Annotated in this window: 47 protein-coding genes and 1 pseudogene (1 of these 48 only partly in view); 26 read left to right on the top strand and 22 right to left on the bottom strand. The window is 59.9% G+C overall.

Annotation, left to right across the window (positions count from 1 at the left end; genetic code table 11):
• Window positions 1–40 precede the first annotated feature (40 nt).
• Window positions 41–634, bottom strand: a complete 594-nt coding sequence (locus BZL43_RS16375; RefSeq protein WP_095633271.1) for a YceI family protein — start codon at window positions 632–634, stop codon at window positions 41–43.
• A gap of 32 nt (window positions 635–666) precedes the next feature.
• Window positions 667–1,218 (bottom strand): cytochrome b, encoded by a 552-nt coding sequence (locus BZL43_RS16370; RefSeq protein WP_095633270.1) that lies wholly within the window; start codon window positions 1,216–1,218, stop codon window positions 667–669.
• Between the two features lie 283 nt (window positions 1,219–1,501).
• On the opposite strand from BZL43_RS16370, the gene BZL43_RS16365 reads away from it, so the two are divergent.
• Window positions 1,502–2,431, top strand: a complete 930-nt coding sequence (locus BZL43_RS16365; protein WP_095633269.1) for a YncE family protein — start codon at window positions 1,502–1,504, stop codon at window positions 2,429–2,431.
• Window positions 2,432–2,515: 84 nt separating this feature from the next.
• Here the strand turns inward: BZL43_RS16365 and BZL43_RS16360 are convergent, their stop codons facing one another.
• Window positions 2,516–4,279 (bottom strand): FAD-dependent oxidoreductase, encoded by a 1,764-nt coding sequence (locus BZL43_RS16360; protein WP_095633268.1) that lies wholly within the window; start codon window positions 4,277–4,279, stop codon window positions 2,516–2,518.
• 222 nt (window positions 4,280–4,501) lie between these two features.
• Here BZL43_RS16360 and BZL43_RS16355 point away from each other — a divergent pair, with 222 nt between their 5' ends.
• Together BZL43_RS16355 and BZL43_RS16350 are read left to right on the top strand one after the other, a co-directional pair.
• On the top strand, window positions 4,502–5,908 hold the full coding sequence (locus tag BZL43_RS16355; protein ID WP_095633267.1) for an adenosylmethionine--8-amino-7-oxononanoate transaminase: 1,407 nt from the start codon (window positions 4,502–4,504) through the stop codon (window positions 5,906–5,908).
• Between the two features lie 223 nt (window positions 5,909–6,131).
• A complete protein-coding gene (locus BZL43_RS16350) occupies window positions 6,132–6,851 on the top strand; it encodes a 16S rRNA (uracil(1498)-N(3))-methyltransferase (protein ID WP_095633266.1) in 720 nt (239 codons plus the stop codon).
• Between the two features lie 53 nt (window positions 6,852–6,904).
• On the opposite strand, the gene BZL43_RS16345 is transcribed toward BZL43_RS16350, so the two are convergent.
• Together BZL43_RS16345 and BZL43_RS16340 are read right to left on the bottom strand one after the other, a co-directional pair.
• Window positions 6,905–7,807: a transporter substrate-binding domain-containing protein gene (locus tag BZL43_RS16345; RefSeq protein WP_095633265.1), complete on the bottom strand. Its 903-nt coding sequence runs from the start codon at window positions 7,805–7,807 to the stop codon at window positions 6,905–6,907.
• Between the two features lie 27 nt (window positions 7,808–7,834).
• Window positions 7,835–9,121 carry a D-amino acid dehydrogenase gene (locus tag BZL43_RS16340; RefSeq protein WP_168185104.1) on the bottom strand — a complete coding sequence of 429 codons (1,287 nt, stop codon included), beginning with the start codon at window positions 9,119–9,121 and terminating at the stop codon, window positions 7,835–7,837.
• Between the two features lie 62 nt (window positions 9,122–9,183).
• Between BZL43_RS16340 and BZL43_RS16335 the strand changes: the two genes are divergently transcribed.
• A complete protein-coding gene (locus tag BZL43_RS16335) occupies window positions 9,184–10,092 on the top strand; it encodes a LysR family transcriptional regulator (RefSeq protein WP_095633263.1) in 909 nt (302 codons plus the stop codon).
• A 5-nt stretch (window positions 10,093–10,097) separates the two neighbouring features.
• Here the strand turns inward: BZL43_RS16335 and BZL43_RS16330 are convergent, their stop codons facing one another.
• On the bottom strand, window positions 10,098–10,715 hold the full coding sequence (locus BZL43_RS16330; RefSeq protein ID WP_095633262.1) for a hemolysin III family protein: 618 nt from the start codon (window positions 10,713–10,715) through the stop codon (window positions 10,098–10,100).
• A 257-nt stretch (window positions 10,716–10,972) separates the two neighbouring features.
• Here BZL43_RS16330 and BZL43_RS16325 point away from each other — a divergent pair.
• Both BZL43_RS16325 and BZL43_RS16315 read left to right on the top strand, forming a co-directional pair.
• A pseudogene (locus tag BZL43_RS16325) lies at window positions 10,973–11,128 on the top strand (LysR family transcriptional regulator); the annotation flags it as partial.
• 745 nt (window positions 11,129–11,873) lie between these two features.
• On the top strand, window positions 11,874–12,215 hold the full coding sequence (locus BZL43_RS16315; protein ID WP_095633261.1) for a DUF6124 family protein: 342 nt from the start codon (window positions 11,874–11,876) through the stop codon (window positions 12,213–12,215).
• A 198-nt stretch (window positions 12,216–12,413) separates the two neighbouring features.
• Here the strand turns inward: BZL43_RS16315 and BZL43_RS16305 are convergent, their stop codons facing one another.
• From BZL43_RS16305 to pilG, 6 genes are all read right to left on the bottom strand, one after another.
• Complete coding sequence (locus BZL43_RS16305; protein WP_095633260.1) at window positions 12,414–12,869, bottom strand: chemotaxis protein CheW; 456 nt, start codon at window positions 12,867–12,869, stop codon at window positions 12,414–12,416.
• Window positions 12,862–18,765 carry an Hpt domain-containing protein gene (locus tag BZL43_RS16300; protein WP_095633259.1) on the bottom strand — a complete coding sequence of 1,968 codons (5,904 nt, stop codon included), beginning with the start codon at window positions 18,763–18,765 and terminating at the stop codon, window positions 12,862–12,864. The genes BZL43_RS16305 and BZL43_RS16300 overlap by 8 nt, the downstream gene beginning before the upstream one ends.
• Before the next feature lie 37 nt (window positions 18,766–18,802).
• Window positions 18,803–20,851 (bottom strand): methyl-accepting chemotaxis protein, encoded by a 2,049-nt coding sequence (locus BZL43_RS16295; protein ID WP_095633258.1) that lies wholly within the window; start codon window positions 20,849–20,851, stop codon window positions 18,803–18,805.
• Between the two features lie 123 nt (window positions 20,852–20,974).
• Entirely contained in the window at window positions 20,975–21,538 is a 564-nt protein-coding gene (locus tag BZL43_RS16290) for a chemotaxis protein CheW (RefSeq protein ID WP_095633257.1), read from the bottom strand.
• A 10-nt stretch (window positions 21,539–21,548) separates the two neighbouring features.
• A complete protein-coding gene (gene pilH, locus BZL43_RS16285; RefSeq protein ID WP_007987790.1) occupies window positions 21,549–21,914 on the bottom strand; it encodes a twitching motility response regulator PilH in 366 nt (121 codons plus the stop codon).
• Between the two features lie 58 nt (window positions 21,915–21,972).
• Window positions 21,973–22,377, bottom strand: a complete 405-nt coding sequence (pilG, locus tag BZL43_RS16280) for a twitching motility response regulator PilG (protein ID WP_095633256.1) — start codon at window positions 22,375–22,377, stop codon at window positions 21,973–21,975.
• 233 nt (window positions 22,378–22,610) lie between these two features.
• On the opposite strand from pilG, the gene gshB reads away from it, so the two are divergent.
• The 7 genes from gshB to BZL43_RS16245 all read left to right on the top strand — a co-directional run bounded on the left by gshB (window position 22,611) and on the right by BZL43_RS16245 (window position 28,635).
• The gene (gene gshB, locus BZL43_RS16275) at window positions 22,611–23,582 is read left to right on the top strand and encodes a glutathione synthase (protein ID WP_095633255.1); all 972 of its coding nucleotides are present in this window, start codon (window positions 22,611–22,613) and stop codon (window positions 23,580–23,582) included.
• 106 nt (window positions 23,583–23,688) lie between these two features.
• Window positions 23,689–24,588 carry an energy transducer TonB gene (locus tag BZL43_RS16270; protein WP_095633254.1) on the top strand — a complete coding sequence of 300 codons (900 nt, stop codon included), beginning with the start codon at window positions 23,689–23,691 and terminating at the stop codon, window positions 24,586–24,588.
• Window positions 24,589–24,722: 134 nt separating this feature from the next.
• The gene (locus BZL43_RS16265; RefSeq protein ID WP_095633253.1) at window positions 24,723–25,295 is read left to right on the top strand and encodes a YqgE/AlgH family protein; all 573 of its coding nucleotides are present in this window, start codon (window positions 24,723–24,725) and stop codon (window positions 25,293–25,295) included.
• Window positions 25,295–25,732 (top strand): Holliday junction resolvase RuvX, encoded by a 438-nt coding sequence (gene ruvX, locus BZL43_RS16260; RefSeq protein WP_008007435.1) that lies wholly within the window; start codon window positions 25,295–25,297, stop codon window positions 25,730–25,732. Before BZL43_RS16265 ends, ruvX begins: the two co-directional genes overlap by 1 nt.
• A gap of 99 nt (window positions 25,733–25,831) precedes the next feature.
• Entirely contained in the window at window positions 25,832–26,335 is a 504-nt protein-coding gene (gene pyrR, locus BZL43_RS16255) for a bifunctional pyr operon transcriptional regulator/uracil phosphoribosyltransferase PyrR (RefSeq protein ID WP_007897945.1), read from the top strand.
• A 27-nt stretch (window positions 26,336–26,362) separates the two neighbouring features.
• Window positions 26,363–27,367, top strand: a complete 1,005-nt coding sequence (locus BZL43_RS16250) for an aspartate carbamoyltransferase catalytic subunit (RefSeq protein ID WP_007897943.1) — start codon at window positions 26,363–26,365, stop codon at window positions 27,365–27,367.
• Window positions 27,364–28,635 (top strand): dihydroorotase, encoded by a 1,272-nt coding sequence (locus BZL43_RS16245; protein WP_095633252.1) that lies wholly within the window; start codon window positions 27,364–27,366, stop codon window positions 28,633–28,635. The genes BZL43_RS16250 and BZL43_RS16245 overlap by 4 nt, the downstream gene beginning before the upstream one ends.
• A gap of 139 nt (window positions 28,636–28,774) precedes the next feature.
• Here the strand turns inward: BZL43_RS16245 and BZL43_RS16240 are convergent, their stop codons facing one another.
• Window positions 28,775–29,194 carry a TM2 domain-containing protein gene (locus BZL43_RS16240; RefSeq protein WP_095633251.1) on the bottom strand — a complete coding sequence of 140 codons (420 nt, stop codon included), beginning with the start codon at window positions 29,192–29,194 and terminating at the stop codon, window positions 28,775–28,777.
• 249 nt (window positions 29,195–29,443) lie between these two features.
• On the opposite strand from BZL43_RS16240, the gene BZL43_RS16235 reads away from it, so the two are divergent.
• Window positions 29,444–30,067 (top strand): C40 family peptidase, encoded by a 624-nt coding sequence (locus BZL43_RS16235; RefSeq protein ID WP_095633250.1) that lies wholly within the window; start codon window positions 29,444–29,446, stop codon window positions 30,065–30,067.
• A gap of 157 nt (window positions 30,068–30,224) precedes the next feature.
• On the opposite strand, the gene BZL43_RS16230 is transcribed toward BZL43_RS16235, so the two are convergent.
• Entirely contained in the window at window positions 30,225–31,259 is a 1,035-nt protein-coding gene (locus BZL43_RS16230; protein ID WP_095052526.1) for a type IV pilus twitching motility protein PilT, read from the bottom strand.
• 56 nt (window positions 31,260–31,315) lie between these two features.
• Between BZL43_RS16230 and BZL43_RS16225 the strand changes: the two genes are divergently transcribed.
• From BZL43_RS16225 to BZL43_RS16180, 10 genes are all read left to right on the top strand, one after another.
• Window positions 31,316–32,014 carry a YggS family pyridoxal phosphate-dependent enzyme gene (locus BZL43_RS16225; protein ID WP_095633249.1) on the top strand — a complete coding sequence of 233 codons (699 nt, stop codon included), beginning with the start codon at window positions 31,316–31,318 and terminating at the stop codon, window positions 32,012–32,014.
• A 33-nt stretch (window positions 32,015–32,047) separates the two neighbouring features.
• Complete coding sequence (proC, locus tag BZL43_RS16220) at window positions 32,048–32,866, top strand: pyrroline-5-carboxylate reductase (RefSeq protein WP_095633248.1); 819 nt, start codon at window positions 32,048–32,050, stop codon at window positions 32,864–32,866.
• A gap of 24 nt (window positions 32,867–32,890) precedes the next feature.
• On the top strand, window positions 32,891–33,478 hold the full coding sequence (locus BZL43_RS16215) for a YggT family protein (RefSeq protein ID WP_095633247.1): 588 nt from the start codon (window positions 32,891–32,893) through the stop codon (window positions 33,476–33,478).
• A complete protein-coding gene (locus BZL43_RS16210) occupies window positions 33,478–33,768 on the top strand; it encodes a DUF167 domain-containing protein (protein WP_095633246.1) in 291 nt (96 codons plus the stop codon). Before BZL43_RS16215 ends, BZL43_RS16210 begins: the two co-directional genes overlap by 1 nt.
• Before the next feature lie 187 nt (window positions 33,769–33,955).
• Entirely contained in the window at window positions 33,956–35,095 is a 1,140-nt protein-coding gene (locus BZL43_RS16205; protein WP_095633245.1) for a homoserine O-acetyltransferase, read from the top strand.
• Window positions 35,096–35,102: 7 nt separating this feature from the next.
• Window positions 35,103–35,723 (top strand): methionine biosynthesis protein MetW, encoded by a 621-nt coding sequence (gene metW / locus BZL43_RS16200; protein WP_095633244.1) that lies wholly within the window; start codon window positions 35,103–35,105, stop codon window positions 35,721–35,723.
• A 26-nt stretch (window positions 35,724–35,749) separates the two neighbouring features.
• Window positions 35,750–36,184, top strand: a complete 435-nt coding sequence (locus tag BZL43_RS16195; RefSeq protein ID WP_063342254.1) for a DUF4426 domain-containing protein — start codon at window positions 35,750–35,752, stop codon at window positions 36,182–36,184.
• Entirely contained in the window at window positions 36,181–36,777 is a 597-nt protein-coding gene (rdgB, locus tag BZL43_RS16190; protein ID WP_095633243.1) for an RdgB/HAM1 family non-canonical purine NTP pyrophosphatase, read from the top strand. The genes BZL43_RS16195 and rdgB overlap by 4 nt, the downstream gene beginning before the upstream one ends.
• Entirely contained in the window at window positions 36,774–37,979 is a 1,206-nt protein-coding gene (gene hemW / locus BZL43_RS16185; protein ID WP_095633242.1) for a radical SAM family heme chaperone HemW, read from the top strand. The genes rdgB and hemW overlap by 4 nt, the downstream gene beginning before the upstream one ends.
• Before the next feature lie 9 nt (window positions 37,980–37,988).
• Entirely contained in the window at window positions 37,989–38,312 is a 324-nt protein-coding gene (locus tag BZL43_RS16180) for a DUF3392 domain-containing protein (protein ID WP_007897907.1), read from the top strand.
• Window positions 38,313–38,451: 139 nt separating this feature from the next.
• Here the strand turns inward: BZL43_RS16180 and trmB are convergent, their stop codons facing one another.
• From trmB to BZL43_RS16160, 4 genes are all read right to left on the bottom strand, one after another.
• Window positions 38,452–39,177, bottom strand: a complete 726-nt coding sequence (trmB, locus tag BZL43_RS16175) for a tRNA (guanosine(46)-N7)-methyltransferase TrmB (protein ID WP_095633241.1) — start codon at window positions 39,175–39,177, stop codon at window positions 38,452–38,454.
• A 9-nt stretch (window positions 39,178–39,186) separates the two neighbouring features.
• Window positions 39,187–39,981 carry a thiazole synthase gene (locus BZL43_RS16170; protein WP_095633240.1) on the bottom strand — a complete coding sequence of 265 codons (795 nt, stop codon included), beginning with the start codon at window positions 39,979–39,981 and terminating at the stop codon, window positions 39,187–39,189.
• A 63-nt stretch (window positions 39,982–40,044) separates the two neighbouring features.
• Window positions 40,045–40,245 (bottom strand): sulfur carrier protein ThiS, encoded by a 201-nt coding sequence (gene thiS, locus BZL43_RS16165; protein ID WP_168185100.1) that lies wholly within the window; start codon window positions 40,243–40,245, stop codon window positions 40,045–40,047.
• A gap of 90 nt (window positions 40,246–40,335) precedes the next feature.
• Window positions 40,336–40,707: a DUF423 domain-containing protein gene (locus BZL43_RS16160; protein ID WP_095633239.1), complete on the bottom strand. Its 372-nt coding sequence runs from the start codon at window positions 40,705–40,707 to the stop codon at window positions 40,336–40,338.
• Window positions 40,708–40,780: 73 nt separating this feature from the next.
• Here BZL43_RS16160 and mtgA point away from each other — a divergent pair, with 73 nt between their 5' ends.
• The gene (mtgA, locus tag BZL43_RS16155; RefSeq protein ID WP_095633275.1) at window positions 40,781–41,503 is read left to right on the top strand and encodes a monofunctional biosynthetic peptidoglycan transglycosylase; all 723 of its coding nucleotides are present in this window, start codon (window positions 40,781–40,783) and stop codon (window positions 41,501–41,503) included.
• A gap of 196 nt (window positions 41,504–41,699) precedes the next feature.
• On the opposite strand, the gene rpoH is transcribed toward mtgA, so the two are convergent.
• From rpoH to ftsY, 4 genes are all read right to left on the bottom strand, one after another.
• Window positions 41,700–42,554 (bottom strand): RNA polymerase sigma factor RpoH, encoded by an 855-nt coding sequence (rpoH, locus tag BZL43_RS16150; RefSeq protein ID WP_045059814.1) that lies wholly within the window; start codon window positions 42,552–42,554, stop codon window positions 41,700–41,702.
• Between the two features lie 113 nt (window positions 42,555–42,667).
• Window positions 42,668–43,696: a permease-like cell division protein FtsX gene (ftsX, locus tag BZL43_RS16145; protein ID WP_095633238.1), complete on the bottom strand. Its 1,029-nt coding sequence runs from the start codon at window positions 43,694–43,696 to the stop codon at window positions 42,668–42,670.
• Window positions 43,693–44,364, bottom strand: coding sequence for a cell division ATP-binding protein FtsE (gene ftsE / locus BZL43_RS16140; protein ID WP_007897888.1), 672 nt, complete (start codon window positions 44,362–44,364; stop codon window positions 43,693–43,695). Before ftsE ends, ftsX begins: the two co-directional genes overlap by 4 nt.
• Complete coding sequence (gene ftsY / locus BZL43_RS16135) at window positions 44,361–45,923, bottom strand: signal recognition particle-docking protein FtsY (protein ID WP_095633237.1); 1,563 nt, start codon at window positions 45,921–45,923, stop codon at window positions 44,361–44,363. Before ftsY ends, ftsE begins: the two co-directional genes overlap by 4 nt.
• A gap of 344 nt (window positions 45,924–46,267) precedes the next feature.
• On the opposite strand from ftsY, the gene BZL43_RS16125 reads away from it, so the two are divergent.
• Window positions 46,268–47,201, top strand: the 5' portion of a protein-coding gene (locus tag BZL43_RS16125; RefSeq protein WP_095633236.1) for a pitrilysin family protein. It continues 422 nt past the right edge of the window; only the first 934 of its 1,356 coding nucleotides appear in the window; it begins with the start codon at window positions 46,268–46,270; the stop codon falls past the right edge of the window.

The following is a 47,201-nucleotide window of genomic DNA, read 5'->3' as shown; positions in this document are numbered from 1 at the left end:
TGAAAAGATCGCAGCCTGCGGCAGCTCCTACGTCTCAGCATTACTTCGCTTTCACACCTTCAAATGTAACGTACAGCTCGACCGCGTCAGACTGTGGACCCAGGTCTTTCTGCTTGCCGAAATCGGAACGTTTGATGCTGGTGGTGCCTTCGAAGCCGGCACGGTAGCCGCCCCATGGATCCTTGCCTTCACCCAGGAAGGTAGCCTTGACCACGATTGGCTTGGTCACACCCAGCAAGGTCAGGTTACCGGTTACGTCGGCAGTGTCTTTGCCAGCGGCGTTTTTGCCAGTGGATTTGACGCTGGTGGAAACAAAGGTCGCCTTGCCGAACTTGTCCACATCCAGAAAATCTTTGCTGGCGATGTGCTTGTCGCGTTCGGCATGGTTGGTGAACACGCTGGCGGTATTCACATTGAACTCGATCTTGCTGTCTTCAGGCTTGGCTGCGTCAAAGCTGAACTTGCCGTCAATGTCCTTGAAGGTGCCAGTGATGTAGCTGTAACCCAGGTGGCTGATTTTGAAATCAACGAAGGCGTGCTGGCCTTCTTTGTCGACAACATAATCGGCCGCCATGACGTTAGCGGACAGCAGAGCAGAACCGATGGCCAGAGCGGCGAGCGTCTTTTTCAACATGCTTTCTATTCCTTTGGAGTCGAGGTTGAACATCAGGCTTTGCGACCCAGCATTCGGGTCAGGGTCGCATCACGATCGATAAAGTGGTGTTTCAATGCTGCCAACGCATGGAGGCCGGAAAAAATTACCAGCGCCCAAGCCAGGTACAAATGGATCACACCGGCGGTGTCTGCCTGGTCCGGCAGTCCGGACACCAATGCAGGCACTTCAAACAGGCCAAACACCGGGATCCCGACACCGTCTGCGGTGGAAATCAGGTAACCGGCAATCATCACAGCGAACAGCGCGAGATAAAGGAAGGCATGGCCGAACACGGCACCAAGACGCGTCATGCGGCTATAACTTTGCAGGGTCGGCGGTGGTGGACTGATAAAGCGCCACAACACCCGCAGCAACATGACCGCGAACAACAGCAGGCCAATGCTTTTATGCAGGTCCGGCGCATCTTTGCGCCAGGCGCTGTAGTAGTCCAGACCCACCATCCACAACCCCAACGCGAACAGACCATAGACCGCGAGCGCCACACCCCAATGCATGAAGAGGCTGATCCAACCGTAGCGGGAAGACGAGTTACGTAATTGCATTGCTCAAATCCTGTAAGAACTGCGTCCAAGACTATCGAGTTATCTATCGATTTAAAGCGGAAAATTTCGCTCTGAAATATCGAGAAATACGATGAAGACCTTGCGGTCGAGAGGTTAAGAGAGTGTTAACCAAACGAAAAAACCTACAGACGCCGTCCCATTCCCACTTAAAAAAAACCTTTACCACTCGTCAGAACTGTCATATCTGACAGTAGCCACATCACAGGTCATTGATGAACCTGATCTCGGGCGATTGTCCGAGCGTCTGAACAGGAGTTCTACCATGAGTCACCATTCGAGTTCATTTCCCGTCATTACGCGTAACCGATCCAATTCGATACCCGTAGGGGAAGGACCGCGAGGGATAGCCATCAACGACGATGGATCCCGGGTTTTTGTTTGCAATTACATTTCAGGCAATGTGTCAGTGATCAACACCCGTAACAGAAAGGTAATCCGCACCATCGCCGTCGAGCATTATCCCCAGAACATCATCCTTGCCCATGGAGGGAAAAGAGCTTATGTGACCAACTACGGGTCAAGTTCGGTTTCGGTTATTGATACTGAAACCTATGCGGTGGGTAACGTCACGGTGGGAAAATACCCTCGGGGACTCGTCGTGAGCCGAGACGGGAAGCATGTTTACGTCACCGTTCGACAAAATGAAGAGTGGCTGGCAATTATCGACACCCGCACTTATGCGGTGAGCAGAGTAAAAGGATTACCCTCCCCTTCCATAAGTGTGGATATCAGCCAGGACGATTCGCGTCTTTATATTTCCAGCACAAACTCTCCTGATGGCCCTTATCAGGACGCATTGACGATCATCAGCAGCAAGACTTTCAAAGTCCTCGATATCATCAAAACCCAAAGGTATCCGTCAGCAGTTACCGTCAGTCCCGACGACAAAGAAGTGTATGTCGTGTGTCTGGACGCTCAAAAACTGACCGTACTGGACCCCAGGTTATCGACTACCAGGCATTTCGATTTTGTGACCTGCGAAGGGAAAATAGTGTTCGGCGAAAAAAACGCTTATGCCGTTGATCAAATCAAAAAAGAGGTCGTGGAAATTAATACCGCCACGCATGAAATTATGCGCCGGGTGCCCATCCCTGGTGCTTGCGAACCGTATGACATGGTTCTTGATCAATATAACCATGCCTACGTCAGCGACTACCAAAGCGACGAAGTGCATAGTGTGGATCTAGCTTAGCGTCAAAGAAAAATCAGCAGCGACCTATGCAAGACATAAAAAAAGCGCGGCATCACTGCCGCGCTTTTTTTTTGATTCCAGAACTTACTGCGTCTTGGTTTCAGTCGTCACTGGGGTCTTCGCAGCAGTACTGACCGCTGGCTTCTTCACCGGCTCAGGCTTTTTCGCCGTCGCCTTGACCGGGGCTTTTTTAGCCTCGGTCTTGGCAGCAGGCTTTTTCACCGGTGCTTTCTTGGCAGGCTCTGCTTTCACGGGTGTCGCAGGTTTCGGCGCCTCAACCGGTGCTGGCGCTGGAGTCGGTGCAGGTGCCGGGGCGGGTGCCGGAGCCACCGGGGTCACGGGAGCTGGTGCCTTGGCCGGTGCCGGTTTGTCGTCTGAGCCGCCGAACAGGTTGGTGAAGAAATTGCCTTTCTTCGCTGCCACGGCACCTGCCGCTGCCGCGCTCGCCGCCGGAACAACTTTCGCCGGTTCAAACGACTTGCCCGCCGCCAGGTCTTCTACCTGACTGGCTGCACGCTGACCGGTGCGCAATGCGCCTTCCAGGGTGCCTGGGTACAAGGCGTCGGTGTGTTCGCCGGCAAAGGCTACACGTTGCAGCGGACGCTCCCACAGACGCCAGTACTTGCTGATCTGGCCCGGGCCGAAGGCCAGGTATGCACCACCCATCGACGGGTCGGTGCTGTAGCGACGGATTTCATAACCAGTGAACGAACCACGTGCCTGTGGATAAAACGCATGCAGGCGGATCAGTACCTGATCGACTATCTGCTTGTCGCCGAAGGCCTGCATCACCCGTGCGTTGTCACCAGACAGGTTGATCACCACATTGGCGCCGCCTTTGAGGGCCGGCTCGACCCACAACATGCCCAGGCCGGTGTTGCTGTAGATCTCGCCGGACATGCGCGCCTTGCTTTCCCACACCGGCGTTTTGAACTTCAGCATGATCTGGTCACGCCAGCCGTAGTTGGTGCCTTTGATAGCGCCCAGGTGCTGGGCGTCCAGCGCCGGGGTCATCTGGATCTTGTTCAATGCACGCAATGGCACGGCCAGCACAACGTAATCGGCCTGATAGCCAACGCTGCCGACTTTGACGGTGACGCCGTCCTTGTCCTGGCTTATGGACGAAACCGGGGAACTGGTCTTGATGGTTTTCAATTGTTTGGCGAAGGCCTGGGCCAGCACCGGGCTGCCACCGGGCAGACGTGAGGCCCGCAGGTCACGGTCGGCAACGCCACGGTAGACGCGGCTCTGCTGTGCGAAGTACAGCAGCGACAGACGCGAAGGTTCGTCATAACGGGTGCGGATCTGCTGATTCACCAACTGACGTGCAGTGGCTGGCAAGCTCAAGCGATCGAGCCAGTTGGACACGGTGATCTGGTCCAGGGCGAACAATGTGCTGTTGGCGGCCGGGTTCTGCGGATCTTCGATCGAACGCGCCAGCTCATCCAGCGTTTTTTCGTAGCGTTTCAGTGCCTCGGCGGTGGCCGGCTGTTTGGTCGCCAGATCGGCGGCGGTGAAATATTCACCGTCGATCAAGTAGCTCGGGGTCCGCACGAATTCAGGGGCAGGCGTGGTGGTCAGCTTGAACGTCGAGACGTATTTGTTCAGCACCGGCTGGGTCTTGTCGTTGCCGATCCACTCACTGGTGGCCATGCCGGAGCGACCGCCCAACGTCGGCTTGGCTTCCAGCAAGGTGACTTGCCAGCCTTTGTTCTGAAGTTCGTACGCCGCGGTGAGGCCCGAAAGCCCGCCGCCGACCACGATCACCGTTTTATCCTTGGCCAGCGCCGAAACGCTGAACAGCCCCAACATCACCAGCGCACAGGCGCGCAGCCAACCAGCAGACATTCAGCGAACTCCGGAAATACATGAGGAAATAGCGGTTTTACGAGTCAGACGACTCAAAGGACCGCGAAGAATACGTCAGCCATCAAAACGCCGCCAGCCACGTCTACGGCCTTATACAAAGTAGCTCAATTGACACAATGGGTTGTCCCGATGACGCGCATTGCATAGGCTTGCGCGATTGTTTGCCCGCGCACCAAGCGAGCTGCCTCGAGGAGACTGAACATGGGCCTGAATAATCAGTGGATGCAACGCGATCTTTCGGTGTTGTGGCATCCCTGCACCCAGATGAAAGACCACGAACAGCTGCCGCTGATCCCGATCAAGCGCGGCGAAGGCGTCTGGCTGGAAGACTTCGAAGGCAAGCGCTACCTCGACGCAGTCAGCTCCTGGTGGGTCAATGTGTTCGGCCACGCCAACCCGCGGATCAACCAGCGCATCAAGGATCAGGTCGATCAGCTGGAACATGTGATCCTCGCCGGTTTCAGCCATCAGCCGGTGATCGAACTGTCGGAGCGTCTGGTGAAGATGACGCCTGAAGGCCTGACCCGGTGCTTCTACGCCGATAACGGTTCGTCGTGCATCGAAGTCGCGCTGAAAATGAGCTTTCACTACTGGCTCAACCGCGGCCAGCCGAACAAGAAGCGCTTCGTCACCCTCACCAACGGATATCACGGTGAAACCATGGCGGCGATGGCGGTGGGCGATGTGCCGTTGTTCACCGAAACCTACAAAGCCCTGCTGATGGACACCATCAAGGTGCCGAGCCCCGATTGCTATCTGCGCCCCGAGGGCATGAGCTGGGAAGAACACTCGCGCAACATGTTCGCCGCCATGGAGCAGACCCTGGCCGACAACCACGACAGCGTGGCTGCCGTGATTCTGGAGCCGCTGATTCAAGGCGCCGGTGGGATGCGCATGTATCATCCGGTGTACCTGAAGTTGCTGCGCGACGCCTGCGATCGTTATGGCGTGCACTTGATTCATGATGAAATCGCCGTCGGTTTCGGCCGCACCGGAACGATGTTCGCCTGCGAACAGGCCGGCATCCGTCCTGACTTCCTCTGCCTGTCCAAGGCCCTGACCGGCGGTTACCTGCCGTTGGCGGCGGTGCTGACCACCGATGAGGTCTACAGCGCCTTCTACGATGACTACCCGACCTTGCGCGCCTTCCTGCATTCCCACAGCTACACCGGCAATCCGCTGGCGTGCGCGGCGGCATTGGCGACGCTGGATATCTTCGAAGAAGACAACGTCATCGAGAACAACAAGGCCCTGGCTCAACGCATGGCCTCCTCCACCGCGCACCTGGTTGACCACCCGAATGTTGCCGAAGTGCGTCAGACCGGCATGGTGCTGGCCATCGAGATGGTCAAGGACAAAGCCAGCAAGACCGCTTACCCGTGGCAGGAGCGTCGCGGTTTGAGGGTGTTCCAGCATGCACTGGAGCGTGGTGCATTACTCCGGCCGCTGGGCAGCGTGGTGTATTTCCTGCCGCCGTACGTGATTACCCCCGAGCAGATCGATTTTCTGGCCGAAGTGGCCAGCGAAGGCATCGACCTCGCCACCCGTGACAGCATCAGCGTGGCAGTGCCAAAGGACTTTCATCCGGGCTACCGTGATCCGGGCTGAAGCCTTATGCAAACTCCTGTGTGAAAGAGCTTCTGTGGCGAGGGGGCTTGCCCCCGTTGGGTCGCGAAGCGGCCCTAAAACCGGCCACCGGGTTTTGTCAGTTAAAACGCATCAGCCAGATTTACGACTGCTGCGCAGCCGGACGGGGGCAAGCCCCCTCGCCACAAAAGCCGTTGCCGCAGATCAGTGCCAAGCTACATTCGACTTTTTACAGAGACCATTGATGAGACTGTCCCGCTTCTTTATCGACGCCCCCTTGAGCATCGGCGAACACGAGCTTCCCGAGGCCCAGGCGCATTACATCAGCCGCGTGCTGCGCATGGCCGAGGGTGATGCGGTGCAATTGTTCGACGGTTCGGGCCATGAGTTTCGCGGCACGCTGGCGGACGTCGGCAAGAAGCGCGTCGTGGTGAAAATCGATGAACGCTTTGCCGGGCAGGTCGAGTCGTCGCTTGCGGTCCATCTCGGCCAAGGCTTGTCCCGTGGCGAGCGGATGGACTGGGCGATTCAGAAAGCCACCGAACTGGGGGTCAGCGAAATCACGCCGATCTTCACCGACCGCTGCGAAGTTCGCCTCAAGGACGAGCGCGCCGACAAACGCCTGATGCACTGGCGTCAGGTGGCGATCAGCGCTTGCGAGCAGTGTGGGCGTTCATCGGTGCCGGTGATTCACCCACCGCTGCTGTTGGCCGACTGGTTGAAGCAGACGGAAGCCGAATTGAAGCTGGTGTTGCACCCGGTGGCCGAGCCACTGGTGAGCCATGCGAAGCCGGCGACACTGGCGTTTCTGATCGGCCCGGAAGGCGGGTTGTCCGACACTGAAGTCGAGCAGGCCAAGGCAGGCGGTTTCCACGCCGCCCGCCTCGGCCCTCGCGTATTGCGCACCGAAACCGCGCCGGTGGTCGCGTTGGCGGTGGCTCAACAGTTGTGGGGCGACTTCTAGGTTTGATCGTTTTGATCGTTCCCACGCTCTGCGCGGGAACGATCTTTCAGGAACTATTGCACCGGATCACTCACCGGCTTCGCAATGATCGCCTTCAGTTCGCTGGTCATCGGAAACTCAAGATTCAAACCTTTAGGCGGAATCGGCTGCTGGAACCAGCGGTTGTAGATACTATTGATTTCCCCTGAGCTATACAAATCAGCAAGCGTCGAATTCACCAGCTCGAGAAATTGCGGATCGCCCTTGCGCACCATGCAACTGTAGATTTCCCGTGATTGCTCCTCGCCCACCACCACCCACTTATGCGGATCGTGGGCCTTGGCGCGCTCACCGTAAAGCAATGCATCGTCCATGTAGAACGCCGCCGCCCGCCCTGACTGCAGCATCTGGAAGGCTTCGCCGTGGTCCTTGGCGCTGATCACGAACATGTCGATCTTGTGATCGACGTTGTAGCTCTTCAGAAACCGCTCATTGGTGGTGCCGGCAGTGGTCACCACGTTCTTGCCGCGCAGGTCGGCGAAGCGCTTGATGCCGCTGTCCTTCGCCGTGAGCAGCTGCCCCTTCACGTAGATGAACCCATAGGAAAACGCCACTTGCCGCATGCGCTCGGCAGTCACGCCGGTGGAGCCACATTCAAGGTCGACCGTGCCGTTCTGTACCAGTGGAATACGTGTTTGCGAGGTCACCAGGGTGTACTTCACCTGCAAATCCGGCAGTTCAAGCTTTTGCTTGATGCGCTCGACAATCTTGCTCGCCAGGTCCACCGAATAGCCCATCGGCTGCCCCGTGTGATCACCCACATAAGAGAACGGCACCGATGCATCGCGATAGCCCAGCGTGATGCTCCTGGCATTGGCGACCTTGTTCAGCGTGCCGGTCAGCGGCGCTTCATTGGCCTGGACCTGACTGGCGAGCAGCAGGCCGAGTGTGCAGCCGATCAACGTGATTGTTTGCATTGTTATTCTCCGTTGTGGGTTAAGCGTTTAGCAGCGAGCGGGGCCGAGCCCCTGCATTTCAATCGAGGGCGCGCGTCGGGCAATCAACTCACTCAGCAGCCGCGCGCTACCGCAGGCCAAAGTGAAACCCAGGGCGCCATGCCCGAGGTTGACCCAGAGGTTGCGGTACGCCGTGGCGCCAATCAACGGCACGCCGCTGGGGGTCGCCGGGCGCATGCCGGCCCATTCAATGGCAGCGTCGTAATCGCCGGCATTGGGCAAGGTTTCCTGGGCCTGGCGTTTGATCAGCGCCAGACGCTTGGGATCGAGCGCCGGGTCGAAGCCGACAATGTCGACCATTGCCGCCACCCGCAGTTGTTCCCCGATGCGGGCGTAAACGATTTTGCGGTTGTAATCGGTGATGCTCAGCTCTGGCGCGCGGTGTTCGGCGCGGATCGGCAGGGTCAGGCTGTAGCCCTTGAGCGGGTACAGCGGCAGGTTCATGCCCGGCAACGCCAGCGCCGGGCTGCGATGACCGGCAGCGATCACCAATTGCTCGACCGGTAATACCTGCGCGCCCATTTCGATGGCCTGCACCGCGCCGTCGCCGTGGCGAATGCCGGTGACCGTGCGCCCCGGCAAAAACTCGCAACGCCCCGACGCCTTGAGCCGGGCCACCAGTTGCAGGCAGAACCCATGGCAATCGGCGACTTCTTCATCGGGCGTGTAGATCGCGCCCACAAACGGCGCCTCGGCGAGTGCCGGCTCCAGCTGTGCGCACTCGGTCCGGGACAACACCTGTTGCTGTTGCGGATCAGCCAGACTGTGGCGCGCATGCTCGAAGCTTGCGGCTTCACGAAACGTCACCAGTTTGCCGTTGCGCCGCCAATTAAAACCGTCGAGGCGATCTTCGTCGCGCCAGCGTTGCAGCGTGGCCTGGCTCAGCAGCGCCAGGCGCAGCAGGTGTGCGCCGTTGCGCTGATTCACCGAACGCCGGCAGGCCGCCAGAAAGGACGCCATCCAGCGCCATTGCGCCGGGTCCAGGCGCGGACGCAGCTTCAAGGGCGAGTCAGCGCGCAACATCCAGCCCAGCGCCTGCAACGGTACGCCGGCATCGGCCAGTGGCGCGACATAGCGGTAGGACAACTGGCCGCCGTTGGCGAAACTGGTTTCGCTGGCAAACGAATCCCTGGCCTCGATCAGCGTCACATCGATGCCGTCGCGCACCAGTGCGTAAGCCGTCGTCAGCCCGATGACGCCGCCACCGATGATGCAAACCCGCTGAGCCATGTCAGTCCTTAAGCGTTGTTGGAACGTACTTGAGGTTAGGACCAGGTGACAGCCGTTGAACAATGCATAAAGATGCCTTACCCATAAACAAAGGTTATGGACTTGTCATGCGACTGCGACACATCGAGATTTTTCAGGCCATCCGCCAGACCGGTTCGGTCAGTGGCGCCGCTCAATTGCTGCACGTGTCGCAGCCGGCGGTGAGCAAAGTGCTGCAACACGCCGAACAGCAACTGGGCTTTCCATTATTCCTGCGGGTGCGCGGTAAATTGCAGCCGACGCCCGAAGCCCTGGAGCTTGAGCGCGAGGTCGACAAGGTCACCGAAAGCCTGCAAGGCGTGCGACGTCTGGCCCAGAGCCTGCGCCGCGAGCCGGGCCACAGTGTACGAATCGGTGCGATCCCGGCGCTGGCCTTGTCGCTGCTGCCGCCGGCGATCAACGAATGGACGCAACGCTACCCGCAAATCGCCTGCGAACTGTCCAGCGCCCACAGCCGCGAGCTGATGCAGAACCTGCTGATGCGCGAAGTGGATCTCGCCCTGACGCTGCAACTGCCGGATCATCCTGGCCTGAAGGCCCAGGTTTTGGCCTGCGGGGTTTTGGTAGCGCTGGCACCGTTGGGCTATTGGCGCGATGACGTCCTGAGCCAGCCGCTGCCGTTGAGCGAACTGGCCGGCGCACCGCTGATCGGCCTGTCCAGCGCTGACCCGCTGGCCGCCCGACTCGACAGCTACCTTGAAGCGGTCAATCCAGCGCCAAAGATCCGCATCGCGGTGCAGACCTATTCGCTGGCGCGGGCGATGGTGGAATCCGGGGCCGGTTTGGCGGTAATCGACCCGTTCACCGCACTCGGCGCGTCTGCCGCCACCACGGCGATTCGACCGCTGACGCCGGCGTTGCCCATCACGCTGTACGCGGTAACCCGCGCCGACGAGCCACCCCCTCACACCTTGAGCGATTTGTTGCAGGTGTTCAGCCGACGGGCGCAGGCGCAGTTGGATCGCTTAATCCCGTGATGGCCTCAGAGGACATAAAACAAAATCGCCACAAAGTGCAGCACGCTCCCGGCAATCACAAACAAATGCCAGACCCCATGGGCATGTCGCAGGCGATGGTCGAGGGCAAAAAAGATGATCCCCACGGTGTACAACACCCCGCCCGACGCCAGCCAGGCAAAGCCGACTGGCCCCAGCGCCGCCAGTAATGGCTTGACCGCCACCAGCACGATCCAGCCCATCACCGCGTAAATCACGATCGAGAGGATCCGCGCTTCCGAGCGGGGTTTGATCTCTTGCAGAATGCCGATCAGCGCCAGCCCCCAGACGATCCCGAACAAGGTCCAGCCCCACGGCCCGCGCAGGGTCACCAGGCAAAACGGTGTGTAGCTGCCGGCAATCAGCAGGTAGATCGAAAAGTGATCGACCTTCTGCATGATCGCTTTCTTGCGCCCGCGTACGCTGTGGTACACAGTCGAAGCGCTGTAGAGCACCAGCAAGGTGAACGCATAAATCGCCACACTGACGATCTTCCACGGGCTGCCATCCATACTGGCAATCACCAGCAGCCACACGCCCCCGACAAACGACGCCACCGCCCCGACCAGATGCGTCCAGGCGTTCAATCTTTCCCCGTGATACATGTGTTGCTCACCTCGAAATTCATCAACCCAAAGCCCTGTAGGAACTGTGTAGGAGCTGTCGAGTGAAACGAGGCTGCGATCTTTTGATCTTGATCTTAGGATGCCAAAGATCAAAAGATCGCAGCCTTCGGCAGCTCCTACAAAAGCCATCGAGCCAAACCTCAGATCTTGGTTCTTAGCGCCCTCAAAGATGCCAAAGACCAAAAGATCGCAGCCTTCGGCAGCTCCTACGAAAGCCATCGAGCCAAACGTCAGCTAATAATGTCAGCGTGCACCGAGCTATTCACTCCCTGGAAAGCGCTCTGCGTTGCCCGCTATTCAAACACGAAGGCCGTAACCTGACCCCACTCGAAAGCGCTTATGTGCTGGAAGAACGGGCGCAGAAGCTGATCCAGGACGTGCTCGAAAGCATGCCGCCTGACCGGATGTATGCCAATCGGCAAGCCTGACAGACCGTGGCGTCTGCATCGCGGACAAGCCACGTTCCCACAGGGGAACGCATACCTTGTGGGATAGCAGGCCAAGCACTTTTTGTGGGGGGGGTGAACAAGGCTTCGCTTAGTGACAGGTTTTTCACGGCAATCCGATAAGTCCCAAAACAGGACCGATCGGTCCCTTTTTGGGAATCTTCAACCTGGCGCAGAAACCTTTGTGGCGAGGGGGCTTGCCCCCGTTGGGTTGCGAAGCGGCCCCAAAACCTGCAACCGAGGTGTATCAGGTACACAGAGAACAATGGTTTACGACTGCTGCGCAGCCGAACGGGGCAAGCTCCCTCGCCAAAGGGTCCGACCGCTTGGGGTTTTGTGTTTAAAAGTTTGTCCGCAGGAACGGTGAGAGGCTACGCAGTCTGGCGTTGCTGCCTACAGCAATGCCGGAACCCGCTGACTGGTGGGTTTTTGCGCTGAGCTATATCGTTTACGGGTCGCTGCCAATTCAGCGACCGGGATTGGAAACCCCGACGAGTAAACGGCGTGAAAGCGCCACTCATGACGTATGCTTGCGCACCTTTAAAGTGTGCACTCCGTTATGGCGGCTGTGCGCGGGAGACCTTCGGGTCAACCGGGTTGCCGTTTCCCGGGTTTCCAGCCTGCGTACAGCTGCCACCCCTTCGTTCGGAAACCGAAAGGGCCAGCTCCAAACCATAAGCGGAGCTTCACTATGTTCAAAGCTACTCCCAACCCCCCGGAAACCGACGTCGATTCCCAAGCATCCCTCGATGCAGAAAAAATGAAGGAAGCCGCCGACCGCGCCTTTTCCCATTACTTCCCCCCACTCCACGAAAAACCGGCCAAACGCCGTAAGTCCCAGCTCTTCGCCGTCGCCCCCGATATCGACACCGAAGCCCTTCTGGCCAACGCTTCCGAAGACCTGCTGTCCATCAGCGCCATTGCTGCCGATCTGGCGGACGATGTGGAAGGCTCACGCCGCTCTGTAGCCTTGGCGCTCAGCCGTTTGGCCGATGGCGTGCAGTTCTGGATCACCATGAGTCGTTGCAGATGAAGGCTCGGACTGGGGTTTAACGCAGAACCCCTGTGGCGAGGGGGCTTGCCCCCGTTGGGTTGCGAAGCAACCCCAAAACCTGCAACCGAGCTGTATCAGGTAAACCGAGGACAATGGTTTACGACTGCTGCGCAGCCGAACGGGGGCAAGCCCCCTCGCCACAGTGTTCACCATGTCCTCGGTCCAAACAGGATTCGGTCAGACCAGACCGGCACTTACAAGCAACTCTTCCAACGCCAACAAATCCGGCACCTTGGCCACTTGCTCACCCACCTGCACCGCCGCCTGCTCCAGCGCGCACAACGGCACATCGACATAACTCAACTGACTGTCGAGCTTGTAAGACCGCGGAATCCCCTGCACCAGCAACGCAATGAACTTCAGCTCAGGCCGCCCGCCGAGGGCGTTGAGGATGACAATCCGTGCTCGCTCACCGATCACCACTTTGTTGCCACACGCCGACTCGAAACTGAGTAATGGAATTTGCCGCTCCCGCCACGTCACCCGCCCCAGATACCAAGGCGGTGTGTCGAGGTCGAAGGTGCCGGACTGGTAATCAATGAGCTCGGCGACAGCAACGTTGGGCAGGATGAGGTTGCGATCAGCCAAGGGCAATAAAAGCCCTGTGAGGTTGCTGGAGCGGTGTTCATGCATGGGTTTTGCTCCACCGGGCGATGCTGTCGAGCAGCACCGATTCCTGATACGGCTTGCCGAGGTAGTCGTTGACCCCGATGGCCATGGCGCGGTCGCGGTGTTTCTGGCCGGTGCGGGAGGTGATCATGATGATGGGCAGATGCCGCAAGCGTTCGTCGGCGCGTACCTGGGTCGCCACTTCGAAGCCGTCCATGCGCGGCATTTCGATGTCCAGCAGCATCAGGTCGGGCCTGTGTTCTTCCAGCAGCAACATGGCGTCGACACCGTCCTTGGCCGTCAGCACGTTCATGCCGTGGCGTTCCAGCAAACGGCTGGTGACCTTGCGCACAGTGACCGAATCATCGACCACCAGCACCAGCAACGGCCGTTGCGAGTCAGGCTCTACGTCCGGCGTCACCGGTTGTTGCGGCATTCGCGCTTGCATGGCGCGGATCGGCGCCAGCAAGTCGAGAATCAGCACCACCCGGCCATCGCCCAAAATCGTCGCGCCAGACAAACCCTGCACCGCAGCGAACTGCGGGCCAAGGCTTTTGACCACGATTTCCCGGGTGCCGGCCATGGCATCCACTTGCACCGCGACGTGCCGTTCATTGCATTGCACCAGCAACACGGGTAACGGCAGGCTCTGGCCCAGCAGTTTCGGACGGGAGCTGGTTTTCAGCAATTCACCGAGATAGCACAACTCATAACGTTGCCCGGCGTATTCATAGGTCGGCGGATCGAGCCGGTAATGCCCTTCGAGTTCGCTGGGCAGTACCCGCACGATGCCGTCGATGGTGTTCAGCGGGATTGCGTATTGATCCTCCCCACAGTGCACCATCAGCGCACGGTTGACCGACACGGTGAATGGCAGACGAATCCGGAAATGCACGCCCTGCCCCGGCACAGAGTCGATGCTCATGCTGCCACCGAGCTGCCGGACTTCTTCGTGAACCACGTCCATGCCCACGCCACGCCCGGAGATCTGGGTGATTTTTTCGGCGGTGGAGAACCCCGGTTGCAGGATGAATTGCAGCACGTCGCGGTCGCTGATGTCGCTGTCCGGGTCGAGCAATCCGCGCTTGATCGCTTTGCGCCGCACAGCATCCAGCGGCACACCGGCACCGTCGTCGCGGATGTCGAAAATGATGTCGCCACCCTCTCGGGACAAATCCAGGGTGATCTTGCCTTGGGCCGGTTTACCCGCCGCGATTCGCACCTCGGCCGATTCCAGCCCATGGTCGACGGCGTTGCGCAGCATGTGTTCCAGCGGCGCGGCCATGCGTTCAAGAACGTTGCGGTCCATCTCGCCTTCGGCGTTGCCAACGACGAAGTCCACGTCCTTGCCCAATTCGCTGGCGACCTGCCGCACGATGCGTTTCAAACGCGGCAGCATCCGCTCGAACGGCACCATGCGCGTGCGCATCAGGCCTTCCTGCAATTCGGTGTTGATGCGGCCCTGCTGTTGCAGCAGGTTTTCCGCGTCGTGATTGCGCCGCTCAAGGGTTTCCTTGAGGTCGAGCAGGTCGGAGGCGGATTCGAACAGCGCTCGCGACAGCTGTTGCAGCTGCGAGTGACGGTCCATCTCCAGTGGATCGAACTCTTCGTAACCCAGGCGCTCGGCTTCGACTTGCTGACGGCTGAGAATCCGCCCCTGGGTTTCGGTATCGAGGCGGCGCAACTGGTCGCGCATGCGCTCGATGGTGGTTTCCATCTCGCTCAACGCCACCCGTGCATCGTTGACCTGTTGCTCGATGCGCCCGCGAAAGATTGAAGTTTCCCCGGCCAAGTTAACCAGGTCGTCGAGCAACTCCGCCGAGACCTTGACCGTGTCGGTGCCTTCCGGTTGCAGCGCGGTTGGCTCGGTCTTGGGCGCTATGGGCAGGGACACGGGGGCCAATGTTTGGGGCGCTGCCGGATGGCTGAAATTCTTGATCGCATCGATCAGCCGATCGGCCGGCGGCAATGGCTGACTGGCGCGGGTGGCGTCGAGCATCTGCGCCAGTCGGTCATGGCTGCGTTGCAACAGCGAGAACAGCTCGGCGGTGGGTTGCAGCACGCCTGCCGACAAGCCTTCGTAGAGAAATTCCAGTTCGTGGGCCAGGTCGCCAATCGGCGCGATTTCAACCATTCGTGCGCCACCCTTGAGGGTGTGCAGATCGCGCAACAGGGTTTCCACTTCCTGGCGATTCGACGGCTCGGCCTGCCAGCGCAACAGGGCCGCGCCGGAGTTTTCAATGATGTCGAAACCTTCCTCGAGGAAGATCTCCAGAAGCTCGGGGTCATGGCCCGTGGAGTCATTGCTGACCGCTGGCTCGATCATCTCGGCGCTGCCGGCATTGCCCTGGCGGAATTCACGAATGGCCGCGATCAACTCACCCGGATCACCCAACGGACGGTTGTGCTGCAACTGATCAAGGAACAGGGCCAGTCGGTCATGGCTCTGTAGCAGCAATGGCACCAGCGCTTCGCTGTGGCTGTAACGGCGGTCCACCAGGCCTTCGTAAAGGTTTTCCAGTTCATGGGCCAGATCGCCGACCGGCTCGACCTCGGCCATTCGCGCACCGCCCTTGAGGGTATGCAGATCGCGCTGCAAGGACGACAGCGGCGCGGCGTTGTCCGGTTCATTCAGCCAGCGCTGCAAAACCTGACCGGCGTTCTCGAGAATATCCACCGCCTCTTCAAGGAAGATCGAAACGATTTCGTCGTCCAGCTCCACCTGTGTCGTGCTCTGCTCCAGCTCGGCGGTGACGCTGCCCAGTTCGCGGATGCTCAAGGTGCGACTGCCGTCACTGCGGATCAGGCCCATGGAGGATGGATCGAGACTCTCATCGAGTAAGCCGCGCAGGGCACGCACCCGCTGCGGTTGCGCCGTGACTTCCTGGCCGGCGGCCAGTTCGTCGAGCATGTTGATCAGCGCTTCATGGGCGCTTTGCGCTTCGTGGAAAAACCTGTCGCTGACCGCCAGGCTGCTTTCTTCCACCGCGCCATACAGGTCGAGCAAGGCTTCGCAGAGCTCATCCACCGGATGCAGATCGGCCAGGTGCGCGCCTTCGCCCAGGGTGGTCAGTTCGTCCAGTAGCGCGCTGAGTTCCTGTCGCTCGCCGGGATGTTGCTGCCAGCGCTGCAACAGGCTTTCGGCGTCCAGCAGGATGTCCATGCCCTGGGCGAGGAAGTTGTTGATCAGTTGCGGATCGCGCTTGATCCGCAGCTTCGTATTGGGCGCGCTCAACAGGCTTTGCAGACGCTCGGCCAGCAATGCCTGGGTTCGCTCGACCAGTGAGCGAGCGTCGGGGATTTCGGCCAGCGGATCGCTCTTGAGCTGTCGCAGCCCAAGCCGGAATAACCCTTCGGCTTCCAGCAGCAATTCGACTTCGTCCAGATCAAAGGCTATTCGGTGGGCTTTGTATTCCCGGGCCAGTTGATCCAAGGGCGCCGCCAGCTCGGCGATCGGCAGTACACCGGCCATCGAGGCGCTGCCTTTGAGCGTGTGCAACGCCCGCTGCAACTCGTCGCTGGCCTGAAGCGGTACATGCTCGGCGGCTTGGTCAAGGAAGCGATTGAGGCTGCTCAAATGGGTTTCGGCTTCGTTGCGGAAGATCTCCAGCAACAGTGGGTCGAGTCCCGTGACGTCCTGCACGTTCTCATCGGACACCGGCTTGTCACCCTTGGCGAGGGCATGGGCGCGGGCGGCCAACTGATCGACATCGCTGCGCTGGCGCTGGGCATTGGCGGCAAACTCGGCCACCAGTTCCGGCAACAGCTTCAGCGCATCGCCCACCAGTTGCTGCACCGCAGGCCCTGGCGCAACGCTGTGTTCCAGTACGCGATTGAGCAGGTTTTCCACCGCCCAGGCCAACTCACCGAGTACCAGCGCGCGGACCATCCGGCCACTGCCTTTGAGGGTGTGGAAGGCACGACGCAATTCACTCAAGACCGATGTGCTGTCGGGGCTGGCCGACCAGCGTGGCAAATACTCTTCGAGGATTTCCAGCACCTCGTCCGTCTCTTCGAGGAACACGTCCCGCAGGTCATCGTCCACCGGTTCTTCACCGGCGGGCGGCGGTAACAGGCTACCCGGCGTGGTCAGGGCTGGCGGGTTGACGGACGAGAGCGGGCTGGCCAGTACATCGGCCAGAGACTGAACGGTTTCGGGGTCGTCGAGTTCCTGTATGTCCTGCATGACCCGCGCTTCACTGGGGCTGAGCACATCCTTGAGCATCGGCACCTGCTGTTCAATGGGGAAGAAACCGAGTGAGGCCAGACCTTTTTCCGCAACATCGAGCAGGTGTTCCCCCGGCGCTTCGGGGTCATCGCTGAGGCGCTCCAGGTAATACTCGATGCCGGTGATGACGTCAGCCAGGCTGTCCAGTTGCTGCCAGCCGGGTTGGCCCGGGTCCACCAGCAGATGCTCGCGAATAAAGCCGTTGCAGGTTTCGACCAGGCTCGCCGCGCGGGCCAGCGGAATCATCGCCAACGCACCGCGCACCTGGGTCAGCAACGCCGGCAAGGGTTGCAAATGCTGGCGGTCCCAGTCGGCGTCGATGTAGTCGACGATCATGTCCTTGGCCTGTTGCAGGCAAATGCGCGCTTCCTTGATCACGATCTGGTGGATCTGTGTCAGGTCGGTGGTCGGCAGACGGCTGTCTTCCTGGCTTTGCGGCTCCACGGTGCCGACCATGCCGGCCAGGGTCGCTTCGACGTAGAGCAAAGCCCCGGCGACGTCCATGAGGGTCGCGTCGTTGGGTTCACGCTGGCCTTGGGCAAGGCTCAGCACCACCGCCAGTTGATCGATGATGACCTTGCGTGGCTGGCCGAAACCGAGTACCGCCAGGGTGTCGGCGATTTGTCGCAGTGGCGCCAGCAGGCTTTCGAGGTCCGAGGCGTGCTGGCGGTCGCTGCGCACGAACAAGTCCAGGCGCTCCTTGACCCGCACCAGCTCTTCGCACAGCGCCGACAATACCGAGCGCATGGCGTCGCGGTCAGGGCCGGCCAGCCGTGCCCGTTCTTCATCGACCATCGCGCCGTCGGGTAGCGCGTCGTCAAGTGAGTAGCGATCTTTCATGGTCAGCATCTGCCCGGTGGGGTGTTCGGCCTTGGCAATATAGAACAACAAACTCTTGAGCAGCTGCGGCGGTGCCGGTTGATTGATATCAGGCATGCCGTGTTCGAGCAGACGCTTGAGCTCTTTATCGGTGTCCTTGAACAGGCTGCGCAACGCCGGGCTATTGGCGATCGAGCCATTGCGCATGCCCTCGACCAGCGCCGAAGCGACTTGCCACAATGGGCTCAGCGGCGCATTGGCGCACAGCGCTTCGAGGCGCGCAAACACCCGGGCCAGATAACCGAAGTGGGTTTCGTCATCCTGTTCGCGCAACAAACCGACCAGGGCCATCTGCAGCATCTGCCGCAATTTGCGCAGCACATTCGGCAAATCGGCCGGTTCCAGCAGCGCCAGGGCTTCCTGGCTCAGGGGCGCCAGCTGTGGCAGTTGCGGGTTGAACAGGCTGGTTTCCGACAACAGGCTTTCGCCACGGGCACTGCGCAGATCATTGATCAACGGCAACACGACCAGAGGCGAATCGCGACGGGCACCCTGCACCCGGTCCAGGTACGTCGGCAATTGCCCCAGGGCATGCAACAACAGATGGATCGCCTCGTCACGATGGCTGACGCGGTTCTGCTGCACGGCGCCGGTCAACTGCTCGATTTCTTCGGCGAGCAGGGCCGCGCCGTAGAATTCGACCATCTGCAAACTACCGTGAACCTGATGGACACAGGCCAGACACTCGCTCAGCGCCTGCGTCGCCTGCGGGTCGTCGATCAGGGTTTCGATTGCCTGATGAGCCTGCTTCAGCGTTTCGGCAATCTCGCCTTTGACCCACTCAAGGGCCACATAGTCGTGCCGATCACCCATAACCACTCCAATCAAGATGCATCCGCCCAGAGGCGGTTCAAGCGTTGTCCGCAGACTTGGCCGGCAAGGTGAAACCGGACACCGAACGTCGCAGCTGGCTGGCCATCTTCGCCAGGTTGCCAATGCTCTCGGCGGTGGCGGTGGAGCCGGACGAGGTCTGCGTAGTGATCTGCTGGATCACGTTCATCGTCAGGGAAATCTGGCCGGCGGACGAAGTCTGTTGCTGCGCGGCATTGGAAATACTCTGGATCAATGCCGCAAGGATCTTCGATACACCTTCGATTTCTTCCAGGGCCACCCCGGCATCCTGCGCCAGACGTGCGCCGCGCACTACTTCGGTGGTGGTCTGCTCCATGGAAATCACCGCTTCGTTGGTGTCGGCCTGAATCGCCCGCACCAGCGTTTCGATCTGCCGGGTCGCCGCGGACGAACGCTCGGCCAGACGCTGGACTTCATCGGCTACCACCGCAAAACCGCGCCCGGCATCGCCAGCCATGGAGGCCTGAATCGCCGCGTTGAGGGCGAGGATGTTGGTCTGATCGGCAATGTCATCGATCAGGCTGACAATGTCGCCGATTTCCTGAGAGGACTCACCCAACCGCTTGATGCGCTTGGCGGTGTCCTGGATCTGCTCGCGAATATTGTCCATGCCATGAATGGTGTTGTGCACCACTTCGTTGCCCTTGTTGGCGATTTCCACCGAGCGTTCGGCCACCGCAGAGGATTCGGCGGCGTTGGCCGAGACCTGATCGATGGACCGGGCCATGTCATTGATGGCCGTGGAGGCTTCGCAAATCTGCTGCGCCTGATGCTCCGAGGCCTGGGCCAGGTGCATGGCGGTGGCCTGGGTTTCCTGCACGGCGGCGGCGACCTGCCCGGCGGTGAGGTTGATGGTCGCCACCAAATCGCGCAATTGGTCGACGGAATAGTTGATCGAATCCGCGATGGTCCCGGTGAAGTCCTCGGTCACCGAGGCGGTCACGGTCAGGTCGCCGTCGGCAAGGTCTTCGATTTCGTCCAGCAAACGCATGATCGCGTTCTGGTTGCGCTCGTTCTTTTCGGCGGTTTCACGCAGTTGACGGTTGGTTTCACGCACCATCACCAGGCCGATGAGGATGATCGACATCAGCGCCAGCAAGGCCAGTACATAACCACCGATCGTGCCGGTGTTGCGCCCGCCAGCGAGGTTTTCGAAACGGCTGGCCAGTTGCGAAGCCTCATCGAGCAGGGTTTGCGACAGGGTAAAAATGTTGGTGGCCGATTCACGGACCTTGAACAGTTGCGGCGACGTTTCGAGGATTTCATCCACCGAACCGGATACGAATTCGAACAGCTCGGAAATCTCGGTCAACCGGGCGCGCGCGTCGCGGTCTTCGACCTGGCTGATTTTCAGCGCCGCGTTGCCTTGAAGCATGCCGTTGAGCACCAGGCCGAAACGCGCCGCGTCGCGACCGAAAGCGTCGGCCGCCTGCTGCGAATTTTCATCGCCCGACAGCACGGTGTTCACCGCACCAAGAATCCGCTCGGCCAGCAGCGTCTGACGCTGGGCCACCGCCACCTGAGTGGCGGGGGCACCACGTTGCAAGAGGGTTTCGACGACTTTTTCATATTCGACCTGCAACTGCGGCACGGTTTCGGCCAGGGTCGCGGCGACTTGATGCAAGGACAACACGGTCTGCTCGCTGGAGAGGATGGCGTCGGTATTTTTCAGCAGACGCTCCCAATCCAGCTGCACGGCGCGCATTTCCGGGCGCACGGTGGACGGTGCCGGCGGCAGGCCGGTGGAGGGATCGCCTTTTTTCAGGTAGCCCCAACGCTGGGCGAAGTCATTGCGTGCATCGCTGAGCAACTTGAACGCCGCGGCCTTGCCGGCGGCGGCTTCGGTGGCGTTCTTGGCGATGCGTTGGGACAGCACGCGCAACTCACCGGCGTGGCCAATGTACTGCTTGTCATAATTCGCCTGGGTGTTGAGGTACGCGAAGTTGGCGAACAGCAGCATGATGAAGACGATCAATGCGATGAACAGCGCAATGATCTGCGCCCGGCTGCGCGACCCTTCTGGCTTGTCTGTCTTTGCTTTTATCATCGGTTCTCGCCTGCCCTGCTTAATTCACCCAATGCCCTTGTAGGAGCGAGGCTTGCCCGCGAAGCAGGCGCTGCGGTCCCGCAGGAACACCGCGTTATCATTCTTCGCGGGCAAGCCTCGCTCCTACAGGATTGCAGCGTCGCCCCGCGCTACGTTCATGAAGCTCTGCGACTGCGCCAACGCAAACGGGCTGAAAACCTGCCAATTCTGCTCACGCTCAAACCGGCCCTGGATGAACGGTGCAATCGCGCCGTTCAAGGTATCTGCCGGTTCCAGGCTGTCCTGGGCAAAGTGCTGCAAGCCGAAGACCTCATCGACCATCAGCCCTGCAAACACGTCGTTGTGTTCCACCACCAATATTCGCCGTTGCTTGCGCAAAGGCCGTTCATGGCCGGGCTCGTAGCCATAAAAAAAGCCATGCAAATCCATGATCGGCAGCAGGCGCCCCCGCAGGTTCGCCACGCCCTTGACCCAGGGCTTGACCCCCGGCAATTGGGTAACACGCGGTTCGTGCAGGACTTCGCTGACTTCACGCATGGGTGCGACGTACCAATGCTCACCCAAACGAAAGCCGATGCCGCTCCAGCGGTCCTGTCGGGTCGGCTGGGACGGCAAGTCCGCCGCCAGCAGACGACAGCGCTGGTCTATCTGCAGCAGCAGTTCGAAAGCCGTCAGCGACTCGGTCATGGCCGAACGATCAACCGGCCAGCACGTTATTCAGGGTCTTGATCAGGGTGTCTTCGTCGACCGGTTTGGTCAGATAGTCCCTGGCGCCCTGGCGCGTGCCCCAGACTTTATCGGTTTCCTGATCCTTGGTGGTGATGATGATCACTGGAATGTGCCCGGTTTCCGGGTCTTTGGTCAGCTGACGAGTCGCCTGGAAACCGTTAAGGCCGGGCATGACGATGTCCATCAGCACTGCGTCGGGTTTTTCCTGGCGGGCCAGGGCCACGCCGTCGGCGCCGTTTTCAGCTTTCAACACTTCATGACCGTGCTTTTCGAGCATGCCGGTCAGTTTGTACATTTCGGTCGGCGAGTCATCGACGATCAGAATACGTGCCATGGTCTTCCCCATTTCTTGTCGACACCAGGCCCCATGGCCGAGCATCACTGTGCGTGTCTTACTGCGGCGAAACGGCGGTGAAGCCCGGAACATGGGCCTGAATCGCGTTCAGCAGTTCTTCCTTGCTGAAAGGCTTGGTCAAAAACTGGTCGGAACCGACAATCCGTCCCTTGGCCTTGTCGAACAACCCGTCCCTGGACGACAGCATAATCACTGGCGTGGACTTGAACGCACTGTTGTTCTTGATTAAAGCGCAGGTCTGATAACCATCCAGACGGGGCATCATGATGTCGACAAAGATGATACCGGGGTGATTGTCGGCAATCTTGGCCAGGGCATCGAAACCATCGATTGCGGTGATGACTTCACAGCCCACATTTTTCAACAGCGTTTCGGCGGTGCGACGAATCGTTTTCGAATCATCGATCACCATGACCTTCAAGGCGCTGGAATGCTGTTCCATAGTGGCTCTACCGTCGCCTTTGTGAATCAAATTGTCCCTCTACGGGCAGTCGAGGGCTCGAAACCCTTATTGATCAAGGGCCAGCACGACATGCCAGCCTTTTTAGCACAGTCTCCCCATCCGATCTATCGGGCGACCCTGGCGGTGGTTTTTCCTTGACCGGGAACCCGCTCAGCGCCACTCTGACGCCACTTTTTCACAACGCTTTTCACCCCAATTTCGAGGAAAACCCCATGAGCGTTCGCGTCGGGATTGTCATGGATCCTATCGCCAGCATCTCCTATAAAAAGGATAGTTCGCTGGCCATGCTACTGGCCGCGCAAAAGCGTGGCTGGGAACTGTTCTATATGGAACAGCGCGATTTGTATCAGGCCGAAGGCCAGGCTCGCGGGCGGATGCGTCCGCTGAAGGTATTCGCCAACCCGGAAAAATGGTTTGAGCTGGGCGCCGAAAGCGACGCGCTGCTGAGCGATCTGGACGTGATCCTGATGCGCAAGGATCCGCCGTTCGACATGGAGTTCGTCTACTCCACGTATTTGCTGGAACAAGCGGAAAATGCGGGTGTACTGGTGGTCAACAAGCCGCAAAGCCTGCGTGACTGCAACGAAAAGCTCTTCGCCACGTTGTTCCCGCAGTGCACGCCACCGACCATCGTCAGCCGTCGTCCGGATGTGTTGCGTGAATTCGCCGATCATCATGGTGATGTGATCCTCAAGCCGCTGGACGGCATGGGCGGCTCATCGATTTTCCGCCACACCGCGGGCCACCCGAACCTGTCGGTGATCCTCGAAACCCTGACCTTGCATGGCCGTCAGCAAATCATGATCCAGGGTTACCTGCCGGCGATCGTTGATGGCGACAAGCGCATCCTGATGATCGACGGCGAGCCGGTGGATTACTGCCTGGCCCGGATTCCCGCGCTCGGTGAAACCCGTGGCAACCTCGCCGCCGGTGGTCGTGGCGAAGCCCGACCGCTGACCGAGAAAGATCGCTGGATCGCCGCGCAAGTCGGCCCGACCCTGCGTGAGAAGGGCTTGCTGTTCGTCGGTCTCGACGTAATCGGTGAGCATCTGACCGAAATCAACGTCACCAGCCCGACCTGTATTCGCGAGATCGATAACGCTTTCGGCACCGACATTGGTGGCCTTCTGATGGATGCCATAGAGAAAAAGCTGCAAGTTGCAAGCCTCAAGCCGCAAGCTTGAAGCACGCGGCATACAGCTTGTCGCTTGAAACTTGTAGCTTGAAGCTAAAAACCAACATTGCGTTATCATGCCGGGCTCGTGAAAAACTCTATGTTGGTTTTTGGTTATGACACTTCCGTCCGATCTGCCCCCTGAACTCGCCTACCGTGGCGTGCGTCCGGCTGATCGCCTCGGTTTCACCCTGTTTCTGGCGGCGCTGATTCACCTGGCCTTGCTGTTGGGCGTCGGGTTCTCCATGGTCGAACCCAAGCAAATCAGCAAAACCCTGGAAATTACCCTCGCCACGTTCAAAAGCGAAAAGAAGCCTGCGAAAGCTGACTTTCTCGCCCAGGAAAATCAGGAAGGCAGTGGCACCCTGGAAAAAAAGGCGACGCCCAAGACCACCGAGGTCGCGCCCTTCCAGGACAACAAGGTGCAGCCAGTCACCCCACCGCCAACCGCCACGCCGCCAGTGCCGGAAGCCGCCCCCAAGGCAGCCGTGACGACTGTCGCGCCGAAACCGAAAAAAACCGCGACCAAGCGCGAAGAGATCAAGACCGAGACCAAACCCAAGGTCGTGGCACCTACCTTCGACAGCGCGCAGCTGTCCAGCGACATCGCCAGCCTGGAGGCGGAACTGGCCAGTGAACAACAGCTGTATGCCAAGCGCCCGCGCATTCACCGTTTGAGCGCCGCGTCGACCATGCGCGACAAGGGTGCCTGGTACAAAGATGAATGGCGCAAAAAGGTCGAGCGCATCGGCAACCTCAACTATCCCGATGAAGCCCGGCGCAAACAGATTTACGGCAATTTGCGACTGATGGTCTCGATCAATCGCGACGGCTCGTTGTATGAAGTGCTGGTGCTGGAATCGTCCGGCCAGCCGCTGCTGGACCAGGCGGCGCAGCGCATCGTAAGGCTCGCGGCGCCGTTTGCACCGTTCACCGGGGATCTGTCGGACATTGATCGTCTGGAAATCATTCGCACGTGGAAGTTTGCCCGTGGGGACCGGTTGTCCAGTAATTGACCGATAATCAAAAGATCGCAGCCTTCGGCAGCTCCTACAGATGTACACATTTCAATGTAGGAGCTGCCGAAGGCTGCGATCTTTTGACTTGCTTCGGCTTGTCAGTTTGCCCCTCCAACGCCACACTAGCGCTCATGAAGAACGTCAGCCCCAGCTACCTCAAGCATCACTTCCTGATCGCCATGCCTCACATGGCCGACCCGAACTTTGCGCACACCTTGACCTATATCGTCGAGCACACGGCCAATGGAGCCATGGGGCTGGTGGTCAACCGCCCGCAGGACTTGAACCTGGCCGATATCCTCGAGCAATTGCGCCCCGAAATCGAACCGCCGGTACTCTGCCAGCATGTGCCCATCTTCATGGGTGGCCCGGTGCAAACCGATCGCGGCTTTGTCCTGCACCCGTCGGGGAAAACCTATCAGGCAACCGTTGATCTGGACGGCGAGTTGTCGCTGTCGACTTCGCAGGATGTGCTGTTCGCCATTGCCGACGGCGTTGGCCCCACGAAAAGTGTGATCACCCTCGGCTACGCCGGCTGGGAAGCCGGGCAACTGGAAGCCGAACTGGCCGACAACGCCTGGCTGACCTGCCCGTTCAACGCCGACATCCTGTTCAATACCAGCAGCGAATTACGCCTTGAAGCGGCGGCCAGGCATCTGGGCATCAATCTCAGTCTGCTCACCAGCCAGGCAGGGCACGCCTGATGGCCCTGCGGCTGATTCTGGGTTTCGATTACGGCACCAAACAGATCGGCGTTGCGGTCGGCCAGGTGATTACCGGGCAGGCCCGTGAGCTGTGCACCTTGAAGGCGCAAAACGGCATTCCGGACTGGAATCAGGTCGAAGCCCTGATTAAAGAGTGGAAACCCGACGCCGTGGTGGTCGGCCTGCCGCTGAACATGGACGGCACGCCGAGCGACATGTGCCTGCGGGCCGAGAAGTTCGCCCGACGCCTGAACGGCCGCTACAACCTGCCCTTTTATACCCATGACGAGCGCCTGACCACCTTCGAGGCCAAGGGCGAACGCCTGGTCCGTGGCGGCCAGAAAGGCAGTTACCGCGACAACCCGGTCGATGCCATCGCCGCCGCTCTGCTGTTGCAGGGCTGGCTTGACGAAAACAGCGCATTGTTCGAATCCTGACCGCACCTAATTCTGAAGAGCCGCTGCGGCGACTCCCTTAGCGACAACCCGAGCCACCTCTCAAGCAGCATTTGGCTGGGGACAAAGAAGGAGCAAACCATGAGCCTGCCCAATCCCGCCGAACTGATCAGCCAGATGGCGATCCGTCTGAAGGCTTATCTGGAAAACCGTGGCATCAGTGAACCGCGCTATATCGGTATTCGGACCGGTGGCGTCTGGGTCGCGCAGGCATTGCTCGATGAACTGGGCAGCGATTCGCCACTGGGCACGCTGGACGTTTCGTTCTACCGCGACGACTTCAGCCAGAACGGCCTGCATCCACAAGTACGCCCATCGGCGCTGCCGTTCGAGATCGAAGGCCAGCACCTGGTGCTGATCGATGACGTGCTGATGAGCGGTCGGACCATCCGCGCGGCGATGAACGAGCTCTTCGATTACGGTCGCCCAGCCAGCGTCACGCTGGTATGCCTGCTGGACCTGGACGCCGGTGAGCTGCCGATCCGCCCGAACGTGGTCGGCGCGACGCTGTCGCTGGCGGCCCACGAACGCGTGAAACTGTCCGGCCCGGAACTCAAGCTCGAGCTTCAAGACCTCGCCCTTTAATTCGCCCTATTGAGAGTCCCCCTCGCGATGACGCCTCTAGAAACCAAGCGCCCGCTGCAGCTCAATGATCAGGGCCAGCTGCGCCACTTCCTCTCGCTCGACGGTTTGCGCCGCGAGTTGCTGACGGAAATCCTCGACACCGCCGACTCGTTCCTCGAAGTCGGCGCCCGGGCGGTGAAGAAAGTCCCGTTGCTGCGCGGCAAGACCGTGTGCAACGTGTTCTTCGAGAACTCCACCCGCACCCGCACCACCTTCGAACTGGCGGCCCAGCGGCTGTCGGCCGATGTGATCACTTTGAACGTGTCCACGTCGTCGGCGAGCAAGGGCGAAACCCTGCTCGACACCCTGCGCAACCTGGAAGCCATGGCCGCCGACATGTTCGTCGTGCGTCACGGGGATTCCGGCGCGGCGCACTTCATTGCCGAGCATGTCTGCCCGCAGGTGGCCATCATCAACGGCGGCGACGGCCGTCACGCCCACCCGACCCAGGGCATGCTCGACATGCTCACTATTCGTCGGCACAAGGGCGGCTTCGAAAACCTTTCGGTGGCCATCGTCGGCGACATCCTGCATTCGCGGGTAGCGCGCTCGAACATGCTGGCCCTGAAAACCCTTGGCTGCCCGGACATTCGCGTGATTGCGCCGAAAACCCTGTTGCCGATCGGCATCGAGCAATACGGTGTGAAGGTTTACACCGACATGACCGAAGGCCTGAAGGACGTCGATGTGGTGATCATGCTGCGCCTGCAGCGTGAACGCATGACCGGCGGGCTGCTGCCGAGCGAAGGCGAGTTCTATCGCCTGTTCGGCCTGACCACCGCGCGCCTGGCCGGCGCCAAACCCGATTGCATCGTCATGCACCCGGGGCCGATCAACCGCGGGGTAGAAATTGAGTCGGCGGTGGCCGATGGCCCACACTCGGTGATCCTCAACCAGGTGACCTACGGCATCGCGATTCGTATGGCTGTGCTGTCCATGGCCATGAGCGGGCAAACAGCCCAGCGCCAATTCGAGCAGGAGAACGCCCAGTGAAGCTCAGCATTCTCGGCGCACGCGTTATCGATCCGGCCAGCGGCCTGGATCAAGTGACTGATATCCACGTTGAAGCCTGCAAGATCGTCGCCCTCGGCGCCGCTCCAGCGGGTTTCGTTGCAGTAGACACCATCGACGCCAAAGGTCTGGTGGCCGCCCCCGGCCTGGTTGACCTGAACGTCGCCTTGCGCGAGCCGGGTTACAGCCGCAAAGGCTCGATCGCCAGCGAAACCCGCGCAGCGGCGGCCGGTGGCGTGACCAGCCTGTGCTGCCCACCGAAAACCAAACCGGTGCTGGACACCTCGGCCGTGGCCGAATTGATCCTCGACCGCGCCCGCGAAGCCGGCAACACCAAGGTCTTCCCGATTGGCGCCTTGAGCAAAGGCCTGGACGGCGAACAGCTGGCCGAACTGGTCGCCTTGCGCGATGCCGGCTGCGTGGCCTTCGGCAACGGTCTGGAGAGCTTTCGCAACACCCGCACCCTGTGCCGGGCGCTGGAATATGCAGCGACGTTCGACCTGACGGTGATTTTCAACTCGCAAGACCATGATCTGGCAGAAGGTGGCTTGGCTCACGAAGGCCCGACGGCAAGTTTCCTCGGTTTACCGGGCATTCCGGAAACCGCTGAAACCGTGGCCCTGGCCCGGGATCTGCTGCTGGTCGAGCAAAGCGGCGTGCGTGCACACTTCAGCCAGCTCACCAGCGCTCGCGGTGTGGCACTGATCGCTCAGGCCCAGACCCGTGGCCTGAAGGTCACGGCGGACGTGGCGTTGTATCAACTGATCCTCACCGACGAAGCGCTGATCGACTTCAGCAGCCTCTATCACGTGCAGCCGCCGCTGCGCACCCGCGCCGACCGCGACGGCCTGCGGGCAGCGGTGAAGTCGGGGGTGGTATCGGCCATCTCCAGCCATCACCAGCCCCATGAGCGCGATGCCAAACTGGCGCCGTTCGGTGCGACCGAGCCGGGTATCAGCAGTGTTGAACTGATGCTGCCGCTGGCGATGACCCTGGTGGAAGACGGTTTGCTGGATCTGCCAACGCTGCTCGCACGCTTGAGCACCGGCCCTGCCGACGCGTTGCGTTTACCAGCGGGCAAATTGGCGGTGGGAGGGCCGGCAGATATCGTGCTGTTCGACCCTGCGGCCTCGACCGTGGCCGGTGAAAACTGGTTGTCGAAGGGCGAAAACTGCCCGTTCATTGGCCATAGCTTGCCGGGTGTGGTGCGTTACACCCTGGTGGATGGACGGATCAGTCACCAGGCGTAAACCTGTGGCGAGGGGGCTTGCCCCCGTTCGGCTGCGTAGCAGTCGCAAATCAGCAATGGAGTTCTGTCTGAAGGAATGCGGTTGCCAATAATGGGGCCGCTTCGCAGCCCAACGGGGCAAGCCCCCTCGCCACAATTAATCAGCGGTTCTGCGCATTGCGAATAGACACCTGGTCATTCAACGTCCAGAAGTCATACAACACTCCCAGAAAGAACAACCCGCCTGTCACCAGGTACAGCAACCCGCTGATCCATTTCCCCTGATACATCCGGTGCACACCGAAGACCCCGAGAAACGTCAGCAGAATCCACGCCACGTTGTATTCGATGGGTCCAGCGGTAAAGCGCAGGTCCGCTTCGCGGTCCATGGATGGGATCAGAAACAGGTCGATCAACCAGCCGATACCCAGCAAACCCAAGGTAAAAAACCAGATCGTCCCGGTCACCGGTTTGCCGTAATAGAAGCGGTGAGCCCCGGTAAAACCGAAAATCCACAACAGATAACCAATCACTTTGCTGTGTGTGTCTTGCTTTGAAACGGGGTGTTGATAGGGGTTCATTGATGACCTCGACTCACACGATAGAGAAATATTCTTGAATTCTTTGTGACTTTTTTACAGGCGGCCGACATACGGCAATTATTACGTTCATTTCGGGCAAAGCCTTGTAATTCCTGACTTTTATCCGACAGCTCCCGTCAATTTTGTCGCTTTTTAGTTCCGTGCCCCGCCGCTTGAATCGACAAACGGCCTCGGAAGGGCAAAAAAAGCTGTTATAAAGTTGCGCGTTCCCCCTACGAGCCTTGCCTAATGCGTCCATTTTTCAAGACATGGCTAACCATTTGCCTATTATTGCCCCTGGCCGCCCACGCCACCAATCGTGAGCAACGTCTTCCCAACGTTAATGGTTACACCCCCAAATCCCATGTTTCTGCTCCTTCAAGCAAAAACAACAAACAGACAGTAAAACGCTCCACCCAACTCAGTAGCGCTAACCGCAAGCTGGTACCGCCAATGGCCAGCAAGGAAAGCAGCAACGTGTTGAGCCGCGCGGTAAACGTGCTCGGTACGCCTTATCGTTGGGGCGGCAGCAGCCCAAGCAAAGGGTTCGATTGCAGCGGGCTGGTGAAATACGCGTTCAACGACGCCACGTTTGATCTGCCACGTACCTCCAACGCCATGGCCAGCGGTCATGGCGAGAAGGTCGATCGCAACGATCTGAAGCCAGGCGACCTGATTTTCTTCAACATCAAGAGCCGTCGGGTCAATCATGTTGCCATTTACCTGGGCAACGACCGCTTCATCCACGCACCCCGCCGTGGCAAGTCGGTGACCATCGACACCCTGAAGAAACCGTACTGGGAAAACCACTACGTCGTGGCCAAGCGGGTTCTGCCCAAAGAACAGAACGCATTGCGGGTTGTTCAGCGTTGATTTGATTGTGGCGAGGGGGCTTGCCCCCGTTGGGCTGCGAAGCGGCCCCAATACCTGCCACCAAGCTTAATCAGAAAGACCGCATTGCCCGAGCTTGCGACTGCTTCGCAGTCGAATGGGGGCAAGCCCCCTCGCCACAGGTCCCGCGCTGCTCTTCTCAGAAGTTATCCGGCGAGCGCGCCTTCTCCCGCGCATGCTCGCGGCTGATCACCCCCTTGGTCACCAGTTCCTTCAGGCACATGTCCAGGGTTTGCATCCCCAGCGACCCTCCGGTCTGAATCGACGAATACATCTGCGCCACCTTGTCTTCGCGGATCAGGTTACGGATCGCCGAAGTGCCGATCATGATTTCGTGGGCGGCAATCCGCCCACCGCCGATTTTCTTGATCAATGTCTGTGACACCACCGCCAGCAAGGACTCGGAGAGCATCGAGCGCACCATCGATTTTTCGTCCCCCGGAAACACGTCCACCACCCGGTCGATGGTTTTCGCCGCCGACGTGGTGTGCAGCGTGCCGAAGACCAGGTGACCGGTCTCGGCGGCAGTCAACGCCAGCCGAATAGTCTCCAGATCACGCATCTCCCCCACCAGAATCACGTCCGGGTCCTCGCGCAGGGCCGAGCGCAGCGCCGTGGCGAAGCTGCGAGTATCGCGATGAACTTCGCGCTGATTGATCAGGCATTTGCGCGATTCGTGGACGAACTCGATGGGGTCTTCGATGGTGAGGATGTGGTGATGGCGATGATTGTTCAGGTAATCGATCATCGCCGCCAGCGTGGTGGACTTGCCCGAACCGGTCGGCCCGGTCACCAGCACCAGGCCCCGGGGGGCTTCGGTAATCTTGCGAAACACTTCCCCCATCCCCAGATCGTCCATGCTCAGCACCTTGGACGGAATGGTCCGGAATACCGCGCCCGCCCCCCGGTTCTGGTTGAAGGCATTGACCCGAAACCGCGCCACGCCAGGCACTTCGAAGGAAAAGTCGGTTTCAAGATGCTTCTCGAAATCCACCCGCTGAAGGTCGTTCATGATGTCGTAGATCAGATCATGCACTTCCTTGTGATCCAGGGCCGGCAGGTTGATACGCCGCACATCGCCGTCGACACGGATCATCGGTGGCAGGCCGGCGGACAGGTGCAGGTCAGACGCGCCTTGTTTGGCGCTGAAAGCCAGCAGCTCAGTGATATCCATAGCGCTCCTCAATTCCAGTAGAATGCCGCGAACCTTCAGACCGCTGGCGCCTCTTGATGTCCACGATAGCAGACAACATCGCTCAGGTTAGTTCACGCATCCGTGCTGCCGCCCTCGCCGCCGGGCGCAACGAGCACAGCATCCAGCTGCTGGCCGTGAGCAAGACCAAACCCGTCGCAGCCCTGCGTGAAGCCTACGCCGCCGGGATCCGCGACTTTGGCGAAAACTACCTGCAGGAAGCCCTGGGCAAACAGCTCGAATTGGCCGACCTGCCCTTGATCTGGCACTTCATCGGCCCCATTCAATCGAACAAGACTCGCGCTATCGCCGAGCATTTCGACTGGGTGCACTCCGTGGATCGCTTGAAAATCGCACAACGCCTGTCCGAACAACGCCCGGCCGATTTGCCTCCTTTGAACATTTGCATCCAGGTCAACGTCAGCGGTGAAGCCAGCAAGTCTGGCTGCACCCCGGCCGACCTGCCTGCCCTGGCCAATGCCATCAGCGCTCTGCCGCGCCTGAAATTGCGCGGGCTGATGGCAATTCCCGAGCCGACTGATAATCGCGCCGCCCAGGACGCGGCTTTCGCTGCCGTGCGCGACTTAATCAAAAGCATGCAAGCCAGCCTGAACCTGCCACTCGACACACTTTCCATGGGCATGAGCCACGACCTCGAGTCGGCCATTGCCATGGGCGCCACTTGGGTCCGTATCGGTACGGCCCTGTTTGGTGCCCGTGATTACGGTCAACCGTGAGATGGCGGACCTCTCTCTTTATAAGGACCTGACATGAGCAAGACACGTATTGCCTTTATCGGAGCCGGCAACATGGCCGCCAGCCTGATCGGCGGCCTGCGCGCCAAAGGTCTGGACGCCGCACAGATCCGCGCCAGCGATCCGGGCGAACAAACCCGCGCCCGCGTGCATGCCGAACACGGCATCGAAGTGTTTGCCGATAACGCCGAAGCCATTCAGGGCGCGGACGTGATCGTGCTGGCGGTCAAACCCCAGGCGATGAAAGCCGTATGCGAAGCCATTCGCCCAAGCCTTGCGCCGAATCAACTGGTGGTCTCGATCGCGGCCGGCATCACCTGCGCCAGCATGAACAACTGGCTTGGCGCCCAGCCTATCGTGCGCTGCATGCCCAACACCCCGGCGCTGCTGCGTCAGGGCGTGAGCGGTTTGTTCGCCACCGGCCAAGTGAGCGCCGAACAACGCCAGCAAGCTGAAGAGCTGCTGTCGGCGGTTGGCATTGCCCTGTGGCTGGACGAAGAACAGCAACTGGACGCGGTCACCGCCGTTTCCGGCTCGGGCCCGGCGTATTTCTTCCTGTTGATCGAAGCCATGACCGCCGCGGGCGTGAAGCTGGGCCTGCCAGCGGACATCGCCGCCCGCCTGACCGTGCAAACCGCTTTGGGGGCTGCACAGATGGCGGTCGCCAGTGATGTCGACGCGGCTGAACTGCGTCGTCGCGTGACATCGCCTGCGGGCACCACCGAAGCTGCAATCAAGTCGTTCCAGGCGGGTGGTTTCGAAGCCCTGGTGGAAAAAGCACTCGGCGCCGCCGCGCACCGCTCGGCCGAGATGGCTGAGCAACTCGGCCGCTAATCAGCCCCTACAAAGGAATCAATGATGCTCGGACTCAATGACGCTGCCATTTTCATCATCAAAACCCTGGGCAGCCTGTACCTGCTGATCGTGCTGCTGCGCTTCATCCTGCAATTGGTTCGGGCGAATTTTTACAACCCGCTCTGCCAGTTCATCGTCAAAGCCACTCAACCGCTGCTCAAACCCCTGCGCCGGATCATCCCGAGCATGTTCGGGCTGGACATGTCGTCACTGGTACTGGCGCTGATGGTGCAGATGGTGCTGATAGCGGTCATCCTGCTGCTCAAAGGCTTCGAGGTCGACGTGCTGCTGTTGGTGCCTTGGGCACTGATCGCAGTCTTCTCGCTGTTTCTGAGTGTTCTGTTCTACGCGATGATCATCAGCGTGATTCTGTCCTGGGTCGCCCCGGGAAGCCACAACCCGGGCGCAGAGCTGGTACAGCAGATCACTGAACCGGTACTCGCCCCGTTCCGCCGTATCATTCCGAACCTGGGCGGCCTCGACATCTCGCCGATCTTCGCGTTTATCGCGATCCAGTTACTGCAAAGCTGGCTGATCCCGCGACTCGCGTACTACGCCCTCATGCCGCAGGGGCTGCTCGGCCTGATCTGATGAGCTACTTTCGCTGGGACGGTGATGACCTGATTCTGGAATGTCACCTGCAACCGGCGGCCCGCAGCGATGATTTCTGCGGGCTGCACGGTGATCGCTTGAAGATCCGCCTGACCGCACCACCCGTCGAGGGCAAGGCCAATGCGTATTTGATGGCATTTCTGGCGAAGGCATTCGGGGTTTCCAAAAGTCAGGTGAGTTTGCTCAGCGGGGAGCTGAACCGGCAGAAACGGGTGCGGATCTGTTCGCCGAAGAAGCTGCCGGATTTGCCGGATCTCACCCTCCCCTGATCGTCCCCACGCTCCGCGTGGGAATGCAGCCCGGGACGCTCCGCGTCCCAGCCGAAGCGGACGCAGAGCGTCCAGCGAGGCATTCCCACGCAGAGCGTGGGAACGATCGTTAACGGTGGGGAAGTTAGCTTGCTGCTAGGGTCAGCGGTCTTTAGACTTACGCCTCAATTCAATGAGAGCAGGGTCGATGCCAGCTGCCTTCCCCCCCGATTCTGTTGGTCTGGTGACGCCGCACGTGGCGCACTTCAGTGAACCCCTGGCCTTGGCCTGCGGACGTTCCCTGCCCGCTTATGACCTGATCTACGAAACCTACGGCACGCTGAATGCTATGGCGAGCAACGCCGTGCTGATCTGCCATGCGTTGTCCGGTCACCATCACGCTGCCGGCTTCCACAGCCCCGACGACCGCAAACCCGGTTGGTGGGATAGCTGCATCGGCCCCGGCAAGCCGATCGACACCAACAAGTTCTTCGTGGTCAGCCTGAATAATCTCGGCGGGTGCAATGGTTCCACCGGCCCCAGCAGCATCAATCCGGAAACCGGCAAGCCATTCGGCGCCGACTTCCCGGTCCTGACCGTGGAAGACTGGGTTCACAGCCAGGCGCGCCTGGCTGATTTGCTCGGCATCCACCAATGGGCGGCAGTGATTGGCGGCAGCCTCGGCGGCATGCAGGCCTTGCAGTGGACCATCACCTACCCGGACCGCGTGCGGCACTGCCTGGCGATTGCCTCGGCACCGAAATTGTCGGCACAGAACATTGCGTTCAACGAAGTCGCACGCCAGGCGATCCTCACCGACCCGGAGTTCCACGGCGGCTCGTTCCAGGAAGCGGGTGTGATCCCCAAGCGCGGGCTGATGCTGGCGCGGATGGTCGGGCACATCACGTATCTGTCCGACGACTCGATGGGCGAGAAATTCGGTCGCGGCCTGAAGAGCGAAAAGCTCAACTACGACTTCCACAGCGTCGAGTTCCAGGTCGAGAGCTACCTGCGCTATCAGGGCGAGGAGTTTTCCGGACGTTTCGACGCCAACACTTACCTGCTGATGACCAAGGCACTGGATTACTTCGATCCGGCGGCGAATTTCGACAATGACCTGGCGAAAACTTTCGCCAATGCCCAGGCCAGATTCTGCGTGATGTCTTTCACCACCGACTGGCGCTTCTCCCCTGCCCGCTCGCGGGAACTGGTGGACGCGCTGATGGCGGCCAGGAAAGACGTCTGCTACCTGGAGATCGACGCTCCGCAAGGCCACGATGCCTTCCTGATTCCGATCCCGCGTTATTTGCAGGCCTTCAGCAATTACATGAACCGTATAGCGCTTTGAGGAAGACATGAGAGCCGATCTGGAAATCATCCAGGAATGGATCCCCGCCGGCAGCCGCGTGCTCGACCTCGGTTGCGGCAATGGCGAGTTGTTGACCTGGCTGCGCGATAACAAACAAGTCACCGGTTATGGCCTGGAAAACGACCCGGACAACATTGCCGAGTGCGTGGCCAAGGGCATCAACGTCATCGAGCAGGATCTGGACAAGGGCTTGGGCAACTTCGCCAGCAACAGCTTCGACATCGTGGTCATGACCCAGGCCCTGCAAGCGGTGCACTACCCGGACAGGATCCTCGACGAAATGCTGCGCGTCGGTCGCCAGTGCATCATCACCTTCCCCAATTTCGGTCACTGGCGCTGCCGCTGGTACCTGGCGAGCAAGGGCCGGATGCCGGTTTCGGAGTTTCTGCCATACACCTGGTACAACACGCCGAACATCCACTTCTGCACTTTCGAAGACTTTGAAGCGCTGTGTCGCGAACGTGAAGCCAAGGTCATTGATCGGCTTGCCGTGGATCAACAGCATCGGCATGGGTGGGCCAGTAAGCTATGGCCTAATCTGTTAGGTGAGATCGGCATCTACCGCGTCAGCAGCCCCGGCCTGCCGGACCACAAGATCGCGGTCTGAATCACGACATTTCGAGGAGAACGAGCATGGGTCGTCTAGCGCTGTTTTTACTTACTGCCTGCCTGAGCGTCACCGCCATGGCCGCCGACGTTATCAAGGGCGAGCGCAAGGAAACCTTTGGCGACGTGACGGTGCATTACAACACCTTCAATTCCACCTTCCTGACGCCGGAGATCGCCAAAGCGGCCGAGCTGACCCGCAGCAAGAACCAGGGCGTGATCAACGTTTCGGTCCTCAAGGAAGGTAAACCACAGACGGCTCAGGTCAGCGGCACGGTCAAAGACCTGACCAGCCAAAGCATCCCGCTGAAGTTCAAACAGATCACCGAAACAGGCGCGGTGTACTACATCGCCCAGTTCCCGGTGGATCAGCAGGAAATCCGCACCTTTGACATCAAAGTGCAGACCGGCGACAAAACCAACACCATCAGTTTCCAACAAGAGCTTTTCCCCGGCCAATGATGAATTTCACCCAACTCGTACTGGCCAGCCATAACGCCGGCAAACTCAAGGAACTCCAGGCCATGCTCGGCGAATCGGTGCACTTGCGCTCGATCGGCGAGTTCAGCAGCGTCGAGCCTGAAGAAACCGGCCTGTCGTTCGTCGAGAACGCCATTCTCAAGGCCCGCAATGCCTCGCGCATTTCCGGCCTGCCGGCCTTGGCCGATGATTCGGGGCTGGCGGTGGATTTCCTCGGCGGTGCGCCGGGCATTTACTCGGCCCGTTACGCCGACGGTAAAGGCGATGCGGCGAACAACGCCAAACTGCTTGAGGTTTTGAAAGACGTGCCCGAAGCCGAGCGCGGTGCGCAGTTCGTCTGTGTGCTGGCGCTGGTGCGCCATGCCGACGATCCGTTGCCGATTCTCTGTGAAGGCCTGTGGCATGGGCGCATCCTGACCCAGGCCAGCGGCGAACACGGTTTCGGCTACGACCCGCTGTTCTGGGTGCCGGAGCGCGAGTGCTCCAGCGCCGAATTGAGCCCGAGCGACAAGAACCGGATCAGCCACCGCGCCCGAGCAATGGATCTGCTGCGCCAGCGTCTGGGCCTCAAATGACCCATGACTCGTCCGCGTCGCCGCTGATTTTCGGCGGCGACGCACAATCGCCTCGAGCGGCCCTGCCCGTGCTGCCGCCCCTGGCGTTGTACATCCACATCCCGTGGTGTGTACGCAAATGCCCTTATTGCGACTTCAACTCCCACACCGCCAGCCCCGTGCTCCCGGAAGAAGACTATGTCGACGCTCTGCTGGCCGACCTCGATCAGGACCTGCATGCGGTTTATGGCCGTGAGCTGAGCTCGATCTTCTTCGGGGGCGGCACGCCGAGCCTGTTCAGCGCCAAGGCCCTGGGCCGCCTGCTCAAGGGTGTCGAGCAACGTATTGCGTTTGCCAGCGACATTGAAATCACCCTGGAAGCCAACCCCGGAACCTTCGAGCAGGAGAAATTCCGCGCTTACCGGGGGCTGGGCATCAATCGCCTGTCGATCGGCATCCAGAGCTTTCAGGAAGAGAAACTCAAGGCCCTGGGGCGGATTCACAACAGCGATGAAGCCGTGCGTGCCGCCGGCATGGCCCGCCAGGCCGGTTTCGACAACTTCAATCTGGACCTGATGCATGGTTTGCCCGATCAGTCCCTGGACGATGCCCTGAACGACCTGCGCCAGGCCATTGCCCTGAAGCCGACGCACCTGTCCTGGTACCAGCTGACGCTGGAACCGAACACAGTGTTCTGGAATCAGCCGCCGACGCTGCCGGAAGACGACACCCTGTGGGACATTCAGGAGGCCGGTCAGGCATTGTTGGCCGAACACGGTTACGCGCAATACGAAGTCTCGGCCTATGCCCTGCCCGGTCGTGCGGCGCGGCATAACCTCAATTACTGGAGTTTCGGCGACTTCATCGGCATCGGTGCCGGTGCCCACGGCAAGCTCAGCCATCCGGACGGGCGCATCGTACGCACCTGGAAGACCCGCCTGCCGAAGGACTACCTCAACCCGGCCAAAAGCTTCCAGGCCGGCGAGAAAGCCCTCACCAACGAAGAACTGCCGTTCGAGTTCCTGATGAACGCCTTGCGCCTGACTGAGGGCGTCGAAGCGCGGTTGTATCCAGAGCGCACCGGGCTGCCCCTGGAAAGCCTCGCCGAAGGCCGTCGCGAGGCCGAACAAAGTGGCTTGTTGCAGGTCGAACCGTCACGTCTGGCGGCCACGCTACGCGGACAACTCTTTCTCAATGACTTGCTGCAGAAATTTCTGACATAAGGAAATCGAATGGATCTGGTACTCGACCTGCTCGCCACCGTGTCCCGCTGGAGCCGCAGCAACCTGTCGGAAATCTCGCTGGCGCTGGTGGGCTGTTTGCTGGTGCTGTTTGGCGCCGACATCAAGGGCTGGGTCGACCAACGCCTGGGCAGCATCGCCGGCGCCTTGCGCGTCCCGCTGATGGCCCTGCTGTGCATGGTCGGCAGTGGCGTGGCGCTGATCTATGCCACGCCATGGATCATCAAAGGCCTGAGCCAGTTCAACAACTACAGCCTGGCGCCGGTGTTGTTGGTGGTGCTGGTGTTGATTGGCGTGGTCGCTGATCGCCGCTAAATTCGAATAGCACACAAAACAATGTGGGAGCGGGCTTGCCCGCGATGAGGCCATAACATTCAACATCCTTGTTGACTGTCAAACCGCCATCGCGGGCAAGCCCGCTCCCACAGGTTTTACGACTGTTTTGTATGATCGTTCAGGACTGTTTTTCGAACTTCAGATCCCACACGCCATGCCCAAGGCGTTCGCCGCGGCGTTCGAACTTGGTGATCGGGCGTTCGGCCGGGCGCGGCACGCATTTGCCGTCTTCGGCGAGGTTGCGATAGCCCGGGGCGACGTTCATCACTTCCAGCATGTACTCGGCGTACGGTTCCCAGTCGGTGGCCATGTGCAACACACCGCCGACCTTCAACTTGCTGCGCACCAGTTCGGCGAACGACGCCTGAACGATACGACGCTTGTGGTGACGGCTCTTGTGCCACGGGTCCGGGAAAAACAGCATCAGGCGATCGAGGCTGTTGTCGGCGATGCAGCGGTTGAGCACTTCGATCGCATCGCAATCGTAGACCCGCAGGTTGGTCAGGCCCTGGGTCAACACGCCATTGAGCAGCGCGCCGACACCCGGACGGTGAACTTCGACGCCAATGAAATCCTGCTCCGGCGAGGCGGCAGCCATTTCCAGCAGCGAATGGCCCATGCCGAAGCCGATTTCCAGCGAGCGCGGCGCCGAACGCCCGAACACCTGATCGAAGTCCACCGGTGCATCGGCCAAAGGCAGTACGAACAGCGGCGCTCCTTGGTCCAGACCACGCTGCTGGCCTTCGGTCATGCGCCCGGCGCGCATCACGAAACTCTTGATGCGACGGTGTTGGCGCTCTTCGCCTTCTTCCATCTGGATAGGCGTGTCGTTTGATTCAATCATCAATGGCTCTTACTTGATCAGACCATCCAGCGGCGAGGAGGCGCTGGCATAGAGTTTTTTCGGCATGCGGCCGGCGAGGTAGGCCAAGCGACCTGCAACGATGGCGTGTTTCATGGCTTCAGCCATCATGATCGGCTGCTGGGCATGGGCGATGGCCGAATTCATCAGCACCGCTTCACAACCCAGTTCCATGGCGATGGTGGCGTCGGAAGCCGTACCGACACCGGCATCCACCAACACTGGAATTTTCGCTTCTTCAAGGATGATCTGCAGGTTGTACGGGTTGCAGATCCCCAGGCCCGTGCCGATCAGACCGGCGAGTGGCATCACCGCGACGCAACCGATTTCCGCCAGTTGCCGGGCAATGATCGGATCATCGCTGGTGTACACCATCACCTCGAAGCCTTCCTTGACCAGCACTTCGGCGGCCTTGAGGGTTTCGATCACGTTGGGGAACAGGGTTTTCTGGTCCGCCAGCACTTCCAGCTTCACCAGGTTGTGGCCGCCGAGCAGCTCGCGGGCCAGACGACAGGTGCGCACAGCCTCGGTAGCGTCGAAGCAGCCAGCGGTATTAGGCAAGAAGGTGTAGCGATCCGGCGACAGGACTTCGAGCAGGTTCGGTTCGCCCGGGTTCTGACCCAGATTGGTCCGGCGCACGGCGAAGGTGACAATCTCGGCGCCCGAGGCTTCGATGGCCAGGCGGGTTTCTTCCATGTCGCGGTACTTGCCGGTGCCTACCAGCAAACGCGACTGGTAAGTACGACCGGCCAGGACGAAGGGCTTGTCGCTACGAACGATGCTCATGGGAAATCCTCTGTAGGGGTGAGGTTCTTGCAGAATGATTCTGTGGCCGTTCGGGCCGGGCAGCTAGCCGCCGCCGATGGCGTGTACCACCTCGACGCAATCGCCGTCGTTCAGCGTGGTTTCAGCGTGCTGGCTGCGCGGGACGATATCCAGATTGAGCTCGACCGCCACCCGGCGTCCGGTCAGTTCCAGACGGGTCAGCAGGGCCGCAACGGTTTCACCGTCGGGCAGTTCAAGGGATTCGCCGTTCAATTGAATGCGCATACCGAATGCCGCCATCACTTTTAGGGGCTGGCATTCTAGCCCGATCAGTCAGGCCGACCCAAGCCATTCGTCACGAAATGGACCGCGTGGTCAGCTCAACCGCCAGGCGGCAAGCCCCAGGCAAAACCAACCAACCAGGAACGCCAGGCCACCGAAGGGCGTCACGATCCCGAGCTTGCTGATACCCGTTAACGTCAGCAGGTACAGGCTGCCGGAAAACAACAGAATGCCAATGGCAAATGATGCGCCAGCCCACGTAATCAGTCGACCGGGAATCTGCGTGGCCAACAGCGCTACACCCAGTAACGCCAGGGTATGCACCAGTTGATAGGTGACGCCGGTATGGAAAATCGCCAGGTACTCGGCGCTCAGGCGGCTTTTCAGGCCATGGGCGGCGAACGCGCCCAAGGCAACACCGGTGAAGCCGAAAAAAGCAGCCAGCATCAGGAAGCTGCGCAACATGAGAACTCCACTCAGACTCGATCAACAGGGTCTGTATAATGGCCGGCTCAACGGGTTCGGCCAAGCCATCTCTATGCTGCAGTTAATTTTCCGTCGTTTCACGAAGGCCTTGCTCTGGTTTGGGGCTGGCAGCGTATTGCTGGTGTTGCTGTTCCGGGTGGTTCCGCCACCGGGAACGGCGTTGATGGTCGAGCGCAAGATCGAATCCTGGTTCGACGGTGAACCCATTGACCTGCAACGCAACTGGAAACCCTGGGATGAAATCTCCGACGACCTGAAAGTCGCGGTGATAGCCGGTGAAGACCAGAAGTTTCCCGAGCATTGGGGCTTCGATATCGGTGCGATTCAGGCAGCGTTTGCGCATAACGAGCGCGGCGGCTCGCTTCGGGGCGCCAGCACCTTGAGCCAGCAAGTGTCGAAAAACCTGTTTCTATGGTCTGGCCGCAGCTGGCTGCGCAAAGGCCTGGAAGCCTGGTTTACCGGGCTGATCGAGGTACTCTGGCCCAAGCAGCGGATTCTTGAGGTGTACCTCAACAGCGTCGAGTGGGATGAAGGGGTATTTGGCGCCGAAGCAGCGGCCCGACATCACTTTGGTGTGGGCGCTCGCTCGATATCCCGACAGCAGGCAAGTCTGCTGGCGGCTGTATTGCCAAACCCTCGGGTGTGGAGCGCCAGCCATCCGACCTCTTACGTTGCAAGACGAGCCGGGTGGATTCGCCAGCAGATGAACCAGCTGGGTGGAGACAGTTATCTGGTCGGCCTCAACGATTCACGCCGCGCGCCCTGGTCTCAATAGCTCGTCGCAGAACCTGAACCCGCCCCCCCCCCTGTTGGAGCGAGGCTTGCCCGCGAAGACGGTGTGTCAGACACACATCATTGCTGAATGACACACCGCCTTCGCGGGCAAGCTCCAAAGGATTAGGTGCAGGCGGGGCACCAAAAAAAAACGCCCCGATCAAGGATCGGGGCGTTTTTTATTGTCGGTGCGCAAGTTATGCGGCAATCGACAACTTGAGCTTGTTCATCGCGCTCTTCTCGAGCTGGCGAATACGCTCGGCCGACACGTTGTACTTCTGCGCCAGGTCGTGCAGCGTGGCTTTTTCTTCTGCCAGCCAGCGCTGGTAGAGGATGTCGCGGCTGCGGTCGTCCAGCACTTCAAGCGCTTCGTGCAGGTTGTGATTGGAGTTGTCGCTCCAGTCAGCGTCTTCCAGTTGACGGGCCGGGTCGTACCGGTGGTCTTCCAGATAGTTGGCCGGCGACTGGAATGCACTGTCGTCGTCCGCTTCCGCGGCTGGATCGAAAGCCATGTCATGACCGGTCAGACGACTTTCCATCTCGCGCACTTCCCGCGGCTCTACGCCGAGGCTTTCCGCCACGCGATGGACCTCCTCATTGTTCAGCCAGGCCAGACGTTTCTTCTGGCCACGCAGGTTAAAGAACAGCTTGCGCTGAGCCTTGGTGGTCGCGACTTTCACGATCCGCCAGTTGCGCAGAATGAACTCGTGGATTTCCGCTTTGATCCAGTGCACGGCAAAGGACACCAGGCGCACACCCATTTCCGGATTGAAACGCTTGACTGCCTTCATCAGGCCGACGTTGCCTTCCTGGATCAGGTCAGCCTGGGCCAGGCCGTAGCCGGAATAGCTACGGGCAATGTGCACGACAAAACGCAGGTGGGCGAGCACCATCTGCCGAGCCGCCCCCAAATCCTGCTCATAATAGAGACTCTCGGCCAGTTCACGCTCCTGCTCCGGCGTCAGCAATGGAATGCTGTTGACGGTGTGCACATAGGCCTCCAGGTTCGCACCCGGGACCAGAGCATATGCAGGCTGCAAAGAATTGGTCATACGAAAAAACCTCCGACTTACATAACTCGTGCAGTTCAGCACTGCGAAAATTGACCGGAAACCAAAAGGCAAGTTCCCATAAAAGCTGAAAGGTCAATACGAGCAAAATGATATTACTTTGGCGCAAGCTCCCGCAGGTGGCGTGCGACTGCAATCCATGCACCGATATACCCCAACAGCACCGCGCCAAGCAAGAGCGATAGACCGTCGGCAACTGGCACTCCGGCCAGCGCAAAATCACTGCCGTACAAACCGGCCAGTCCAACTACCGCGTCGTTCAGCCAGTTCAGGCCGAACGCCAATACTCCCCAGGAAAGAATCCCCGCACCAAAGCCATACAGCGCGCCCATGTACAGAAAGGGCCTGCGCACATAGCTGTCAGTGCCGCCGACGAGTTTAATCACTTCTATCTCTGTGCGGCGGTTTTCAATATGAAGACGAATGGTATTGCCTATCACCAAAAGTAATGCAGAAACCAGAAGCACGGTCAGACCGAAGACAAATCGGTCGCCCAGCTTGAGGATAGCTGCCAGACGCTCGACCCAGACTAGATCAAGTTGCGCCTGTTGTACCTTTGGCAATTCGGAAAGTTTTTGTCTCAATGCTTCAAGCGCCGGTTTGTCGACCTCGTTCGGGGTGACCAGAACCACGCCCGGCAGCGGGTTTTCCGGTAGTTCCTTGAGCGCTTCGCCCAGTCCGGATTGCTGCTGAAACTCATCAAGTGCCTGGTCGCGCCCCACGTATTCGGCGTCGGCCACCCCCGGCATGCCCTTGATCTGCTCGCGCAACGACTCGCCCTGTTCAGGGCTGGCATCGAGTTGCAGGTACAAGGAAATCTGCGCCGCTCGCTGCCAGGACCCACCGAGACGCTCGACGTTACCTAGCAAAAGTGACAGGCCCATCGGCAAACTCAGGGCAACGGCCATCACCATGCAGGTGAAAAAGCTGCCGATCGGGTGTTTACCCAAGCGGCGCAAGCTGTCGAGCAGACTGGCGCGATGACTTTCGATCCAGGCGCGGAACAGCGTCGGGAAGTCCGGGCCATCGTCATCGTCGCGCTTTTTCTTCTGTGACTGCGGTTGCGGATCGGCAGCCTTCGGGGCCACACGCTCGGAAACCTTGGGGCTACGTGTCGCACTCATACGCCAGCCTCCCCGTCGCCAATCAATCGGCCACGCTGCAGGGTGAGCATGCGGTGACGCATGCGGGCAATCAACGCCAGGTCGTGACTGGCGATCAGTACGCTGGTACCCAGACGGTTAATGTCTTCGAACACGCCCATGATTTCTGCCGCCAGACGCGGATCGAGGTTACCGGTCGGTTCGTCTGCCAGCAGCAAGGCCGGACGGTGAACAATGGCGCGAGCGATGCCGACCCGCTGTTGCTGGCCGGTGGAGAGATCGCCGGGGTAGAGATCGGTCTTGTCCGAGAGCGCCACGCGCTCCAGGGCCGAATCCACGCGCTTGGCGACTTCAGCCTTGGACAAGCCAAGGATCTGCAACGGCAATGCGACGTTGTTGAACACCGTGCGATCGAACAGCAGCTGGTGATTCTGGAACACCACGCCGATTTGCCGACGCAGGAAAGGGATCTGCGCATTGCTGATGGTGCTCAGGTCTTGCCCTGCCAGCAGCAATTTGCCGGTGGTCGGACGTTCCATCGCCAGCAGCAGGCGCAACAAGGTGCTTTTACCGGCGCCGGAATGGCCGGTGACAAACAAGAATTCGCCCCGACGGACTCGAAAGCTCAGCTCATGCAAGCCGACGTGACCATTCGGATAGCGTTTACCGACCTGTTCGAAACGAATCATGAACGCTCCCGCTCGGCAAACAATGCCTGGACAAAGGGTTCTGCTTCAAAAGTACGCAAATCGTCGATGCCTTCACCGACGCCGATATAGCGAATTGGCAAACCAAACTGCTTGGCCAGAGCGAAAATCACCCCACCCTTGGCGGTGCCGTCGAGTTTGGTCAGCGCCAGGCCGGTCAATTCGACGGCCTGGTTGAATTGCTTGGCCTGGTTGATGGCGTTCTGACCGGTACCGGCGTCGAGCACCAACAGCACTTCGTGCGGCGCATCGGCGTCGAGCTTGCCGATCACCCGGCGAACCTTTTTCAGTTCTTCCATCAGGTTGTCTTTGGTGTGCAAGCGACCGGCGGTATCGGCGATCAGCACGTCAATGCCACGGGCCTTGGCGGCCTGCACGGCATCGAAGATGACTGAAGCCGAATCGGCACCGGTGTGCTGGGCGATGACCGGGATCTTGTTGCGCTCACCCCAGACCTGCAATTGCTCCACCGCGGCGGCGCGGAAGGTGTCACCGGCAGCGAGCATGACTTTCTTGCCTTCCAGTTGCAGCTTCTTCGCCAGTTTGCCGATGGTGGTGGTCTTGCCGGCACCGTTGACGCCCACTACCAGAATCACGAACGGCTTGTTTTGCGAGTTGATTTTCAGAGGTTGCTCGACCGGCTTGAGCATCGCTGCCAGTTCGGCCTGCAGGGATTTGTACAACGCATTGGCGTCGGCCAGCTCTTTGCGGGCGACTTTCTGGGTCAGGCGCTGAATGATCACCGAGGTCGCCTCGACGCCGACATCGGCGGTCAGCAGACGGGTTTCGATGTCTTCGAGCAACTCGTCATCGATGGTTTTCCTGCCCAGGAACAGGCTGGCCATGCCCTCGCCAATGCTGGCGCTGGTCTTGGACAAGCCTTGTTTGAGGCGGGCGAAGAAACCGGCTTTGGTCTCTTCGGTACGCACAGGCTCGACCGCAGGTTCGGTGGGCGCGACAGGCGTGGCGGCGACAGGAGCGATAACCGGTGCAGGTGCAGGTGCAGGTGCAGGTGCAGGTGCAGGTGCAGGCTCTGGCGTTTGAGCAATTGGAGCAACCGGAGCGGGACCAACAGGGGCCGGTCCTACAGGTTCTGGAGCAACCGGTGCAGGTTCGGCCACGAACACAGGTTCAGCCACCGGCTCAACCACTGGTGCACGAACCGGCTCGGGGGCAAACGCAGTCGGGGCCGGGATCGGCGGCGTGAAATGAGCTGCCTGTTCATCTTCGACCAATGCCACCGGCTCTTCCGCCACCGGCAACGTCAGCCATGGCTCGGCGGCTGGCGTCAGCGGCAACGGGGCTACGACTTTGGCTTCAGGCTCAGGCGCAGGCTCGGCCGCGGGTTGCAGCACCGACTCGGCAATCGGCAGGGCAATCGGCGCGAGCGCCTCTTCCACGACCGGCGCAGGTGTTGGCTCAGAAAGTGGTTGTGGCTGTTCGACTACGGGTTCCTGCGGCTTTTTGCGCAGCCATCCGAACAGGCTTTTCTTCTCGCCAGCCGCAGCTGGGGTCTTCTTGTCGTCATTGGAACCAAACATGGAGGACGGCTATCTCACGGTAGCGACGCGCCAAAGGGCGCCTCGGCAATAAATAATTCGATGCAGAACAGACTGCGATTCATCCAGCTTGTTCACGCGCAACATTTTGTCGAGGTACCAACGGCACCTCAAAAGAAACGATTTCACGAAGGACTGGACCGGCAAAATCGGCGAAAAATCAGAGTTTAGCTGATAAAAGCACGCCTTCCGCCGCAAACCTATACAGCCTGATCAAGCACAAAAGCCTGATAGGCGTGGCCGCCGCTAAAACGGATCAGTATCCTAGCACCCTCTCGCCCGCCGACGCTAAGACCAAGCGGGCAGCCCAACAGGTTTAAAAACGAATGAATGCTCTAGCCCGCCGCGCTGCAGGCCTGCTGTTCAGCACAGTTTGTCTGCCACTTTCAGCCCTGGCTGCCGATCCACAACCCACCCACGAATTCACCCTCGACAACGGCCTGAAGGTCGTCGTGCGCGAAGACCATCGTGCGCCCGTCGTCGTTTCCCAGGTCTGGTACAAGGTCGGTTCAAGTTATGAGACCCCAGGGCAGACGGGGCTGTCCCATGCACTGGAACACATGATGTTCAAGGGCAGCGAGAAGGTCGGCCCCGGTGAAGCGTCGCTGATCCTGCGTGACCTCGGTGCCGAAGAGAACGCCTTCACCAGCGATGACTTCACTGCCTATTACCAAGTGCTGGCCCGTGATCGTCTGGGCGTGGCCTTCGAGCTGGAAGCGGACCGCATGGCCAATCTGCGCCTGCCGGCCGACGAGTTCACCCGGGAAATCGAGGTGATCAAGGAAGAACGTCGCCTGCGCACCGATGACAAGCCGATGGCCAAGGCCTACGAGCGTTTCATCGCCATGGCCTATCCCGCCAGCGGTTATCACACGCCGACCATCGGCTGGATGGCGGACCTGGACCGCATGAAGATCGAAGAACTGCGCCACTGGTATCAATCCTGGTATGTGCCGAATAACGCCACTCTGGTGGTGGTCGGCGATGTCACCCCGGACGAAGTCAAAACCCTGGCCCAGCGCTACTTCGGCCCGATCGCCAAGCGCGCCGTGCCATCCGCGAAAATCCCGCTGGAGCTGGCCGAGCCCGGCGAACGCAAGATCACCCTGCATGTGCAGACTCAATTGCCGAGCCTGATGCTGGCCTTCAACGTGCCAAGTATCGCCACCGCTGAAGACAAACGCTCGGTGAACGCTCTGCGCCTGATTTCCGCGCTGCTCGATGGCGGCTACAGCGGCCGGATCCCGACGCAACTGGAAC

Source organism: Pseudomonas sp. PICF141, from assembly GCF_002286815.1.
In the GTDB taxonomy this organism is placed as follows: Bacteria; Pseudomonadota; Gammaproteobacteria; order Pseudomonadales; family Pseudomonadaceae; genus Aquipseudomonas.
Note: the sequence above shows the minus strand (reverse complement) of the source record. Positions and strands in the feature narration are given on the sequence as shown.

What these genes read in the sequence shown, in the direction of transcription:
- metW (WP_095633244.1), top strand. Translation starts at nt 35,103, where the DNA reads ATGAGAGCCGATCTGGAAATCATCCAGGAATGGATCCCCGCCGGCAGC.
- BZL43_RS16375 (WP_095633271.1), bottom strand. Translation starts at nt 634, where the DNA reads ATGTTGAAAAAGACGCTCGCCGCTCTGGCCATCGGTTCTGCTCTGCTG.
- proC (WP_095633248.1), top strand. Translation starts at nt 32,048, where the DNA reads ATGAGCAAGACACGTATTGCCTTTATCGGAGCCGGCAACATGGCCGCC.
- ftsE (WP_007897888.1), bottom strand. Translation starts at nt 44,364, where the DNA reads ATGATTCGTTTCGAACAGGTCGGTAAACGCTATCCGAATGGTCACGTC.
- BZL43_RS16365 (WP_095633269.1), top strand. Translation starts at nt 1,502, where the DNA reads ATGAGTCACCATTCGAGTTCATTTCCCGTCATTACGCGTAACCGATCC.
- BZL43_RS16360 (WP_095633268.1), bottom strand. Translation starts at nt 4,279, where the DNA reads ATGTCTGCTGGTTGGCTGCGCGCCTGTGCGCTGGTGATGTTGGGGCTG.
- thiS (WP_168185100.1), bottom strand. Translation starts at nt 40,245, where the DNA reads ATGCGCATTCAATTGAACGGCGAATCCCTTGAACTGCCCGACGGTGAA.
- BZL43_RS16250 (WP_007897943.1), top strand. Translation starts at nt 26,363, where the DNA reads ATGACGCCTCTAGAAACCAAGCGCCCGCTGCAGCTCAATGATCAGGGC.
- BZL43_RS16295 (WP_095633258.1), bottom strand. Translation starts at nt 20,851, where the DNA reads ATGATAAAAGCAAAGACAGACAAGCCAGAAGGGTCGCGCAGCCGGGCG.
- BZL43_RS16355 (WP_095633267.1), top strand. Translation starts at nt 4,502, where the DNA reads ATGGGCCTGAATAATCAGTGGATGCAACGCGATCTTTCGGTGTTGTGG.
- BZL43_RS16335 (WP_095633263.1), top strand. Translation starts at nt 9,184, where the DNA reads ATGCGACTGCGACACATCGAGATTTTTCAGGCCATCCGCCAGACCGGT.
- BZL43_RS16235 (WP_095633250.1), top strand. Translation starts at nt 29,444, where the DNA reads ATGCGTCCATTTTTCAAGACATGGCTAACCATTTGCCTATTATTGCCC.
- BZL43_RS16160 (WP_095633239.1), bottom strand. Translation starts at nt 40,707, where the DNA reads ATGTTGCGCAGCTTCCTGATGCTGGCTGCTTTTTTCGGCTTCACCGGT.
- BZL43_RS16270 (WP_095633254.1), top strand. Translation starts at nt 23,689, where the DNA reads ATGACACTTCCGTCCGATCTGCCCCCTGAACTCGCCTACCGTGGCGTG.
- gshB (WP_095633255.1), top strand. Translation starts at nt 22,611, where the DNA reads ATGAGCGTTCGCGTCGGGATTGTCATGGATCCTATCGCCAGCATCTCC.
- BZL43_RS16210 (WP_095633246.1), top strand. Translation starts at nt 33,478, where the DNA reads ATGAGCTACTTTCGCTGGGACGGTGATGACCTGATTCTGGAATGTCAC.
- BZL43_RS16225 (WP_095633249.1), top strand. Translation starts at nt 31,316, where the DNA reads ATGTCCACGATAGCAGACAACATCGCTCAGGTTAGTTCACGCATCCGT.
- ruvX (WP_008007435.1), top strand. Translation starts at nt 25,295, where the DNA reads ATGGCCCTGCGGCTGATTCTGGGTTTCGATTACGGCACCAAACAGATC.
- BZL43_RS16315 (WP_095633261.1), top strand. Translation starts at nt 11,874, where the DNA reads ATGTTCAAAGCTACTCCCAACCCCCCGGAAACCGACGTCGATTCCCAA.
- BZL43_RS16205 (WP_095633245.1), top strand. Translation starts at nt 33,956, where the DNA reads ATGCCAGCTGCCTTCCCCCCCGATTCTGTTGGTCTGGTGACGCCGCAC.
- BZL43_RS16290 (WP_095633257.1), bottom strand. Translation starts at nt 21,538, where the DNA reads ATGACCGAGTCGCTGACGGCTTTCGAACTGCTGCTGCAGATAGACCAG.
- BZL43_RS16180 (WP_007897907.1), top strand. Translation starts at nt 37,989, where the DNA reads ATGGATCTGGTACTCGACCTGCTCGCCACCGTGTCCCGCTGGAGCCGC.
- BZL43_RS16350 (WP_095633266.1), top strand. Translation starts at nt 6,132, where the DNA reads ATGAGACTGTCCCGCTTCTTTATCGACGCCCCCTTGAGCATCGGCGAA.
- ftsY (WP_095633237.1), bottom strand. Translation starts at nt 45,923, where the DNA reads ATGTTTGGTTCCAATGACGACAAGAAGACCCCAGCTGCGGCTGGCGAG.
- BZL43_RS16170 (WP_095633240.1), bottom strand. Translation starts at nt 39,981, where the DNA reads ATGAGCATCGTTCGTAGCGACAAGCCCTTCGTCCTGGCCGGTCGTACT.
- pyrR (WP_007897945.1), top strand. Translation starts at nt 25,832, where the DNA reads ATGAGCCTGCCCAATCCCGCCGAACTGATCAGCCAGATGGCGATCCGT.
- BZL43_RS16305 (WP_095633260.1), bottom strand. Translation starts at nt 12,869, where the DNA reads ATGCATGAACACCGCTCCAGCAACCTCACAGGGCTTTTATTGCCCTTG.
- trmB (WP_095633241.1), bottom strand. Translation starts at nt 39,177, where the DNA reads ATGATTGAATCAAACGACACGCCTATCCAGATGGAAGAAGGCGAAGAG.
- ftsX (WP_095633238.1), bottom strand. Translation starts at nt 43,696, where the DNA reads ATGAGTGCGACACGTAGCCCCAAGGTTTCCGAGCGTGTGGCCCCGAAG.
- BZL43_RS16330 (WP_095633262.1), bottom strand. Translation starts at nt 10,715, where the DNA reads ATGTATCACGGGGAAAGATTGAACGCCTGGACGCATCTGGTCGGGGCG.
- BZL43_RS16240 (WP_095633251.1), bottom strand. Translation starts at nt 29,194, where the DNA reads ATGAACCCCTATCAACACCCCGTTTCAAAGCAAGACACACACAGCAAA.
- BZL43_RS16345 (WP_095633265.1), bottom strand. Translation starts at nt 7,807, where the DNA reads ATGCAAACAATCACGTTGATCGGCTGCACACTCGGCCTGCTGCTCGCC.
- BZL43_RS16265 (WP_095633253.1), top strand. Translation starts at nt 24,723, where the DNA reads ATGAAGAACGTCAGCCCCAGCTACCTCAAGCATCACTTCCTGATCGCC.
- pilH (WP_007987790.1), bottom strand. Translation starts at nt 21,914, where the DNA reads ATGGCACGTATTCTGATCGTCGATGACTCGCCGACCGAAATGTACAAA.
- mtgA (WP_095633275.1), top strand. Translation starts at nt 40,781, where the DNA reads ATGCTGCAGTTAATTTTCCGTCGTTTCACGAAGGCCTTGCTCTGGTTT.
- rdgB (WP_095633243.1), top strand. Translation starts at nt 36,181, where the DNA reads ATGATGAATTTCACCCAACTCGTACTGGCCAGCCATAACGCCGGCAAA.
- BZL43_RS16230 (WP_095052526.1), bottom strand. Translation starts at nt 31,259, where the DNA reads ATGGATATCACTGAGCTGCTGGCTTTCAGCGCCAAACAAGGCGCGTCT.
- rpoH (WP_045059814.1), bottom strand. Translation starts at nt 42,554, where the DNA reads ATGACCAATTCTTTGCAGCCTGCATATGCTCTGGTCCCGGGTGCGAAC.
- BZL43_RS16370 (WP_095633270.1), bottom strand. Translation starts at nt 1,218, where the DNA reads ATGCAATTACGTAACTCGTCTTCCCGCTACGGTTGGATCAGCCTCTTC.
- BZL43_RS16195 (WP_063342254.1), top strand. Translation starts at nt 35,750, where the DNA reads ATGGGTCGTCTAGCGCTGTTTTTACTTACTGCCTGCCTGAGCGTCACC.
- BZL43_RS16300 (WP_095633259.1), bottom strand. Translation starts at nt 18,765, where the DNA reads ATGGGTGATCGGCACGACTATGTGGCCCTTGAGTGGGTCAAAGGCGAG.
- pilG (WP_095633256.1), bottom strand. Translation starts at nt 22,377, where the DNA reads ATGGAACAGCATTCCAGCGCCTTGAAGGTCATGGTGATCGATGATTCG.
- BZL43_RS16215 (WP_095633247.1), top strand. Translation starts at nt 32,891, where the DNA reads ATGCTCGGACTCAATGACGCTGCCATTTTCATCATCAAAACCCTGGGC.
- hemW (WP_095633242.1), top strand. Translation starts at nt 36,774, where the DNA reads ATGACCCATGACTCGTCCGCGTCGCCGCTGATTTTCGGCGGCGACGCA.